The sequence below is a fragment of the Acidithiobacillus marinus genome, assembly GCF_002847505.1.
GTDB lineage: Bacteria > Pseudomonadota > Gammaproteobacteria > Acidithiobacillales > Acidithiobacillaceae > Acidithiobacillus > Acidithiobacillus marinus.
In genome coordinates this window covers 1-48,278 of record NZ_MXAV01000046.1, presented here as the reverse complement: position 1 = coordinate 48,278, position 48,278 = coordinate 1, and the positions used below count along the sequence as shown (strand labels likewise).

51 protein-coding genes and 1 pseudogene are annotated in these 48,278 nt (G+C 53.5%); 22 read left to right on the top strand and 30 right to left on the bottom strand.

Going from position 1 to position 48,278, the window contains the following annotated elements:
* Positions 1-753 (top strand): penicillin-binding transpeptidase domain-containing protein (locus B1757_RS12725; RefSeq protein ID WP_143484266.1); only part of this gene is annotated, 753 nt, incomplete at its 5' end.
* Between the two features lie 72 nt (positions 754-825).
* Here the strand turns inward: B1757_RS12725 and B1757_RS16135 are convergent.
* The 6 genes and pseudogenes from B1757_RS16135 to B1757_RS12695 form a co-directional block, all read right to left on the bottom strand.
* The gene (locus B1757_RS16135) at positions 826-1,113 is read right to left on the bottom strand and encodes a type II toxin-antitoxin system RelE/ParE family toxin (RefSeq protein WP_101538669.1); all 288 of its coding nucleotides are present in this window, start codon (positions 1,111-1,113) and stop codon (positions 826-828) included.
* Complete coding sequence (locus B1757_RS12715; protein ID WP_101538668.1) at positions 1,110-1,376, bottom strand: CopG family ribbon-helix-helix protein; 267 nt, start codon at positions 1,374-1,376, stop codon at positions 1,110-1,112. The genes B1757_RS16135 and B1757_RS12715 overlap by 4 nt, the downstream gene beginning before the upstream one ends.
* A gap of 141 nt (positions 1,377-1,517) precedes the next feature.
* Positions 1,518-1,979, bottom strand: a complete 462-nt coding sequence (locus B1757_RS12710) for a PDDEXK-like endonuclease domain-containing protein (RefSeq protein WP_253253858.1) — start codon at positions 1,977-1,979, stop codon at positions 1,518-1,520.
* Between the two features lie 74 nt (positions 1,980-2,053).
* Positions 2,054-2,921 (bottom strand): annotated as a pseudogene (locus B1757_RS12705) (IS3 family transposase).
* Between the two features lie 135 nt (positions 2,922-3,056).
* The gene (locus B1757_RS12700; protein WP_172437713.1) at positions 3,057-3,545 is read right to left on the bottom strand and encodes a bifunctional diaminohydroxyphosphoribosylaminopyrimidine deaminase/5-amino-6-(5-phosphoribosylamino)uracil reductase RibD; all 489 of its coding nucleotides are present in this window, start codon (positions 3,543-3,545) and stop codon (positions 3,057-3,059) included.
* 109 nt (positions 3,546-3,654) lie between these two features.
* Positions 3,655-4,113 (bottom strand): Fur family transcriptional regulator, encoded by a 459-nt coding sequence (locus B1757_RS12695; RefSeq protein ID WP_101538666.1) that lies wholly within the window; start codon positions 4,111-4,113, stop codon positions 3,655-3,657.
* Positions 4,114-4,309: 196 nt separating this feature from the next.
* On the opposite strand from B1757_RS12695, the gene B1757_RS12690 reads away from it, so the two are divergent.
* From B1757_RS12690 to B1757_RS12675, 4 genes are all read left to right on the top strand, one after another.
* On the top strand, positions 4,310-4,789 hold the full coding sequence (locus B1757_RS12690; protein WP_101538665.1) for a peroxiredoxin: 480 nt from the start codon (positions 4,310-4,312) through the stop codon (positions 4,787-4,789).
* The gene (locus B1757_RS12685; RefSeq protein WP_101538664.1) at positions 4,786-6,195 is read left to right on the top strand and encodes a PhoH family protein; all 1,410 of its coding nucleotides are present in this window, start codon (positions 4,786-4,788) and stop codon (positions 6,193-6,195) included. Before B1757_RS12690 ends, B1757_RS12685 begins: the two co-directional genes overlap by 4 nt.
* A 65-nt stretch (positions 6,196-6,260) precedes the next feature.
* Entirely contained in the window at positions 6,261-8,147 is a 1,887-nt protein-coding gene (gene speA / locus B1757_RS12680) for a biosynthetic arginine decarboxylase (RefSeq protein WP_101538663.1), read from the top strand.
* A gap of 3 nt (positions 8,148-8,150) precedes the next feature.
* Complete coding sequence (locus B1757_RS12675) at positions 8,151-8,543, top strand: group II truncated hemoglobin (protein ID WP_101538662.1); 393 nt, start codon at positions 8,151-8,153, stop codon at positions 8,541-8,543.
* A 14-nt stretch (positions 8,544-8,557) separates the two neighbouring features.
* Here B1757_RS12675 and B1757_RS12670 read toward each other — a convergent pair whose 3' ends face one another.
* The gene (locus tag B1757_RS12670) at positions 8,558-9,418 is read right to left on the bottom strand and encodes a fumarylacetoacetate hydrolase family protein (RefSeq protein ID WP_101538661.1); all 861 of its coding nucleotides are present in this window, start codon (positions 9,416-9,418) and stop codon (positions 8,558-8,560) included.
* A gap of 236 nt (positions 9,419-9,654) precedes the next feature.
* Between B1757_RS12670 and B1757_RS12665 the strand changes: the two genes are divergently transcribed.
* On the top strand, positions 9,655-10,563 hold the full coding sequence (locus B1757_RS12665) for a PfkB family carbohydrate kinase (protein WP_101538660.1): 909 nt from the start codon (positions 9,655-9,657) through the stop codon (positions 10,561-10,563).
* Between the two features lie 8 nt (positions 10,564-10,571).
* Here B1757_RS12665 and B1757_RS12660 read toward each other — a convergent pair whose 3' ends face one another.
* Positions 10,572-11,054 (bottom strand): Lrp/AsnC family transcriptional regulator, encoded by a 483-nt coding sequence (locus B1757_RS12660; protein ID WP_101538659.1) that lies wholly within the window; start codon positions 11,052-11,054, stop codon positions 10,572-10,574.
* Between the two features lie 142 nt (positions 11,055-11,196).
* Between B1757_RS12660 and B1757_RS12655 the strand changes: the two genes are divergently transcribed.
* Positions 11,197-12,900 carry a 2-isopropylmalate synthase gene (locus tag B1757_RS12655; protein WP_101538658.1) on the top strand — a complete coding sequence of 568 codons (1,704 nt, stop codon included), beginning with the start codon at positions 11,197-11,199 and terminating at the stop codon, positions 12,898-12,900.
* Positions 12,901-13,246: 346 nt separating this feature from the next.
* Here B1757_RS12655 and B1757_RS12645 read toward each other — a convergent pair whose 3' ends face one another.
* The 10 genes from B1757_RS12645 to xseA all read right to left on the bottom strand — a co-directional run bounded on the left by B1757_RS12645 (position 13,247) and on the right by xseA (position 21,669).
* Positions 13,247-13,582, bottom strand: a complete 336-nt coding sequence (locus B1757_RS12645) for an SdpI family protein (protein WP_172437712.1) — start codon at positions 13,580-13,582, stop codon at positions 13,247-13,249.
* A 110-nt stretch (positions 13,583-13,692) separates the two neighbouring features.
* A complete protein-coding gene (locus B1757_RS12640; RefSeq protein WP_172437711.1) occupies positions 13,693-14,097 on the bottom strand; it encodes a DUF805 domain-containing protein in 405 nt (134 codons plus the stop codon).
* The gene (locus tag B1757_RS15500) at positions 14,084-14,245 is read right to left on the bottom strand and encodes a hypothetical protein (RefSeq protein WP_172437710.1); all 162 of its coding nucleotides are present in this window, start codon (positions 14,243-14,245) and stop codon (positions 14,084-14,086) included. The genes B1757_RS12640 and B1757_RS15500 overlap by 14 nt, the downstream gene beginning before the upstream one ends.
* Positions 14,246-14,441: 196 nt before the next feature.
* Positions 14,442-15,221, bottom strand: coding sequence for a TSUP family transporter (locus B1757_RS12635; protein WP_101538654.1), 780 nt, complete (start codon positions 15,219-15,221; stop codon positions 14,442-14,444).
* A 26-nt stretch (positions 15,222-15,247) separates the two neighbouring features.
* Positions 15,248-16,081, bottom strand: a complete 834-nt coding sequence (locus B1757_RS12630) for a hypothetical protein (RefSeq protein ID WP_101538653.1) — start codon at positions 16,079-16,081, stop codon at positions 15,248-15,250.
* Complete coding sequence (locus tag B1757_RS12625) at positions 16,065-16,283, bottom strand: hypothetical protein (RefSeq protein ID WP_101538652.1); 219 nt, start codon at positions 16,281-16,283, stop codon at positions 16,065-16,067. Before B1757_RS12625 ends, B1757_RS12630 begins: the two co-directional genes overlap by 17 nt.
* 52 nt (positions 16,284-16,335) lie before the next feature.
* Positions 16,336-18,822 carry a cation-translocating P-type ATPase gene (locus tag B1757_RS12620; RefSeq protein ID WP_253253857.1) on the bottom strand — a complete coding sequence of 829 codons (2,487 nt, stop codon included), beginning with the start codon at positions 18,820-18,822 and terminating at the stop codon, positions 16,336-16,338.
* A 67-nt stretch (positions 18,823-18,889) separates the two neighbouring features.
* Positions 18,890-19,666, bottom strand: a complete 777-nt coding sequence (locus B1757_RS12615) for a UDP-2,3-diacylglucosamine diphosphatase (RefSeq protein ID WP_101538651.1) — start codon at positions 19,664-19,666, stop codon at positions 18,890-18,892.
* Between the two features lie 2 nt (positions 19,667-19,668).
* Positions 19,669-20,181: a peptidylprolyl isomerase gene (locus B1757_RS12610; protein WP_101538650.1), complete on the bottom strand. Its 513-nt coding sequence runs from the start codon at positions 20,179-20,181 to the stop codon at positions 19,669-19,671.
* Between the two features lie 138 nt (positions 20,182-20,319).
* On the bottom strand, positions 20,320-21,669 hold the full coding sequence (xseA, locus tag B1757_RS12605; RefSeq protein WP_101538649.1) for an exodeoxyribonuclease VII large subunit: 1,350 nt from the start codon (positions 21,667-21,669) through the stop codon (positions 20,320-20,322).
* Positions 21,670-21,786: 117 nt separating this feature from the next.
* On the opposite strand from xseA, the gene trxA reads away from it, so the two are divergent.
* Complete coding sequence (trxA, locus tag B1757_RS12600; RefSeq protein WP_101538648.1) at positions 21,787-22,158, top strand: thioredoxin; 372 nt, start codon at positions 21,787-21,789, stop codon at positions 22,156-22,158.
* Positions 22,159-22,213: 55 nt separating this feature from the next.
* On the opposite strand, the gene B1757_RS12595 is transcribed toward trxA, so the two are convergent.
* The 4 genes from B1757_RS12595 to B1757_RS12585 form a co-directional block, all read right to left on the bottom strand.
* On the bottom strand, positions 22,214-22,648 hold the full coding sequence (locus tag B1757_RS12595; RefSeq protein ID WP_172437709.1) for a DUF3429 domain-containing protein: 435 nt from the start codon (positions 22,646-22,648) through the stop codon (positions 22,214-22,216).
* Positions 22,641-22,814: a hypothetical protein gene (locus tag B1757_RS15495; RefSeq protein ID WP_172437708.1), complete on the bottom strand. Its 174-nt coding sequence runs from the start codon at positions 22,812-22,814 to the stop codon at positions 22,641-22,643. Before B1757_RS15495 ends, B1757_RS12595 begins: the two co-directional genes overlap by 8 nt.
* Before the next feature lie 20 nt (positions 22,815-22,834).
* On the bottom strand, positions 22,835-23,689 hold the full coding sequence (locus tag B1757_RS12590) for a TonB family protein (RefSeq protein ID WP_101538646.1): 855 nt from the start codon (positions 23,687-23,689) through the stop codon (positions 22,835-22,837).
* 98 nt (positions 23,690-23,787) lie between these two features.
* The gene (locus B1757_RS12585; protein WP_172437707.1) at positions 23,788-25,008 is read right to left on the bottom strand and encodes an MFS transporter; all 1,221 of its coding nucleotides are present in this window, start codon (positions 25,006-25,008) and stop codon (positions 23,788-23,790) included.
* Between the two features lie 141 nt (positions 25,009-25,149).
* On the opposite strand from B1757_RS12585, the gene xseB reads away from it, so the two are divergent.
* Genes xseB through clpB form a run of 7 tightly spaced genes read left to right on the top strand, consistent with a single transcriptional unit; the run spans position 25,150 to position 33,959 of the window.
* On the top strand, positions 25,150-25,389 hold the full coding sequence (gene xseB, locus B1757_RS12580) for an exodeoxyribonuclease VII small subunit (RefSeq protein WP_101538645.1): 240 nt from the start codon (positions 25,150-25,152) through the stop codon (positions 25,387-25,389).
* Position 25,390: 1 nt separating this feature from the next.
* Positions 25,391-26,311 carry a polyprenyl synthetase family protein gene (locus B1757_RS12575; RefSeq protein WP_101538644.1) on the top strand — a complete coding sequence of 307 codons (921 nt, stop codon included), beginning with the start codon at positions 25,391-25,393 and terminating at the stop codon, positions 26,309-26,311.
* Positions 26,308-28,167, top strand: coding sequence for a 1-deoxy-D-xylulose-5-phosphate synthase (gene dxs, locus B1757_RS12570; RefSeq protein ID WP_101538643.1), 1,860 nt, complete (start codon positions 26,308-26,310; stop codon positions 28,165-28,167). The genes B1757_RS12575 and dxs overlap by 4 nt, the downstream gene beginning before the upstream one ends.
* 56 nt (positions 28,168-28,223) lie before the next feature.
* Positions 28,224-29,018 (top strand): GTP cyclohydrolase FolE2, encoded by a 795-nt coding sequence (gene folE2, locus B1757_RS12565; protein WP_101538642.1) that lies wholly within the window; start codon positions 28,224-28,226, stop codon positions 29,016-29,018.
* A gap of 3 nt (positions 29,019-29,021) precedes the next feature.
* Complete coding sequence (gene aroC, locus B1757_RS12560) at positions 29,022-30,113, top strand: chorismate synthase (RefSeq protein WP_101538641.1); 1,092 nt, start codon at positions 29,022-29,024, stop codon at positions 30,111-30,113.
* Between the two features lie 41 nt (positions 30,114-30,154).
* The gene (locus B1757_RS12555; protein WP_101538640.1) at positions 30,155-31,321 is read left to right on the top strand and encodes an MFS transporter; all 1,167 of its coding nucleotides are present in this window, start codon (positions 30,155-30,157) and stop codon (positions 31,319-31,321) included.
* Positions 31,322-31,361: 40 nt separating this feature from the next.
* Complete coding sequence (clpB, locus tag B1757_RS12550; protein ID WP_101538639.1) at positions 31,362-33,959, top strand: ATP-dependent chaperone ClpB; 2,598 nt, start codon at positions 31,362-31,364, stop codon at positions 33,957-33,959.
* A gap of 13 nt (positions 33,960-33,972) precedes the next feature.
* Here clpB and acs read toward each other — a convergent pair whose 3' ends face one another.
* Together acs and B1757_RS12540 are read right to left on the bottom strand one after the other, a co-directional pair.
* The gene (gene acs / locus B1757_RS12545) at positions 33,973-35,940 is read right to left on the bottom strand and encodes an acetate--CoA ligase (protein WP_101538638.1); all 1,968 of its coding nucleotides are present in this window, start codon (positions 35,938-35,940) and stop codon (positions 33,973-33,975) included.
* A gap of 149 nt (positions 35,941-36,089) precedes the next feature.
* Entirely contained in the window at positions 36,090-38,078 is a 1,989-nt protein-coding gene (locus B1757_RS12540) for a monovalent cation:proton antiporter family protein (RefSeq protein ID WP_101538637.1), read from the bottom strand.
* A 160-nt stretch (positions 38,079-38,238) separates the two neighbouring features.
* Between B1757_RS12540 and rfaD the strand changes: the two genes are divergently transcribed.
* Both rfaD and B1757_RS12530 read left to right on the top strand, forming a co-directional pair.
* On the top strand, positions 38,239-39,228 hold the full coding sequence (gene rfaD, locus B1757_RS12535) for an ADP-glyceromanno-heptose 6-epimerase (RefSeq protein WP_101538636.1): 990 nt from the start codon (positions 38,239-38,241) through the stop codon (positions 39,226-39,228).
* Positions 39,228-40,229: an NAD-dependent epimerase gene (locus tag B1757_RS12530; RefSeq protein WP_101538635.1), complete on the top strand. Its 1,002-nt coding sequence runs from the start codon at positions 39,228-39,230 to the stop codon at positions 40,227-40,229. The genes rfaD and B1757_RS12530 overlap by 1 nt, the downstream gene beginning before the upstream one ends.
* 96 nt (positions 40,230-40,325) lie before the next feature.
* Here the strand turns inward: B1757_RS12530 and B1757_RS12525 are convergent, their stop codons facing one another.
* Positions 40,326-41,441, bottom strand: coding sequence for a fatty acid desaturase (locus B1757_RS12525; RefSeq protein ID WP_101538634.1), 1,116 nt, complete (start codon positions 41,439-41,441; stop codon positions 40,326-40,328).
* A 242-nt stretch (positions 41,442-41,683) separates the two neighbouring features.
* Here B1757_RS12525 and B1757_RS15490 point away from each other — a divergent pair, with 242 nt between their 5' ends.
* The 5 genes from B1757_RS15490 (at position 41,684) to B1757_RS12505 (ending at position 44,969) form a co-directional block, all read left to right on the top strand.
* Entirely contained in the window at positions 41,684-41,983 is a 300-nt protein-coding gene (locus B1757_RS15490; protein WP_172437706.1) for a hypothetical protein, read from the top strand.
* A gap of 50 nt (positions 41,984-42,033) precedes the next feature.
* Complete coding sequence (locus B1757_RS15850; protein ID WP_253253856.1) at positions 42,034-42,600, top strand: c-type cytochrome; 567 nt, start codon at positions 42,034-42,036, stop codon at positions 42,598-42,600.
* A 59-nt stretch (positions 42,601-42,659) separates the two neighbouring features.
* Positions 42,660-43,859, top strand: coding sequence for an MFS transporter (locus B1757_RS12515; RefSeq protein WP_101538633.1), 1,200 nt, complete (start codon positions 42,660-42,662; stop codon positions 43,857-43,859).
* A gap of 112 nt (positions 43,860-43,971) precedes the next feature.
* Positions 43,972-44,469: a DUF3293 domain-containing protein gene (locus tag B1757_RS12510; protein ID WP_101538632.1), complete on the top strand. Its 498-nt coding sequence runs from the start codon at positions 43,972-43,974 to the stop codon at positions 44,467-44,469.
* 101 nt (positions 44,470-44,570) lie between these two features.
* Positions 44,571-44,969 (top strand): helix-turn-helix domain-containing protein, encoded by a 399-nt coding sequence (locus B1757_RS12505; protein ID WP_101538631.1) that lies wholly within the window; start codon positions 44,571-44,573, stop codon positions 44,967-44,969.
* Between the two features lie 221 nt (positions 44,970-45,190).
* Here B1757_RS12505 and B1757_RS15220 read toward each other — a convergent pair whose 3' ends face one another.
* From B1757_RS15220 to B1757_RS12480, 5 genes are all read right to left on the bottom strand, one after another.
* On the bottom strand, positions 45,191-45,490 hold the full coding sequence (locus B1757_RS15220) for a hypothetical protein (RefSeq protein WP_143484264.1): 300 nt from the start codon (positions 45,488-45,490) through the stop codon (positions 45,191-45,193).
* A gap of 28 nt (positions 45,491-45,518) precedes the next feature.
* Positions 45,519-46,547: a glycosyltransferase family protein gene (locus B1757_RS12495; RefSeq protein WP_101538629.1), complete on the bottom strand. Its 1,029-nt coding sequence runs from the start codon at positions 46,545-46,547 to the stop codon at positions 45,519-45,521.
* Positions 46,548-46,550: 3 nt separating this feature from the next.
* Complete coding sequence (locus tag B1757_RS12490) at positions 46,551-46,736, bottom strand: hypothetical protein (RefSeq protein ID WP_101538628.1); 186 nt, start codon at positions 46,734-46,736, stop codon at positions 46,551-46,553.
* Complete coding sequence (locus tag B1757_RS12485) at positions 46,733-46,918, bottom strand: hypothetical protein (RefSeq protein ID WP_101538627.1); 186 nt, start codon at positions 46,916-46,918, stop codon at positions 46,733-46,735. The genes B1757_RS12490 and B1757_RS12485 overlap by 4 nt, the downstream gene beginning before the upstream one ends.
* 143 nt (positions 46,919-47,061) lie before the next feature.
* Complete coding sequence (locus B1757_RS12480) at positions 47,062-48,183, bottom strand: zonular occludens toxin domain-containing protein (protein WP_172437705.1); 1,122 nt, start codon at positions 48,181-48,183, stop codon at positions 47,062-47,064.
* Between the last annotated feature and the right edge of the window lie 95 nt (positions 48,184-48,278).

The following is a 48,278-nucleotide window of genomic DNA, read 5'->3' as shown; positions in this document are numbered from 1 at the left end:
GTATTGCCTAACTGGCGGAGCTGGAGTCTGGCCCGCCACGCCACTATTGCCCTGGGTTACGGCATCAGCGTCACCACCCTGCAACTGGCTGATGCTTATGCTGCATTTGCTAATGGCGGTTACCATATGCGGCCAGAATTGGTGATGGGGCAGGCACCGGTAGCCACCAGAATCATGCCAGCCTGGGTGGCGAGAAAGCTTCGGGTCTGGTTACAGAGTGTGGCTGAACCGGGAGGTACGGGGGTTCTGGCGGCCATTGATGGCTATCATGTGGCGGGCAAAACCGGCACGGCCAATATGGCCAATGGTCACGGCGGTTTTTACGGGCATAACACCAATGCCACCTTTGTGGGCTTCGCTCCCGGTAATCATCCCCAACTGGTCATGGCCGTTTCCCTGCGCGGCAGTCATTTCAAGTGGAATTTTGGAGGGATTGAAGCGGCGCCCGTATTTCGGGTGACCATGCGCCATGCTTTGCAGGAACTGGATGTAGCGCCCGCCTGTCAGCATGGTCCAATCATGCGTATTACCATCAAACCCGGTGAAAATCTCGCAGAAATCGCCCGACAGTATCATAGTTCAGTCGCGCATCTGATGAATATCAATCAACTGCGCAATCCCGAAGATATTGACTCAGGCACTTTACTGAAAGTACCGACCCCTAAAGGTGAAAAGCATATTTGTCGCTTCGCGGCACCGTTGGTTTCTCGAGCCCAGGCAGAGATATGGAGCGAGGGCGGGGGAGGGACCTGACAGTGGCTGGGGGCGGTGTTGATGATTACACCAACGAGCGAAGCGTGTAATTTGTCCGCGTGAAGCGCTTGGTTATAAATGCTTTTCATTTTCTTTGTTGTGCCAAATCCTTAATATATAGATTATGTCATCGGAGATAAGGTAGCGTACTGTGTAGTTGCTTACATAAAGATCGCGAATAAGATCCGGATCGGATGCTTTCAAAACGGGTAGACCAATTTTTGGAAATTGCCTCAGCTTCTCGATACCTTCTTGTAGATCTATCGCAATTCTACGCGCTGCAAACGGATTTTTAACCTCTACAAATTCCACTACTCTGTTTAGATCATCGACTGACTCTTGCGAATACCTTATTTTCATGATTTAGGTGGCGATTTTCGATTATTGGTGCCCCAGCTATTCAGCCAGGCATTCACACCCTCTTCATCAATAGATTTACCTGCCTTGATGGTTTCAAGCGCTTCAAGGGTGTCCTGCCATCTTGAATCTTCCAGAGACTGCCTCGCAAGAAATTCTTTAATAGCCTGATTTATTATATAATTTTTACTCCTATCAAGCTTTTTGGAAAGAAGCTCCAGAGGTTTTTCCACGTCGTCAGCAATTCGAACACTCGTAACACTCATGATACCCACCCTCGGTGTAGTGATATGTGTTACACCTTAGTACATTCGGGATATCAAGGCTAGAGGAATTTATAACGCATTGCTTACCGGCCTTCTGGGGCTTTATGTACACCATAGTGACAACTAGGCTTACAACGGGGGCTACTTTGCGCTTGTAATTGCGAGTTCCAACGCAGCTTGCGTTTCATCAACTACCTGTCCATCGTCTTCCACGTGCGCGCATTTCCAAGTCCGTTTTTCTACAAAGCTTGGCGCATGTTCAATGGCTCCCATCGGCTCAATTCCCATTGCCGCAAGGCGTGCCAGTAGTTCTTGCAAAACATCATCCTTACGAAGTGACCACGTGGAGGCAAAGCAGCGCCAGAATACCCAGCCAGCCCGCTCCAAGACGCGCTGACGGTTCATGTCATGCTGCCATCGGTCTGGACCGTGGTATTCATCGCCATCCAACTCAATTGCCAAGCGGTTATCCCCTGCACCCTCAACGACCATGTCGATGCGGTAAGCGCCAGTTTTCACTTGTGGAATAACACGATACCCACGAGAGGAAAGAACGGAAAACACTTCCCGCTCGAACCCGGATTCGCACTGGTCAATCAGCACTCCCGCTTCCTCTTTGTCTGTCACCATCGGTTTGTTAAAGTTGAGGTGTCCTGACAATAGTGGACAGTCCCGTTTCAAGCGGCCACCCGTGTGAACGACTGTGCGAACATGGCGGAGGCCAGATAGCCAATCCGTGAATGCCGGCGTTGGCGGTTGTAAAAAATCTCAATGTATTCCCGAATAGCCGATTCCGCCTGCGCCCGGGTCTCAAAGCTTTGGTGGTGGATCATTTCATTTTTCAGGCTGCCCCAGAAGCTCTCGATGGGGGCGTTATCATAGCAATTGCCCTTTCTCGACATGGAAGCCACCAAACCGTTTTCCTGGAGAATGGTGCGATATGCCTTAGCGCAGTACTGACTCCCGCGATCGGAGTGGTGGATCAATCCGGGAGCGGGGCGCCGATGCTGTATCGCCCTGTTCAGGGCGCTGATGGCCAACTCCTGGGTCATCCTGGCACCCATGGCTAGGTCCTCCGGGTTTTTTCATGGGCGGCGCGAATGGCGACCTTCAGCCGCTCATCCTCCTGTCGGTGCTTGGACAGCGGTCGCTTCAACCAAGCGTAAAAGCCGCTGCGGGAGACAGCCAACAGCTTCGCCATGACGTTGATCGGATATTAGCTTCGCCAGGCCTTCATGAGCGCGTACCTTGCAGCGATTCCCTGGCAAAGTACGCAGCGGCTTTTTTTACGATATCCCGCTCCATACGCATTTGCGCCAGTTCCTTACGGAGCCGCTGATTCTCTCCTTCCAGCTCGGCCACCGTACGCGCCCCGGGGGCACTTCCTGATTTTCCGCCACGCGCGTTGGCCACCCATCCCGCCAGAGTGCCATTCGGTATGGATATGCGCTGTGCCGCCTCCTGTAAGCTGAGCCCCTGACTCAAAACCAACTTGACCGCTTCCGCCCGAAACTCAGCCGTATAGCTCTGTACTTTCTTTCCCATAAAATCCTCCTAGATCCATTATACTCAATCGGGAGTGTCCACAAGATTCAGGGTACCTCACTATCTTGGAGTGGTCGTATCGTGGACTAACGAAATGTTCCATCACTTCTCTGTTTTCAGCGCATAACGTGGAGGTCAGGGGCGTTGCGCGACTTTATCGCACAGCGTCCCTTGCACCGCAGGGTTAGCGATCTTGGCCAAATAAGGACCAAGGTCTTTGAACGCTTGTTCCTCAAGGAGGCCAACAGACACATCGACTCCCCCCGCCTTGAGAATTTGAATTCCCGCACCGGAATTTCTTGGGTCGGGGTCGAGGGTGGCGACGTAGACACGCTTGATGCCACGGGCAACCAGTTCTTTTGCACAGGACGGAGTTCTGCCGTGAAAAGAACACGGCTCAAGCGTGACAAAGGCGATGACCTTGGACAAGTCTCCGGACACTTGGGAAAGCGCCATAGCCTCAGCGTGATGTTGCCCCGGCGGCTGAGTAAACCCCCTGGCAATGACCCCTGAGTTCTCTAAAACAAGAACACACCCGACGGGAGGATTGGGGAGGCAAGCAGGCAAGGCCTTTCGCCCCTCTAGCAGGGCGAGTTGCATGTACTCGGCGGCAATATCGTTCATGATCGCTAACTCTTCCAGTCTGTATGAACCCAGCATTGGCAGCTTCGGAACGCACAAGGCGAAAATGCCGCAGCATCATTTTATATGGGCGCATATCCAAGCAATGGTGCTATTTTTTTCGGCCACAATGGGCGCAAAGCCCATTGACCACCAACTCCATTTCGATCACGGAATAATTCTTGGGCAGTTTGGGGGCGGCAAGCTGGCTGTCAGGCAGGCAAAATACCTGTCCACAGGAGACGCAATGAAAATGGGGATGTTGCTCGGAATGTTCCTGGCGCCGGGCGCTGAAACGCCAGACCCGGTCATCGGCGGTGATGCGGTGGGCGAGTCCTATATCCACCAGCCATTCCAGGTTGCGATATAAACTGACCCGATCTACAGGGCTTTCCATGCTGTTTTCCAGACGCTGCTGTACTTCCGGATGGCTCAGGGGTTGCTCGGCTTCGAGCAGGGTTTTATACACCGCCACGCGCAGGCGCGTAACCCGCTGTCCGGCATCCCGCAGCAGTTGGGTCACTTCCGCATCGCTGTGTTTGAGGGGCGCGTCATGGACATGATTATTCATGGGTTCATGCTAGAGCAGCCCCTGCATGGGTGCAAGCACACTGAGGGCATAAACAGCGGCCTTGTGATTTATCCTTACAACGAGGCCACCTGAACTCGATCATTCGGTGAGGTAAAAAAAGAACATGCAGGCGCATTGCTGGACAGTGAGGCATCTGCCGCGCTAGATTTTCAACAGGTCCACTCAGGAGTTTCTCATGTCCTCAGAAAATATCGTGGTCGGTCAAGATGCCCCGCAATTTCAGGCGGCTGCTTATGGTCAGCAAGCCAGCATCAGTCTCAAGGATCTGCAAGGAAAAATTGTGGTGATATATTTTTACCCCAAAGATGATACGCCGGGTTGCACCACGGAAGGCCAGGAATTTACGGCGCTGTATCCTGAATTTCAGGCGGCCGGAGCGGAAATTCTCGGGGTGTCTCGCGACAGTTTGTCCAGCCATGAAAAATTTGCCTGCAAATACCACTTTCCCTTTCCGCTGCTAGCAGATACGGATGAAAAACTATGCCAGACTTTTGACGTGCTCAAGGAAAAAAACATGTACGGCAAAACCAGTATTGGCGTCGAGCGCAGTACTTTTGTTATAGACCGTCAGGGCAAAATTGCCTATGTGGAACGCAAGGTTAAAGCGGCAGGGCACGCTGCGGCGATGCTTGATCTGGTGAAAAAACTTCCATGAATGCGGGCAAAGCGGTTTCCGGTGATCATCACAAACCGCGTCTTTACATTCTCGATACCAATGTATTGATGCATGACCCCGCATCGTTGTTCCGTTTTCAGGAACACGACATTTTACTGCCCATGATTGTGCTGGAAGAGCTGGACCAGCATAAAAAAGGCCTGAGTGAACAGGCCCGCAATGTCCGTCAGGTCAGTCGCCGACTGGATGAGCTGTTGACGGATACGGCGGATCTGGACCAAGGCTTACCCCTGCCTTATGCCCAGGGTCGGCTGTTTTTTCAGACCGCCGCTTATCAGCAAGCCTTGCCGGAAGATCTAGCCGGAGGCAAGGCCGATAATGAAATTCTGGCAGTGACTCTGGCATTGCAGAACCGCCATCCCGAAAAAGATGTCATTTTGGTTAGCAAGGACATCAATCTGCGCATCAAGGGCCGTACCCTCGGCATTCGTGTGGAAGATTATGAAAATGACCGTGCCCTGGAAGATGCGGATTTATTGTATACCGGTTCAGAAGTGCTCAGCGAGAATTTCTGGGATCAGCATAGCCGGGATCTGGACGCCTGGCAGGAAAGTGGCCGTAGTTTTTACAAAATCAGTGGTCCCGCTATCCAGAACTGGCATGCCAATGAATTTATTGCCCTGAATCAGGGGGAGGAAAACACCGAGGATTTCGCAGCCATAGTCCGCGAAGTGCACCCGGAACATGCCATTATCGAACGGATTACCGATTACCGGCATGAACGCCACGCCGTCTGGGGGATTGTCGCCCGCAATCCCGAGCAGAATTTTGCCCTGAACCTGCTCATGGATCCGGATATTGATTTTGTCACACTGCTGGGCCACGCCGGGACCGGAAAAACCTTGCTTACCCTGGCGGCAGCTCTCGATCAGGTGTTTGAACATAAACGGTATTCCGAGGTCATCATTACCCGGGCAACAGTGCCGGTGGGTGAAGAAATCGGTTTTTTACCGGGCACCGAAGAAGAAAAAATGCAGCCCTGGATGGGTGCACTGGAAGACAACCTCGAAATTCTGGCACGCAGCAGTGATGAGGCGGGCAGTTGGGGGCGCAGTGCTACCCAGGACCTGCTCAACAAGCGGATTCGGGTCAAATCCATGAGTTTCATGCGTGGCCGGACCTTTCTGGAAAAATTCGTCATCATCGACGAGGCCCAGAACCTGACCTCCAAGGAAATGAAAACCTTGATCACCCGTGCTGGTCCCGGCACCAAAATCGTTTGTCTGGGAAACATCGCCCAGATTGATACGCCTTATCTCACGGAAACCACCTCGGGACTGACTTACGTGGTCGATCGTTTCAAGAATTGGGCGCACAGCGGACACATCACTTTGCGTCGCGGTGAGCGCTCACGTCTGGCTGATTTTGCGAATGAAGCACTGTAGATGACTTGTCGGCCGGGCGGCTGACCCCTTAGACTGCGCTAGGCGTTTTCTGGGGGGATGCGGGCATGAACTGGACGGTGGCCGATAGTCGTCATCTGTATAATTTGCGGCAATGGGGTGAGGGCTATTTTGATGTGGGCGCCGATGGGCAGATGGTCGTGCGCCCGGAAGCGCGTGAAGATAGCCCGGCCATAGGGTTGGCCGATGTGGCGGCGGAACTCGGTGAACATTCGCTGGGATTACCCTGTCTGCTGCGTTTTCCGCAAATTTTGGGGCATCGGGTCGAAAAATTGCGCGGCGCTTTTACTGGGGCCATGCAAGACACGGGATACCAGGGCAGCTACACTCCCGTCTATCCCATCAAGGTGAATCAGCAACGCCGGGTGGTGGAAGAAATTTTGCGGGCGGGAGCAGGTAATGTGGGCCTCGAAGCTGGCAGCAAACCCGAATTACTGGCCGTACTGGGTCTCATGCCCCTGGGTGGGACGGTCATTTGTAATGGCTACAAGGACCGCGAATACATTCGTCTGGCTCTGAGTGGCGAGAAACTGGGTCTGCGGGTGTATCTCGTGGTAGAAAAAATTTCCGAACTCCCCCTGATTCTCAGCGAATCCCGTGATCTGGGCGTACAGCCCCGCATCGGCGTGCGGGCGCGACTGGCTTCGGCGGGCGCTGGCAAATGGCAGAATACCGGCGGAGAAAAATCCAAATTCGGTTTATCCACGGCGCACATGCTCGCACTCCTGGCCCAACTGCGTGCGGAAAATGCCCTGGATAGTCTGCAGCTACTGCATTTTCACCTGGGTTCGCAAATTCCCAATATACAGTTCATCAAAGGCGGTATGCGCGAGTGTGGGCGTCTATATGCGGAATTACGCCGTCTGGGCGCCAATCTGGAGGTGGTGGATGTGGGCGGTGGATTGGGCGTGGACTACGAGGGCACCCATTCCCGCGCTTACTGCTCTACCAATTATCATATGGCCGATTATGCCCATGCCATTGTCAGTGCCCTGGCGGAAGTGGCGCGTCAGGAAAATCTGCCGGAGCCCCATATTATTTCTGAATCAGGGCGGGCCCTGACCGCCCATCATGCCATCTTGCTGACCAATGTGACCGATGTGGAAACGGCGGCGGGGGAGCATCCCCTGTCCGCAGCTTCTGTGCAGGCCATGCCGGAAGAATGGCAACGCCTGCTCCAACGCCTCGATAACACCCAGGCTTCAGATGCGCTGGAAGTGTATCAGGAGGCGATTTATCTGCTGGGTGAAGCCCATCAGCAGTTCAATCTGGGAATGATCGCGATTGAAGAAAGAGCCCGGGCCGAAGAAGTGTATGCGCGGGTCATCTGGCAGGTGCGGCGTTTTCTGGACCCCCACAACCGCGCCCACCGGGATATTCTCGATGAGCTCGACGAAAAAATTGTCGATAAATATTTCGTCAATTTTTCCCTGTTTCAGTCTTTACCCGATGTCTGGGCCATTGATCAGATTTTTCCGATCATGCCCATTCAGCGCCTCCAGGAGGAACCCACTCGGCGGGCGCGCATCGAGGACATTACTTGCGATTCCGACGGGCGTATTGATGCCTATGTTACTGCCGAAGGCTTGACGCCTGCCTTGCCGGTGCATGCTGTAGATCCGGACAAACCCTATATATTGGGGGTGTTCATGGTCGGGGCCTACCAGGAAATTCTCGGCGATATGCACAATCTTTTCGGCGATACGGATTCCGTCAATGTGCTCTGTGATGCTGAGGGCCAGATGTTGCTGGAGCAGCCCATGACCGGAGATACGGTCGAGTCGGTGCTGAATTATGTGCAATTTTCGGCACCTGATCTGCTTGCCCGTTTTCAGAAAAAAGTCGATCAAGCTGAGGATCTGGACGCCGGACAGCGCCATTTATTTCTGCAGCAATTTGCCGATGGTCTGCATGGTTATACTTATCTGGAGTAATTTGTGATTCTTGAACCTGATACTTCGCCTTACATCCTGCTGGGTGGTGAAAACGCCGTGCGGACCCTGGTAAATCGCTTTTATGATCTGATGGACAGCGAAGCCCAATGGCGTAGCCCATTGCGGGAGATGCACCCGAAGGATTTGTCTGAATCCAAGGAAAAGCTATTCCTGTTTTTATCGGGGTGGTTGGGTGGCCCGGACTTGTATGTACAAAAATTTGGACATCCGCGCCTGCGCGCCCGCCATGCCAGCTTTCCAGTGGACGATCAGGCTCGGGATCAGTGGATGGCTTGCATGCTTCGCGCCATGCAGGAACAGGAAATGCCTCCGGAACTGTACGAACATTTGCAGACATCGCTGCAGCGCACAGCGGATTTCATGCGCAATCGCTAGTCATTTCTCCTCAGTCAGGCAGCTACAACTGGGTTGATCAGCGCACCGATACCTTCAATGCGGATTTCGCAGTGTTCTCCAGATTGCAAAAAGCGCGGTGGGTTACGGGTGAAACCCACTCCGGCAGGGGTTCCGGTAATGATCAAGTCGCCGCAACGCAGCGGCGTAACCACCGCCAGCGCCTGAATCAACGCCGCCACATCGAAAATCAGATCGGCGGTATTGCCAGTTTGCATGACGGTGCCATCTATCAGGGTATGCAGGTTCAATCCTTTTGCGCCTAGCGGCAGTTCATCGGCGCTGACCAGCATGGGTCCACAGCCTCCTGTTGCCGGAAAGTTTTTACCGAGCGTCCATTGACTGGCACGAAACTGAAAATCCCGGACACTGGCGTCATTGAAAATAGTGTAACCCGATACACATTCCAGAGCCTGATTTTCCGTCAAGGTGCCGTAGCAGGTTTTACCGATAACCACCGCCAGCTCACCTTCGTAGTCCAGTTCCTGAGAATTTGCCGGGATCCGCAAGGCCTGAGCGTGACCCACCAGAGTATCGGTAAAACGCGTAAAAAAGTTGGGAAATTCTGCCGCTGGCGCCGCAACTTCAGTGGCATGGCTTTGATAATTCAGGCCGGCACAAAGGATTTTGCTGCTTTCCGGCAATGGTGGTAAAAAACTCAATTGTTCAGGATCCAGTATATCCTTGGATTGAGCACGATTAAGACGTTGCTCCAGATCGTTACGCAAACTGCCGCTAGCCCCCAGCAAATCGTTGAGTGACAGGCGTGGAGCGATGTTGCGCAGGGAAAACAGATCCTTGCCGCGCCATAATGCCAATTCGATGCTTCCATTGTTTTTAACTTGACTGAGTTTCAATGCTGACTCCTTGCTTTACTGCGGCCATGAAATCCTTTTGAAGCGGGCAAAAGGATTGTCGTATGCTATCAGCTTCGATAAGGTGAGACTATCAAGTACGTATCAGGAATGAGACATGACCATAACAATTTATGGCGCTGATGTAGAACGCAGCGGACCATATTTCATGTGTACCAAGCGGAAGCAGAGCGCGTTATCCAGCATTTGCCGGATAATCACGAAAACTTGGATGGTTCATGCATAACCAAAAATCACCTGGTGTCATCTTCGGCGAGTGTCTGGTGGATGATTTTGGCGACAGCCAACGTCTGGGCGGTGCGCCTTTTAATGTTGCACAGCACTTGCAGGGACTGGGTATCCCGGCACTATTTATCAGTCAGGTAGGGGATGATGCGCATGGCCACCGTCTTCAGGCGCATATGCGCCACTGGCAAATGCCGTTAAATGGCCTATCCGTCAGCACCCACCTGCCCACCGGGCGTGTAGAGGTGCTCCCTGATCCCTTACAAGGGCATCAGTTCCATATTCTTCCCCATCAGGCTTACGATGCCATCCCTCTGCCAGACCCTCTGCCTCAGCCCATCGCCTGGCTCTACCATGGTTCCCTGGCCTTGCGGGAGCAGGGGGAATCCCTGCAAAGCTGGCGGACCTTGGCTGCCCTCAGTCCCTGGCGCTTTATGGACATCAACTTGCGCTCGCCCTGGTGGCAGCCGGAATTCCTGGGTAGTTGGATGACAGGTGCTGCCGTACTGAAATGTAATGAGGTCGAGCTCGATATCTTGCTGGAAACCTACGCGCTGCCTACCGGACCGGATTTGCAGGACAAGATGCGGGTGTTTACTGAACGTTTTTCTTTGGGCGCCTTGTTGCTGACTTGTGGTGCTGAAGGTGCCGCCTATTGGGACCGGAAAAATTATTACCGGGTCGCGGCAACTTTTGTAGCTGAGTTGAAAAATACCGTCGGCGCCGGTGACGCTTTTGCCGCCGCCTGGTTATGGAATTACTGGCGGGGAGCAAGTCCTGAAAACTGTCTGCGCCGGGGCGGGGAGTTGGCGGCCGCCATCTGCGCTCTGCCGGGCGCCACGCCGGACAGCAGCGCGTTTTATGAACCATTCAGACGGCGTTGGATGCAAGTGACATCCTAGCTCAAGCCCTACAGGGGAAGTTCGGTTTTATCAATGATCTTGCGCAGAATAAAACTGGAATGCACGCCGGTGACGCCCTCAATCCGGGTCAGGCGATTGAGCAGAAAATCCTGAAAATGGGCCATGTCCCGGAGGACGACTTTCAGTTGATAGTCTGCATCATGGCCGGTGATCAAAAAGCATTCCAGCACTTCGGGCGATTGTTTGATGGTGCTTTCAAAGTGTTCAAAACGCTCGGGGGTGTGGCGGTCCATGCTGATATGCATGAGTACCATCAGTTCCAGGCCGATTTTCTCCGGCTGCAGTAACGCCACCCGTTGGCGAATGATCCCCGCCTCTTCCAGAGCCTGTACCCGGCGCAGGCAGGGGGAGGGGGACAGACCGATTTTTTCGGCGAGTCGCTGATTGCTCAAACCCGCGTCTTGTTGCAGGGCTTCGAGAATCCGTCGATCGTAGCGATCCAGGGATGAATGAGGTGCTTCAGGCTTCATGGCGCAATTTTCCGTCCTTTAATTGCTAATATTTGCTATAATCATGCGCTATCATCGCCTTATGAGGGCTAATTCGCAAGCACCTGCCCATGCTGGAAGCGTATAGTGCTTCCATTATCTTGACTAGGCAGGAGCAGACATCATGAGCAGTTTCAATCATCGTCGTTATCAGGCTTTCCCGACCGTTCACAAGCCGGATCGGCGCTGGCCCAACCGGCGGATGCACCACGCCCCCATCTGGACCAGCGTGGATTTACGCGATGGTAATCAGGCACTGGTCAGTCCCATGAACGTGGCCCAAAAACTGGAGATGTTTGATTTGCTGGTGCGCATGGGGTTCAAGGAAATTGAAGTCGGCTTTCCGGCAGCTTCTCAACCCGATTTTGATTTTGTGCGCAAAATCATTGAAGAAGGCCACATTCCCGGGGATGTGACCATTCAGGTTTTGACCCAGGCTCGGGAAAATCTGATTGAGCGGACTTATGCGGCCCTCAAGGGGGTTGAGCGCGCCATAGTGCATGTCTATAACTCAACCAATCCCGTCCAGCGCGAGCAGGTATTCGGTCTGGATAAAGAAGGGGTGAAGGCTATTGCTGTACGCGGGGCGGAATGGGTCAAGGCCGGTGCGGCACAGTTTCCGGAAACCCGATGGACTTTTCAGTATTCGCCGGAAAGCTTCAGCAATACAGAGCTCGAATATGCCGTGGACATCTGCGAAGCGGTCATGGCCGTCTGGCAACCCGAAGCAGGTCAAGCGGTCATATTGAATTTGCCGGCCACGGTAGAATCAGCCATGCCCAATGTGTTTGCCGATCAGATCGAGTGGTTCTGCGATCATTTGCGTGGACGCGAGCATGTCAAAATCAGTGTCCATACCCATAATGACCGGGGCTGTGCCGTCGCCGCTGCAGAACTGGCCGTTTTGGCGGGGGCTGACCGGGTTGAAGGAACGCTTTTCGGTAATGGTGAGCGCACCGGTAACATGGATATTCTCACCATGGCCATGAATGTGTACTCCCAAGGTCTGGATCCCCGCCTCGACTTGTCCATGGGATCTGAAATCAGCGACGTTTATACCCGCTCTACGGGAATGACCGTTTCACCCCGCCATCCCTGGTTTGGTGAACTGGTGTACAGCGCGTTTTCCGGCAGCCATCAAGACGCCATCCGCAAGGGGATGCAGCACCGCCAGGGTCAGGAGCAGGCGCTCTGGGAAGTGCCTTATTTACCCATTGATCCTGCGGATTTGGGGCGCAGCTATGAGGCCGTGGTGCGCATCAATAGCCAATCCGGCAAGGGTGGGGTCAGTCATGTGCTGGAGCGGGATTATGGCATTTCCCTGCCGCGCTGGCTGGCCCAGGAACTGAGCGCCATTGTCCAGCAGGTATCAGAGCAGCAGTCTGGAGAAATCTCGGCTAAGCAGATCCATGCCTTGTTTGTGGAGCATTTCGTGCAGAGCCGTGAAGACTGGCAGATGCGGCGCTATCGCCTGCAACGCGAGGGCGACAAGGTGATCGCCTCGGTGGTCATGGGCAGTGATGCCCATCCCCGCATTTTACAGGGCAAGGGCAGCGGCGCCGTCGGTGCCTTAGTGGACGCCTTGATTCAGGGGGCAGGCATCTACGCAGAAGTGGAGCAGTTTGACCAGCATGCTCTGGGAGCCGGTACCGGAGCCCGCGCCATGGCCTGCGCCCGGGTCAGCCTGGAGTCCGGACGAAGTGCCTCAGCGGTGTCTTTTGGCGAAGATACCACCGAAGCCGCCCTGCAGTCGGTATTAAGTGCCATCGGCAAGGCTGGAGCTGTGATTCATCTCCAGCAGCCCTCAAAAGCCGCCGTGATGAAGTAGGGGGCGTTCTGCTGAACTTACCTGTGGAATTTTTGGATGATTCCACAGGATGCCAACGGGATGCCTGTGCATTAACTCGTCGTCAAGGTGGAGATTGCTTTTATCATGGCTAAGTCCGGCATTTTTTCATCATCTTTTTGAATCCGTAATACCCCAGGTGAATCAATAGAATAAAAGGTATGACAGCTAAGCGTATTATGAAATATAAAACAATATTATCAGCCGGGAAGAGAGCAGGAAAGACAATGCAGACAAAAACAATAATAGCTAACATTATATATATAATTTGCCATATTCTTTTGTTTTTTATAAGGTAGTTGAGGATTTTTTTCATGATCAGACTTCCTCAAGAGGGACGTAGGATTTTGCTCGATGCACCACCTAACAGCGCTACGGTCATGACCATCACGATTACCAGAGCCTGATTCTCTTTACCTTCAATCTGATGCAGAAAAAGTATCAGGATTCCGCTAGCTATCATAATAGAGCCGCCCACGGCTATTTTTCCGCCTGCCATTTTATTGATGGCGTACCAAGCTTCTTCCGATTCCAATGCCTTGGGTACACGTATCCCATAAAATCCATTCGGACGGATTTTTTGAAAATACAGAGGGAGGGCGGCCAGCAGAGCAATCAGGCCGATCATACAAATAAAAAAGGACAAAAATCCATTATTCATCATGGTCACTCCGACAATGTGTTTTCTAGAGATATTTTCTACTACAGAAGAGCACTCTTCAACTCTGTAAAGCATTTGTAATGTTGCTAACATCTGTCTCGACGGGTTTGCTGTCAGCGGTACGGCCCATATTTGGCACCATTGGGATGTGCTTGCAAGGCAAGTAGAGCCAGTAGAATCGAGGCAAATATCACGTTCAGGTAGGGAATAAAGTAGAGCAGGACGAGCCAGCCCGAAAGATCCACATCATGGAGCCGCCGGACTTGTGCGCCGAGACTCGGTAACAGCATGGCCAAGACGAAAATACCGTAAACGATGGCGCCTCCACCGAAAAACACCGCAGGACCTTGTCCATTCATTCCAAAGATCAGCGATAGCAAGGCCATGATGATGGCAAGAACAAACAGGATGATCAGATTAGCCAGAACGAACAACCAGTATTCGACCCGCTGCATCCGACCGTCGAAGCAGAAGTAATTCTGGGTTACGGTGCGAATATAATTATCAATCAGTAACATGATTTTTATTTCCTGTAGCGGCGTTAAAGTCATCAACTGCAAAGGCCTGGATCAAGCGTTCGATTTGATCGGGATCCTGGAGTCCCTGAAAATACCAGCTCTGCATTTCCGCAGGAGTGATCGAATGATAGGTAATGTCCCAGCCCATGCTGTTTCTCCTGAATGAGGCAACATATATTGGCAATTGCCACTACTGCATACTGGTACCTGAAGTCTATTCCCTTAACTCCGATAAATTTTGCTTGGGAGTATGACAGTTTCGACTTTTTTCTTTGCAATTATACCATGATTATATTACAGTTTCGTGAAGATTTTATGACATTTATATGTCAAGTGATCAAGCTCTAACCAGCAAAAGCATCCCAACCCGTTTTGCTGATCAGCAGCAGCACGACCACGATAAACAGGCGGCGCACAAAAACGCTGCCGTGGGTCATAGCCATGCGCGTACCCAGCAGGCTCCCCAGCATGTTGCATGCGGCTAAAAACAAGGCCAGGTGCCAGAAGACGAGGGATTTGCTGGCAAATAATCCCAACGCGGCAAGATTGGAAGAAAAATTGACGAGTTTGGCGCTGGCGCTGGCATGTATAAAATCGAAACCAAAAACGAAAATAAATACAAAAACCAGAAAACTGCCGGTACCGGGTCCGAGAAATCCATCATAAAAACCAATGCAGAAACCACCCACAGTACCGAGGATAATAGCTGTCCGCTGGGAAAAGCGGGGACGATGAACCTGTCCCATCTGCCGATTAACGAGGGTGTAGAGAAAAACGACAGCCAGCACAAAAGGCAGCACTTTCCGAAAGGCCGTATCATGGATGCTGCTGACCAGATCGGCCCCGAGCAAAGCCCCGGTCAAAGATGCCAGGGCAGTCGGTAGAACGGTTTTCCAGGGAATCCGCACCCGTCTGGCATAGGACAGAAATGCCGCGCCAGTACCCCAGATGGCACCGGCTTTATTGGTGCCGAGCAAACTCGCGGGTACCGCTCGGGGAAAACTCGCAAATAATGCCGGGAGCAAAATCAAACCGCCACCGCCAACGATCGCGTCCACAAATCCCGCCAATCCTGCGGCAAGCCCCAGCCACAGGTCGGAGAGGTGAAACCATATCCCGGACATGGAGTTACGGCAGGGTGAAGGAAGATTTAAGCATGGGCTGCTGCTCTTTTGCGCGCCGTGACGGTAGCAGCTTTAGCCACCTGAGCACCCGGTAATCCAAAGGTTTCCCGCACAAAACACCAGCCATACAGACCCACCAGGATCAGCACCGCCACTCCCAGCAGAGATACCAGCAGGGCGGCAGCATAAGTATGCAGACGGGCCGAAATAAAAGTAATAACCCCCTGCAGTAACAGGCTGGCAATGAGAAAACTCAGCCATACCCGTACATTGGCCAGAACCGCCTGAAAACCGGCCAGCAGCGCCAGGTATCCCCTTTGGGTGATGCCGGTAACAATCACGCCCACAGACAGGAGCAGGAAGGCGTTGCCCAGCATGGTCTGGGCCGTACCCAGGGCATTGGTGATGAGTGAGCGCAACCAATCGGGGAGTTTCTGCCAGTCCGGGGATTTCAGGTTATGCAGGGTTGCTGCCGAGGAAATATGATCCTGACTGAAAATGCCTTGCAGATAGTGCCGGAATAGCAGCATCAGCAGCAGAAGTGCCGCTACCAGCAGGGCAATTTCCACAATCAGTCGCAGCAGGGGCCACCAGGGGACATCGCGAATACTGCGACCCACATCGGCCAACTGGGTGCTGCCCTGATGAATGGCCATGGCTACGGCAAATATGATGGCCACCACTATACAGGAAATGGGAATACTCAATACCAATGGCTGCCAGGCCATATTCAACAGTAACATGACCAAATAAAGCAGGGCGAAGGCATGGGGTGCCGAGCGCAGCAAAATCAGCGAGTCTTTCCACCAGCGCAATAACCAACCGGATGCGACAGGCTGAGGTTTAAGCGATGTGGCCATGGGCAATATCAAGGTGCATGAAAAAGGGCATACGCTGACGACCGGTCATCGTCACGGTATGCCCCTCTCCCTGCGCCCCCTGCTGACCACGGTGCTTGACCTTGCGGTTATAGACGGTGCGATCTTTTTCGATACGGGTAGGGTGTACACCCAGCCTGGGCTTGGTTCGCTTGGCCTTGCCCTGGAGTCGTTCAATTTTCATGGCTCATCTCCTGTCTGTCTCATGAGGTGCATTCAGTCTAGCATGATCAGAATCAGGATGAAGGTTTTCCGCGTTTGCGGATGCGCATAGTGAGTTGGGTGACCAGCCAGGCCAAGAACGCCGTCAATAAAATGATTGAGAGGTCCATCATGGACATGGTCGCACTCTGAAAAACATGTTGCAAAAGAGACCATTGTGAAAATAGGCCCTGCAACACTACCATGCTGCTCAGACTGCCATACAATACCCAATCACCCCGATCCAGTCGCCTGCGCCCATACATCGCCAGTAGGATTCCGCCTTCCATGGCCATCAGTATATTGACTGCGAGGGTGTGCGCATGCCGGATCCCGGCAGCCGCATTATCCCAAGAAAAAACCACAAACACCGTTGCTACCAGAAATGTGGTCACAATGCCTATCCGCAGCCAGAGTAATCCTGTCATCAAAGGCTCTTGCAGCGGTCTGGGCGGGCGTTGCATGAACGTTTGATTCGCCCCCATGAAGGCGAATACCAGAGCCAGGGTGACAGCAGTGACGGTATTGATCCAGAGAATCTGTAAGGGGGTAATCGGCAGGGTGATTCCGCCAAGCACCGCGATGAAAATGACCAGTCCCTGGGCAAAATTCGTGGGCAGCATGAACAGGATGGTCTGCTGGATATTGTGATAAATATGACGGCCCTCGGCGACCGCACTGGCTATATGGGCGAAATCATCGTCAGTTAGGATCATGGCCGCTGCTTCGCGAGCCACGGCACTACCGGACAAGCCCATGGCCACTCCGATCTGGGCACGCCGCAAGGCGGGGGCATCATTCACACCATCTCCGGTCATTGCCACCACTTCGCCACTGCTTTGCAGGGTCTGCACCAGCTCCAGCTTGTCAGCGGGCTGTACCCGGGCAAAGACGCTGACTTCCTGCGCCAAAACCCGGCGTTCTTCCGGGCTTGCGGCAACCCACCGATTATGATCCACCACCTTGATCGAATTTTCGGTACTCAGGCCCACTTGACGGGCAATGGTGGCTGCGGTTCGGGGATGATCTCCGGTCACCATGATCACGCGAATGCCGGCCTCGCGACAGGCGGCTATGGCTGCCGGCACTGCTGGCCGAGGAGGGTCCAGCAGCGCCACAACCCCCAGCCAGCGCCAGTTTCGCGCATCGAGGGTCATCCAATCGGCGGGATCGGCCTCAGCCAGGGCAATGGTGCGCAATCCCAGATTGGCCATTTCTGAAATCACGCCCTCCCAATAGGCAAATTCCGGGTTTTGGAAATCCAGGCAGTGACGCAAAACATATTCCGGTGCCCCCTTGATGGCGACCCGATCGCTATGGCGTGTTGCCATGTACGGCTTTTCGTGGTCAAAGGGCCGGGTGTCCAGGCGTGGCAATGCTTGTTGGACAGGCAGCTCATTCGCTTGTTCTTCGCGAACAAAGCGGAGCAGAGCCTGCTCCAGCGGATCACCACTGCCGCGTCCGTCGGGCATGATCTCAGCGTCATTACAGAGCAGCATGATTTCCAGGGCCCGGCGCCGTCCCTCAGGGTTATCTTCAGCCAGGCGTAGGTCTGCAACAGCCATGCGATTTTCCGTGAGCGTGCCGGTTTTGTCCGTGCAGATGACCGTGACCGCCCCCAGGGTCTCCACTGCCGGTAATTGCCGGATGATAGCACCCTGTCGGGCCATGCGTTGAACACCGAGAGCCAGGGTGATACTGATCACCGCCGGGAGACCTTCGGGTATGATGGCCACCGCCAGACTGATGGCTGCCAGAATGGCAAATTCCAGATCTTCGCCCCGCTTCCAGGCCACTGCTGCAGCAATCACAGCCAGAACGAGTACTGCGCCGCCCAGCAGCCGGGAAAGCCGGTTGATCCGCAGCAACAGCGGAGATTTTTGGGTTTGGGTTTGATCCATGAGTTGCTGGATTTGGCCGATGGCCGTGGCTGAGCCAATGGCCCGGACTTTTCCGACCCCGGATCCGCGCGTGACCAAGGTACCTGCATGGACCATGCTGTCCGGCTTTTGACCGGAAACGGCCTTGTCCAATGGCAGCGATTCACCGGTCAAAAGGGATTCATCCACCTGCAGTTGATGGGCTTCCAGTAAATCCAGATCAGCCGGCACCCGATCCCCGTTTTCAATACGCACCCAGTCACCGGGAACCAGAGTATTGGATGGCTGTTTTTGCCAATGGCCATCGCGCAGAACCTGGGAATATTCGATCAGGTAGGATTGCAGGGCGGCAACCGCCTTTTCTGCACGATTTTCCTGCAGGAATCCCAGCAGGGTATTGATGAGGATGACTGCGCCAATAATGGCACTGTCCACCCAATGTCCCAGGACTACCGACAACAAAGCAGCCATGCTGAGGATGACAATCAGTGTGTTCTGGAATTGCTGCAGGAGTTGTTGCCACCAGTGTGGGGAGGGTGGTGCGGGAAGTTGATTGGGACCGAATTGTTCTTTTAACAGCGCTGCCTCGTCACTGCTGAGCCCCTGCTGAATCACACTGCTTTCATCACGACTGGCCATCATGGCAACGCTCCCGGGTCGGCATCTTTTTTAAGATACAAGGTAAACCTCATGCCCTATCTGAAGCAGTTTAGGATATGGACATGATTTTCTCCAGTGACCAATGCCCGCCAGCCCATCTCCCGATGATGGCTTCATCCGCAGTCCAGGCACCCAGGACCATGCGCCAGCCGGCGCGGGTTTCTTCCCATACAGGACGATGGGTGTGACCATGCACCAGCACGTCAAAGCCACGATGCTGACGGGTTTTACCTATTCCTTCGCGCAGAGCGGATTGTATGGCAGCTGGCTGGGCATCGGTGATCTCCGGAGCCTTTTTCTGGACTTCCTTGGTACTGCCACTCCGGAGTTGGGTTGCCAGTTTTTGCAGCCAGGGGTAAGGCAGGTTGCCGATACTCAGACGCGTCAGCGGATGACGAATCACTCGCCGGAAGCGCTGATAGCGACGGTCATCCGTACACAGCAGGTCACCATGGGTAAGCAGAATAGCTTGCGTGCCCAGGTGGATGACACATGGGTCAGGAATCAGTTGCAGATCAAAGCGAGCGAGCAGCTTCGAGCTCAAGGCGAAATCCCGGTTGCCGACCATGACATAAATACGCATGCCAGTGGTCGCAAGCTGCTGCAGACGGTCAAAGACTTGAGCATAGGTACTCTCCCGGGATTGCGCCGGGTGTACCCAGTAATCAAACAAATCGCCGAGAATGAAAAGGGCCTGCCCCTCCGGCGCGCGGGTATCGCAAAATTGCTGAAATAGACGAGAGAGAGCAGGCTGTTGGGGGCTGAGATGCAGATCAGAAATGAACCAGACCGGTCCTTCCCCGAAATCTGCATCCAGAGAATACATACTCAGGCCGCAGTTACCCGTTCTCCCTTGTCGATGGAGACCGTCTCTTTGGGAACATCCTGATGCATGCCTTTATTGCCGGTGGGAGCCTTGGCGATGGCGTCTACCACATCCATCCCGCTGACAACCTTGCCAAATACGGCGTAACCCCAGCCGGAGCCAGACGCCGCTTTGAAATTGAGAAAATCATTGTCCGTCAGGTTGATGAAAAACTGGGCAGTCGCTGAGTGGGGATCATTGGTACGCGCCATGGCCAGGGTTCCACGCAGGTTTTTCAGACCGTTTTCGGCCTCATTTTGAATGGGCTCATGGGTTTTCTTCTGCTGCATGTCAGCAGTAAAACCGCCGCCCTGAATCATGAAACCGGGAATGACCCGATGAAAAATCGTGCCATCAAAAAAACCCTCATCCACATAGCTCAGAAAGTTTTCGACGGTATTGGGTGCCTTTTCGGCGTCCAGTTCAATGACGATATCACCCTTGTTGCTGTGCAGTACGACTTGTGGATTGGTCATGAAGACTCCTCGAATTGGCAGGGCATGCACACCCTGTTCTAAAAAAATCACACCACTGACTCAGCGGCAGCGAGTTGGAAGAGTAAAGCGACAGGCTGGCTTTTGTCGATAGCCTGGGCCGCACTTCATGGTGGGGAATCAATCACCCGTTGCCTCCGCTTCCAGCACCTGGCAATGCAAGGTGCCCCGGGCAAGCGTGGCTTCCAGAATATCCCCGGAGTGGCTGTCAGCACTGCTGAACAACACTTTGCCTGAGGCATCCCGCAATACCGCAAACCCCCTCTGCAGGACCGCCAAAGGGTCCAGAAAACCCAGTGCGGCAGTGGATTGTTGCAGGCGCAGTTGATTGCGCTGCAAGTGTTCCAGCATTATCTGGCGCAGCCTGCTGCGACTGGTTTCCAGTTGTTTTTGTAGCGTCAGCACATGCTGCATGGGATCCTGGCGCCGACGTCGTTCCTCCAGATAAGCAAATTGCCGGGTCCAGAATTGTTCCCGCAATAACATGGCCCGTGCCAGGTTTTGCCGGGCGGTGGCCAAACGCTGCTGCGCCAGGTCCAGGCCTTCTCCGGGGTGGCGCAGGCGCATCCGCAAAAAATCCAGACGCTGGACGTCATCCTGGAGTTTTCTGCGCATCAGTCGGGTCAATTGACGATGCTGCTCCTGAACTTTAGGCAACCATTCGCTCCGATCGGGACTGACCGCTTCGGCAGCAGCCGTAGGGGTTGCTGCGCGCAAATCGCTGGCAAAATCGGCAATGGTGAAATCAATTTCATGGCCGATTCCGGTGACAACCGGAAGGGTAGAGGCACGAATGGCCCGCGCTACGGCTTCCTCATTGAAGCACCAGAGGTCTTCGGCGCTGCCCCCGCCTCGCGCCAGAATGATCACTTCTTCGCTACGCCGAGCGCTGGCCTTGCGCAGGGCTTCGACAATCTGGGCACTGGCTTGCTCTCCCTGGACGAGTACGGGATATACCAGAATGCTCAGTAGTGGCCAGCGCCGCGCCAGGGTGGCGCGAATATCCTGCAGGGCGGCACCCGTCGCCGAGGTGATCACCGCAACCCGCTGCGGCCAACTGGGCAAGGGACGTTTGCAGGTGGATTCAAATAACCCTTCAGTAGCCAGCTTTTCTTTCAGGGCAAGAAAACGGGCCTGTAGATCGCCTTCACCTGATTCCTGAATTTGTTCAACGACAAGCTGAAACTCACCCCGGCCTTCATAGAGTGTTGGTTGCGCCAGTACCTGTACCTGCAGGCCATTGCGGGGCTGCATCCGGCTGTAGGTATTGCGCTGCCGAAACATGGCACAACGCACCTGGGCCTTACTGTCTTTCAAAGAGAAATACCAGTGCCCGGAACCGGGGGCCATAAAGTTGGAGATTTCCCCCTCGACCCGCAACAATGGGAAGTTACCTTCAATGATTTCTCGGGCGGTGCTATTCAGTGCTGTTACCGAAAGTACCGGAATTTGTCCATCCATCAATGCCATGCCTTGACCCCATCAGTTTCGCGCTTTAAGGTCAGCATATATCAATTTACTGTCATTCGGGATGGTCCCGTCTGCCCGGCGCAATTCTGCGCATTGTGATATTCAAGAGGACTCAGCATGGCCGTTGTGGAACTTACCCAAGAGAATTTTGAACAAATCGTGACTGGCAATGACATGGTTATCGTGGATTTCTGGGCGCCCTGGTGTGCCCCGTGCAAGGCATTCGCCCCGACTTTTGAGGCCGCCGCCGAAAAGTACCCCGATATTGTTTTCGGTAAGGTCAATACGGATGTGGAACAGGAACTGGGTGCTTCTTTTCAGATCCGCTCCATTCCTACCCTGACCATTTTTCGCCAGCAGATCGGCATTTTCTCCCAGGCGGGTTCACTGCCGGCCAATGCACTGGAAGAAGTAATCCAGCAGGCGCTCGCCCTCGACATGGACAAGGTCCGCGAGGAAATTGCCAGCCAGCAGGGTCAGGCTCACTAATCAAGACACGCCGCGAGGCCGTTTATCGGCCTCTGTCCGGTATTTACAACCGCAATCAGAATCCGGCATACAACTGCAGCAGTAGCAAGCCCAATAAGCTGACAACGGCTGCAGTCAAGCCGCTGCGTAATGGTAAAAACCAGGCGGGCAGACTCAAGCGTTTATCCAGACGAAAATCGGCGAACCATTGGCCGATGAATCCCAGAATTAATAGTGCCAAAGCTACTGGCGCTGACCACCACAACGCAAAAAATCCCCACAATGCTGGAATAACGCTCCAGATCATCAGCATGGGTGCATCGTCACTATATTCCCGATTCATCGCCAGGCCCCAGTGAATGGCACCGAGAAAACTCAGAATAATAGCGGCATACATATTTCCCAAGGTCAAAGCCACTACACCATAACCTTTCCAGACACCCAGGTTGGCAATGATCAAGGGAATGATCCCTGCCCATCCCAATGTTCTGGCCATGCGCACGCTATCCATGATTTGACTCCTTGATCACAGCGGAGGTGCTGGAAGTAGTGGCTGCGCTACCAATACCTGCCGGTTGAATGTTGGTAAATCCAATCACCACGAGGGCCACCATGGCAGCCGCCCAGAGCACAAGAAACAACGCGAATAATAATGTGCCTATTTTCGGTTTTTTCAAAACTTTCTCCTCATGATGCGTTACCAGGCATTAACACGACGTACACCCATAAAGTGCATATTCAGGGGAATTTCAATTTTCCGGGTCTGGGCAGCTAGCTGTTTGGAAAAGGGCATGTAGGGAAAAGAAAGCCGAATAATCCGCTCTGCCGCCGCGTCCAACTGTTTGTTGCCGGAAGGATCCACCATGATGATGCGTTCCAGATTGCCCTGGGGGTTCAGCACCACCTTGACTTTCAACTGACCGACCAGAGTGCCGGGATAATTCAGATCACCAATGCGTTCCAGTTTCTGAATCCAGCCGGCAATATAAAAGCTGGCCACCGGACCTTTCGGATTTTCAAATTTAGGTAAAGGCGGACTGGCGGTGGCTTCACGAGCGGCCTGATCCATCTGTTCCTGCAATCGTCCCAGACTGATATGCGGTGGACCCGGCGGTTGGGTGTTCTGTTGAACCGATGAGGCACTGGGCGCGCGCACTGGTGGCCGGTGCGGCGCTGCATGCGCCTGGGTCAAAGGATGCTGGGGCTGCTGCGGTCGGGGGATCGGGCGTGGCATGGGCCGTGGTACGGCCTGTGGCCGTACCTGTGGTTTTACCGGATGAGGCTTCACTATGGGACGGGGATGAGGCACGCGCTGCGGCTTTGCCAGACTCGGCGCCAGAGCTTTGTTAGGTACGGGCATGATATGGAAAGTTTTATTGACTTCGGTCGGGTTTTGCAGAGCCTGCATTTTAGGTTTCTGAACATGAATCAACAGAAAAAGAATCAATGCAATGATGCTGGCAGAAATAACCAGCCACGGGGCGAGGCTTTCGCTCCAGTGGGGTTTTTCTTCGGGTATCAGAAAGTAAAACTTTTGTTCAGCGAAGGCCAATCGTCCTAACCTCGCGGCTGTGCCGCTCCAGAAAGAGGCCCGCACAAGGCGGGCGGCAGTGCTTAGCTTGTCTTATCAATCGCTGCGAGTAAAGACGCTTAGTGGGCTTCTCCCCGGGCACTTGGAATATGCGGCAGAAAAGCTGCAAGCAGGCCCAGCAAGGGTAGAAAAGCACAGACCTGATAAACCACCTGAATACTCCAGATATCTGCCAGCTCTCCCAAAACTGCAGCACCCACACCACCTAGACCAAATGCCAGCCCAAAGAACAGGCCAGAAATAGTCCCGACCTTGCCGGGAACCAGCTCCTGCGCATAAACCACGATGGCCGGGAAAGCCGAAGCCAGCAAAAAGCCAATAATCACAGTCAATAATGCGCTCATGGTCAGGCCCACGTAGGGTAAGGCCAGGGTAAAGGGAGCGATACCCAAGAGGGAAACCCAGATGACTTTTTTACGGCCGATACGGTCACCAATCGGGCCGCCCATCAAGGTGCCTGCGGCTACAGCGGCCAGAAAAATGAACAGATGCAACTGCGCTTCTTGGGTGGCTATATGAAAACGCTGCATCAGATAAAAAATCAGATAACTGCTGATGCTGGTCAAATAGAGAAATTTGGAAAACATCAGGGCGACCAGGATGGCAATACTGCGTTTGACCATTTTTGCGGGCATTAGCGCTTCCCGGTTTGCCGCCTGCGGCTTTTTGGGCAGACGATGCTGATGCTGGTACCAGCGTCCGACAAAAGTCAGAATGACAATGGCCAGCAGCGCTGCCAGTGAAAACCACGACAAACTATGCTGACCGTTGGGCATCACTATAAAGGCCGCGAGAAGCGGGCCCACCGCCGTGCCGACATTGCCGCCCACCTGAAAAATGGACTGGGCGAGGCCATGCCGGCCACCCGAGGCCATGCGGGCAACCCGGGAAGATTCGGGATGAAAAACCGAGGAACCGAGCCCTACCAGGGCGGCAGCCAGCAACAGTATGAGGTAATTGGGTGCAATGGAGAGTAACAGTAGTCCGGCAAAGGTAGATACCATGCCGATAGGCAGCGAAAAAGGTAAGGGATGCTTGTCCGTATAACGCCCTACCAGCGGCTGGATAATCGACGCGGTTAGCTGATAGGCCAGAGTGATGAGTCCAATCTGAGCAAAACTCAAATCAAAATGGGTTTTGAACAGCGGATATACCGCCAGCATGAGCGATTGGATGCTATCATTGAGAAAATGCGACACGCTGATGGCACCAAGTACGTCAAAGCGGGTGCCTTCCCGTCTGGGCAGGAGCGTCATCTGTGCCGTTTTTTGGAGCGACATGAGGGGTGCAGCCTTTTGGAAAGTGAAAAACATCTGAAATAGTAGTGTTGGATCGACCGACCGTCCAGTATGGATTTATGATGTGCAACGCTTGCCCCGGGTATGGGGCCTAGTGTTTAATTGGCAAACATGGAAAATGACATGAATAATACCAGCGCTTCGGCAGATACCCCCGCAGACTTTGCCAGCACCCTGGATGCTCTCGAAGCCACGGTGCGCCGCCTGGAAGGCGGCCAATTAGGTCTCGAAGACTCTGTGGCTCTTTTCAAGCAGGGAATGGATCTCGCCAAACGTGCCGAAACGCAACTCCAGCAGGCCCGTCAGACCGTCGAGATACTGCTGGGAGAAAATGCCACCCCGATGAATCAGGATGAACTCTAAAATGACCCTGGAAACTCTGGAAACCACCCAGAATTTTACCGAATTCCGTCAGCAAGCCGTCAGTCGCATTGAAACGGTCCTGCAAGACTTGTTACCGAATGATCATACCTTACCAGCCAGACTTCATGCCGCCATGCGCTACAGCACTCTGGGTGGAGGAAAACGGATCCGCCCCTTGCTGGTTTATGCCAGCGGATTGTGTTTGGGCATTGCTCCGGAACAGCTGGATCGTCCCGCTGCCGCCCTGGAAATGATTCATGCCTACTCCCTGGTACATGATGATCTTCCGGCCATGGACAATGATGATTTACGGCGTGGCCTTCCTACCTGCCATAAGGCTTATGATGAAGCGACCGCCATTCTGGTGGGAGATGCCTTGCAGGCCCAGGCATTTGTTGTGCTTTCTGAACCGGGTTGGGGGGTGGAACCAGATTGGCAGGTGCGGATGCTGGCGGTACTGGCCCAGGCGGCGGGTTCCCGGGGGATGGTGGGTGGTCAGGCGATTGATCTGGCCGCCGTCGGCCATGAACTGGCTCTTCCCGCCCTGGAACAGATGCATCTGCACAAAACCGGGATGCTGATCCGTTGCGCCATTCAGTTGTCTCTCTGCGCCGTCGGAATTACGGAAACCAGCGAACAGGGGGCTCTGCTCTTACAGTATGCTGACCGGGTAGGATTGGCTTTTCAGGTGCAGGATGACATCCTTGATGAAATCGGCGACCTTCAGCAAACCGGGAAAGCCCTGCAAGGCGCGGATCGCAGCCGTAACAAGCCCAGTTTTGTCACTCTCCTGGGACTCAGGGAAGCTCAGAATTATGCGCATCGTCTCTTGGAAGAAGCGCTGACGGCTCTGCATGGTTGGAAGCACGAGGCGGATCACCTGCGCGCATTGGCGCGCCTCATTGTCGAGCGAAACAAATGACAGACTTGTTAAAAGGCATTCCCATGCCTGAAGAACTGCGGACCATGTCCCGTACGGAATTGAAGGGCGTAGCCAGAGCGCTTCGTCAGTTTCTTCTGGAATCCGTGAGTCAGACCGGAGGGCACTTGTCTTCCTGTCTGGGAACGATTGAACTGGCGGTGGCCCTGCATGCCGTATTCAATACCCCGGATGATCGCCTGGTCTGGGATGTCGGCCACCAGGCCTATCCCCACAAGATTCTTACTGGCAGAGGCGCGCGCTTCTCGCGACTGCGCATGAAAGATGGACTTTCCGGATTTCTGAAGCGTGATGAAAGTCCTTATGACAGTTTTGGTGCCGGGCACTCCAGCACCTCCATCAGTGCCGGATTGGGTATGGCGGTGGCGGCCAAGCTGGAAAAACGCGATCGCGAAGTCGTCGCCATTATCGGCGATGGCGCCATGACCGCCGGCATGGCCTATGAAGCCCTGAACAATGGCGGGGTTCTGGATGCCAACCTGCTGGTCGTGCTGAATGACAATGAGATGTCCATATCCCCCAATGTGGGCGCCGTCTCCCAGTACCTGACCCGTATTCTTTCGGGGCGTTTATACAACACTGTCCGGGATGGCGCCGGTCAGGCCTTGAGCTTGGTGCCACCCCTACGCGAACTGGCCAAAAAAGCCGAGGAAGGCGTCAAAGGGCTCGTCACGCCCGGAACACTTTTTGAGGAAATGGGCTTCAATTACTTTGGCCCCATTGATGGACACGACCTGGACACCCTGATTCCCACCCTGGAAAACCTCAAGAAAATTGAAGGCCCACGGCTTTTGCATGTCATGACCAAAAAAGGCAAGGGTTACGGTCCTGCTGAAGACGACCCTTGTACCTATCATGGGGTTACGCCCTTCAACCAGAGTGACGGGAAAATGGCTAAAAAAGCCGGTGGTCCGCCTACTTACACCAAAATTTTCGGTGACTGGCTCTGTGACAAGGGCGGTGCCGAATCCAGTCTGGTAGCTATTACTCCGGCCATGCGCGAGGGTTCGGGGCTGGTGCGTTTTGAGCAGCTTTATCCCGAACGCTATTACGACGTCGGTATTGCCGAGCAGCATGCAGTGACATTTGCAGCGGGAATGGCCTGTGATGGTATTCATCCAGTAGTTGCGATTTACTCGACCTTCTTGCAACGCGCCTATGATCAGCTGCTCCATGATGTAGCCATCCAGAATCTGCCTGTCCTTTTTGCCATTGATCGTGCCGGTCTGGTGGGCGCTGATGGGGCGACCCATCAGGGCGCCTTTGATCTGGCCTATTCCCGCTGTATCCCGAATCTCGTGATCATGGCCCCCAAGGATGAGCAGGAATTGCGGGATATGTTGAATACCGGATTTGCCTATCCCGGCCCGGCACTGGTGCGTTACCCCCGGGGTAACGGGGTGGGTCTGGAGCTCGACAAGCATCTGCAACGGCAGCTACCTATAGGTAAGGCGGAAACTCTGCGTACCGGAAAAAAACTGGCGATTCTTTCCTTTGGTACGCGTGCCGCTGCGGCCCTGGAAGCGGGAGAAGCGCTGGATGCCACGGTGATCAATATGCGCTTCGTCAAGCCTCTGGATCATGAGCTGTTGAATGAAGTCTCCCGAACCCATCAGGCTCTGATCACGGTGGAAGAGGGCGTTATTGCCGGGGGGGCCGGTTCGGCGGTGGCCGAATACCTGCTCAATCAGGGACAGATGCTCCCCATGCGTATTCTCGGCTTACCCGATCAATTCATTGAGCAAGGAGATGCCTCGCAGTGGCTCGCCGAATTGGGTCTGGATGCTGCTGGAATCACCGCTTCAGGAAAGCTGCTGCTGGAATCCCTTGCCCGTTAGTCAGGTGACAGGTAATATCTGACTGAATTGGTCCACTATTCATAAGTGAGGTATGCGTGGGTATTTGCGCTACAGAAGTACTTGAAGATGTTCAGGGACGGGTGGATCCCCGTGCCATTCCCATTCAGCAGGTCGGCATTCGTGCGGTTCGGCATCCTCTACAATTTGCGGACCGCGATGGATCCGTTCAACCCAGCGTGGCCCTGTGTAACATGTATGTCAGTTTGCCTGCCCATCTCAAGGGCACCCACATGTCGCGCTTTATGGAAATCCTCAATATGCATGATGCCCCCATCAGCGTGGAAGGATTTCGGGCGATTGTCGAAGAAATGTGTAAGCGTCTGGAAGCTGACTCCGCCCGCCTGGAAATGCAGCTGCCTTTTTTTGTGCAAAAAAAGGCGCCTGTTTCCGGTGTCAAAAGCATGCTCGACTATGAAGTCGAGTTGGTCGGTGAAGTCACCCCACAGGGCTACCAGTTGACGGTGGGGGTCATGGTGCCAGTGACCAGTTTGTGTCCCTGTTCCAAAAGTATTTCGGAGTATGGCGCCCATAATCAGCGTGCCCATGTCTGGGTGCATGTACGCAGCCAAGAAAGCATCTGGGTGAGAGATCTGATTGATCTGGTTGAGGGCGAAGCCTCCTGTGAGTTATTTGGTCTGCTCAAACGTCCCGATGAAAAATACGTGACTGAATACGCCTACGATCATCCCAAATTTGTGGAAGACATGGTCCGGGATGTCGCCCTGCGCTTGCAGGAAGATGACCGGGTACAATGGTTTTCTGTGTCGTCAGAAAACTTTGAGTCCATTCATAATCATTCGGCTTATGCCAAGATAGAAATGGAAAAATAAAGCATGGCCGGGAGTAGCATCGGGGAATGTTTTCGGGTCAGTACCTTTGGCGAAAGTCATGGCCCGGCCATCGGATGTATTATTGATGGCTGCCCGCCCGGACTGACTCTCGCCCCCGAAGATATTCAAGGTGATCTGGATCGCCGCCGTCCAGGGCAGTCGCGGCATACCACCCAGCGTCAGGAAAAAGACCAGGTGGAAATCCTTTCGGGAGTATTTGAAGGGGTAACCACTGGCACACCCATTGGTCTGCTCATCCGCAACACCGACCAGCGCTCTCAGGATTACAGCAAGATCAAGGACCTGTTCCGACCCGGACATGCGGATTATACCTATCTGCAAAAATATGGCCTCCGGGATTATCGGGGCGGGGGTCGCTCCTCTGCCCGGGAAACCGCCACCCGGGTTGCCGCCGGGGCAGTTGCCCGCAAGTTTCTGAAAGAGCGTCTGGGTGTGGAATTTCTCGCATGGATGGCGCAGATGGGGCATGTGCAGGCTCAGACTTTTGATTCCGCCGAAATCGCCCGCAATGACTTTTTTTGTCCGGATGCTCTGGCGGCAGAACAGATGGCCGAATTTCTCGATGCCTTGCGCAAGGAAGGGGATTCCATTGGCGCGCGGATAGATGCCCGGGTTTCAGGGATGCCGGTGGGACTGGGTGAGCCTGTTTTCGACCGCCTCGAAGCCGATATTGCCAAGGCCATGATGAGCATTAATGCCGTCAAGGCAGTGGCCATGGGCGATGGTTTTGCCGTCGTGGAACAGCGCGGCAGTCAGCACGGCGATGTCATGACTCCCCGGGGCTTCCAGAGTAATCATGCCGGTGGCGTGCTGGGTGGCATTTCTTCGGGGCAGGATCTGCTGCTTTCGGTAGCCATCAAGCCAACCTCCAGCATCCGCATTCCCCGTCAGAGTATCAATATGCAGGGTCAGCCTACAGAAGTGGCGACTACGGGTCGCCATGATCCTTGTGTGGGCATCCGCGCCGTGCCTATTGTCGAAGCTATGCTCGCCCTGATCGTGATGGATCACTGGATGCGCCATCGTGCCCAGAACGGAGACGTTCAACCCTCGCTTTCGCCCATTTCAGCGTAAATCCTCCATCATCCACCTCCTGAACAGCAGGTCCGTCAATTATGGGCATTGAAAGAGAAGGGGGCTGGCTGGCAGCCTTCTATTTTATTTACTTCTGCGCCCTAGGGGCTTTCATGCCCTATTGGGGACCCTGGCTGCACGACCAGGGGCAAACGCCTCTGGCCATCGGGATTCTTACGGCCGCAGTTCAGTTCAGTAAAGTCCTTGCTCCCAATCTCTGGGGCTGGCTCGCCCATTTTTGGGGAAGCCGCCCGATTGTCATGCTCGGCACCCTGCTTACTGCTGCCGGTTTTTTGGCGCTGGAGTTCAGTGCCGGAAATTTTATCGCCATTCTGCTGATCACCTTGGCTTTTTCCTTTTTCTGGGCGGCAACGCTTCCCTTAGTGGATGCCACCACCATGGATTGGGCGCAGCGGCGCTCGGCCTCCTATGGGCGTATCCGGCTCTGGGGTTCCCTGGGATTTATTGCGCTATCCCTGGGGATGGGGGTGCTCATAAGCATTTGGGGGATGCAGGCTTTTTTGCCGGGCATTCTTCTGTTTCTGGTGCTGGCCTGGTGGGTCAGCCGCCACCTGCCTTATGTCAGTCAGGTCCCTTCGTCTACGCAAGCGCGGCCACGCATGACCCCTGTCCTCCGCGATCTGCGGCTCTGGTTTTTTCTGCTGGCAGGGTTGCTGGAACAGGCCAGCCATGGCGTGTATTACGCCTTTTATTCCATCTACGCCGAGGCCCATGGCCTCAGCAGTACCAGCGTCGGCTTGCTCTGGGGCTTTGCCGTGCTTTGTGAAGTGGCTTTTTTCTGGTGGGGTGACCGCTTTATCCGGCGCCTCGGCATTCCGTTGGTGTTTACGGCGTCTTTTGTGCTGACTGCCTTGCGCTGGGGCGTAATTGCCTGGTGGCCGGGTTTGTTATGGATCATTCTGGTGCAAAGCCTCCATGCCGCCAGTTATGCAGCTTTTCACCTGGCGGCCATCCACTGGATTGCCGAACGTTTCCCCGGTGCCCTGCGCGCCCGGGGCATGGCGCTCTATGCCAGCATGGTTTATGGCCTGGGTGGGGGCATTGGTGCCCTTGCGGCGGGCTGGTCCTGGGCGCAGTGGGGAGGGCAGTGGACTTTTGCTGCTGCCGGACTCTTAGCCTTCTTCGCCAGCGTGTTTTTGATCAAGGGACTGCAAGCCTCTCCTGCACTTGAAAAAAAGACCATCTGATCCCATGTGATGGTCAACATTCATTTCACGGAGCTTATCCATGCGCACCGATAAATTGACCACCAAATTTCAACAGGCTTTTCAGGATGCCCAGAGTCTGGCCTTGGCTCAGGATCATCAACAAATGGAACCTATCCACTTTCTGATTGCTTTTCTGGATCAGGAGGGCGGTATTGCCCGTCCCTTGCTCGCCAAAGCCGGAGTACAAGTGGATGCCCTGCGCAATCAACTGAACCGCGCCCTGGAGGGTATGCCCAAAGTGCAGGGCCAGCCCGGCGAGGTCCAGGTCAGCCGTGATCTGAGCAACATGTTCAACCTAGCCGATAAAATCAGCCAGAAACGCGGTGACAGCTTCATTTCCACCGAGCATTTTCTGCTGGCACTGTTGGAAGACAAAGGCGAAGCCGGGCGCCTGCTGAAAGCCGCAGGGGCGACCAGCAAGGATCTGGAGCAGGCCGTACATGACCTGCATGGCGGCGAAAAAATCAACGATGTCAATGCCGAGGAGCAGCGTCAGGCGCTGGATAAATACACCATTGACTACACCGAGCGTGCCAGTCAGGGCAAACTCGATCCGGTTATTGGCCGAGACGATGAAATCCGCCGTACCATTCAGGTATTGCTGCGGCGCAGCAAAAATAATCCCGTATTGATCGGCGAACCGGGGGTGGGCAAGACTGCCATTGTTGAAGGCCTGGCCTTGCGCATGGTCAATGGCGAAGTACCTGAATCCCTGCGCGACAAACGCTTGCTGGGCCTGGATCTGGGTGCCCTGATTGCCGGCGCCAAGTTCCGGGGCGAGTTTGAAGAACGGCTCAAGGCACTGCTCACCGATCTTGAAAAAAGTGAAGGGAAAATCATTCTTTTCATCGATGAAATTCATACCCTGGTGGGTGCGGGTAAAGCCGAGGGGTCCATGGATGCCGGCAACATGCTCAAACCGGCCCTGGCCCGTGGCGAGCTGCATTGTATCGGTGCCACTACTTTGGATGAATACCGCAAGTACATCGAAAAAGATGCTGCCCTGGAGCGCCGTTTTCAGCGCGTCCTGGTGGATGAACCCAGCGTGGAGGACAGCATTGCCATACTGCGGGGGCTGAAAGAACGCTATGAAGCCCATCATGGGGTGCGCATCACTGATCCGGCGCTGGTCGCGGCGGCGCAGTTATCCCATCGCTATATTCCCGATCGTAATCTGCCCGACAAGGCCATTGATCTGATGGACGAAGCCGCGTCGCGCATCAAAATGGAAATTGACTCCAAACCTCAGGAACTGGATGAACTGGAGCGACGCATCATTCAACTGAATATTGAAAGAGTTGCTCTGGAAAAGGAAAAAGATGAAGCCAGTCGCAAGCGGCTGGATATTTTGCAAAACCAGATCAAGGAACTGGATGTGAAATATCAGGAGCTGGAAGAAGTCTGGAAAGGCGAAAAACTGAGCATTGAAGGTACTTCCCAGATTCAGAAGGAGCTGGATCGCAGGCGCGTCGACCTGGACACCGCGCGTCGCGCCAACGATCTGGAACGCATGGCCGAATTGCAATATAGCGTCATTCCGGCACTGGAGGCCCAGTTGCAGGCGGCAGAATCCCGGGATGACAGTACATCAGCCAAAAAACCCACGCTGCTGCGGACGGAAGTCGGCGAAGAGGAAATCGCCGAAGTCGTGGCCCGCTGGACCGGCATTCCCGTTTCCAAAATGCTGGAGGGAGAGAAAGAGAAGCTGCTAAAAATGGAAGAACGCCTGCAAGCACGCGTGGTTGGACAAAGTGAGGCGGTATCGGCCGTGGCCAATGCCATTCGCCGTTCTCGGGCGGGGCTTTCCGATCCACGCCGGCCCAATGGTTCTTTTCTGTTTCTCGGCCCCACTGGGGTCGGTAAAACCGAGCTGACCAAAGCCCTAGCCGAATTTCTGTTTGACAGCGAAGATCTGCTGGTACGCATCGACATGAGCGAATTCATGGAGAAACACTCCGTTGCGCGCCTGATTGGTGCCCCACCCGGATACGTGGGTTATGAGGAAGGCGGTTATCTGACCGAAGCCGTGCGTCGTAAACCATACTCCGTGGTGCTGTTGGATGAAGTGGAAAAAGCCCATGCCGATGTATTTAATGTGCTTCTGCAAGTGCTGGATGATGGGCGCTTGACCGATGGTCAGGGGCGTACTGTAGACTTCCGCAACACCGTCATTGTCATGACTTCTAACCTCGGTTCTGACCGGATTCAGGAGTTCAGTCGGACCGGAAATTATGACGCCATGCGCGTCGCGGTAATGGATGTGGTCCAGGACCACTTCCGTCCGGAATTTCTCAATCGTATTGATGAAATGGTCATTTTCCATCCTCTGACTGCCGTAGAGTTAAGAGAAATCACCAGCCTGCAGATGGGAGCGTTGCGCTCACGTCTGAAAGAAAGGGATATGGATCTGGTCCTCAGTGAAGGCGCACTGGATCGGCTGGCTGAGGTGGGTTACGACCCGGTGTACGGTGCTCGTCCTCTCAAACGGGTTATTCAGCGCGAGATCGAGAATCCCCTCGCGCAGCGTCTGCTGCGCGGTGACTTCAGTCCGGGGGAACTCATTGATGTCGAACTGGAAGGGGATCAGTTCAGCTTTATTCCGCGCCGCCTGCACTGATCAGAGCGTTCAGCTATTTTTCTTGGGTACCCAATTGTTGCAGGGTGCCCGCATCTTCCAGAGTGCTGATGTCTTGGGTGACTTCTTCACCCCGGGCAATGGCGCGCAAAAGCCGCCGCATGATTTTGCCGGAGCGGGTTTTGGGAAGCGTATCGGTAAAACGAATATCATCGGGTCGGGCAATAGCCCCGATGAGTTCGGTGACCTGTACGCGTAAAGCCGCGTTGAGTTCATCCCGATCATCGCCCTGATGTTGATGTTTCAGTACCACAAAAGCACAAACCGCCTCGCCTTTGATTTCATGGGGAATACCCACCACGGCGGCCTCGGCCACGGCAGGGTGAGCAACCAGGGCGGATTCAATCTCTGCCGTGCCTAAACGATGACCGGATACATTCAGCACATCATCAATCCGGCCCATAACCCAGAAGTAGCCATCCTGGTCCTTGCGGGCACTGTCACCGGCTACATAATAGCGGTTATGGAATTTGGCCCAATAGCTTTCGATATAGCGCTCGGGATTTCCCCAAACACCGCGCAACATACCCGGCCAGGGCTGCTCCATGACCAGATACCCGCCAGCATCAGGCTTATCAATGGCATTACCCTGATCATCCACAATCTTGGCGACAATTCCAGGCAAGGGGAGGGCGCAGGACCCCGGCTTGTTGGCAGAAACTCCCGGCAGCGGGGCAATCATGTGCCCACCAGTTTCGGTCTGCCACCAGGTGTCCACTATTGGACAGCGGCCACCCCCAATCTGCTGGTAATACCACATCCAGGCCTCGGGATTCATGGGCTCGCCCACGGTCCCCAACAAACGCAGACTGGAAAGATCATGTTTGGCAGGCCATTCATCGCCCATTTTCATGAAAGCGCGGACCGCCGTAGGGGCGGTATAAAGGACGCTAACCGCATGGCGGGCAATCATCGCCCAGAAGCGGTCGGGTTGCGGATACATGGGCGCGCCTTCATACATGAAAATAGTCGCGCCATTAGCCAGAGGGCCATAGACCACATAGCTGTGGCCGGTAATCCAGCCAATATCCGCCGTGCACCAGTACACATCCTCGGGTTTGAGATCAAATGACCAGCGGGTGGTGAGCAAAGACCAGAGCAGATAGCCGGCACTGCTGTGCAAGACGCCCTTGGGTTTACCGGTGCTGCCCGAGGTATATAAAATAAACAAGGGATCTTCTGCAGACATGGGCAGGGCGGGACAATGACTGCTTTGCCCCTGAATGGCTTCCTCCCACCAGATATCCCGGCCTTCCTGCATATCGATTTCGGTACCGGTGCGCCGCAACACAATAACCCGTTTCACGGAGTGTTCATGTTCACGCAGCAGGGCCTGGTCGGCATGATGCTTGAGGGGCACATTTTTGCCACCACGCCAGGCCCCGTCAGCGGTAATCAGCAGTATAGCAGCCGTATCTTCCAGACGATCCTTGAGGGCCTCCGCCGAAAAGCCTCCGAAAACCACCGTGTGAATAGCGCCGAGGCGGGCACAGGCGAGCATGGCCACAACGGCCTCGGGGACCATGGGCATATAAATAGCGACCCGATCACCCTTATGAACGCCCTGATGCTGAAGGGCATTGGTAAAAACACATACTTCCCGATGGAGCTGCGCATAAGTGAGGGTGCGAATTTCACCATTTTCGCCTTCCCAGATGAGTGCTGCCTTATGCCGTTGTGGCCCCTGCAGATGTCGGTCCAAACAGTTGTAGGTGACATTGAGGCTGCCATCGCCAAACCAGCGATAAAAGGGGGCCTCAGAGGCGTCCATTACCGTCTGAAAATCCTGATCCCAGTGCAGGTGCTCTCGGGCGAGATCCGCCCAGAATTGCTGGGGATTTTCCGTCGCCTTTTGCTGCAGTTCCGAAAACTGTTCGGCGTTCATGTTGGCCTGGGCCGCAAATGCTGCGGATACCGCAAAAAGACGATCTTCACTCAGGGTGGAATCAATGGCTTTGGTCATAAATCACTCTCAAGCTTTTTTGTGGGTCGGAACGTTTCTGTCTGTCTTTAACATAACACAGCCAACCGCTATGTTGGACTGGGATACATTGGGGGCAGTTATGCAGGCTTGCCAGACGTGCGAGCGCCGGCCAAGCAAGCAAAGCCTCTTTATGCTGTCACTGCGGTTTCCTGAACCGTATTACCCTCGAGCACATACAGTTCTGCCTTGGTCAATGCTGCCGGACTACCAAAAAGGACCAGTACATCTCCTGCTCTCAGTACGGTGTCGGGGGCCGGTTCACGGCCACGAATGCCGTGGCGTCGGACAGCAACCACCGAAACCCCAAAGCTGGTCAAATTCAGCTCACGGAGACTAAGATTGAGGGCAAAAGCCGTTTCACCCAAGGGAATGGATTTCAGGCGTGCCGAGGTCTGATCCTCACCCGGTTCTGATCCCCCCCAGAAAGCCCCTCGAAAAAACTGATAGCGTTCCTGGCGAAAGCGTCTGACCCGGCGCAACACCGTACTGATGGGAAATCCGACGAGCAGCAAGGTCTGGGAGGCGAGCATCAATGCCCCCTCGTTGACTTCCGGCACCACTTCGTCGGCACCTGCCGCTTCGAGTTTTTCCAGTTGGCTGTCGTCATGGGCGCGCACCACCACCGGTAATTCCGGCCGCAATTCCTTGATGATGGCAAGGACGCGATGACTGGAAGCCACATTGGCGTAGGTGATGACTACCGCACGCGCACTGGCAATACCTGCGGCTTGCAACACATCACGGCGGCTGGCATCGCCAAAAAAAATGGATTCTCCCGCTGACTGGGCCTGGCGCACGCGTACGGGATCCAGATCCAACGCCACAAAGGGAATGGCTTCTTCCTCCAGAACTCGACCAACACTCTGACCCACGCGACCATAGCCGCATAGCACCACATGCGCCTTGAAATCTGCAGCACGGATTTCTGTGAGTTGCTGATCTTTATGGTTACGGTAGCTTCCCACGAAACGTCGGGCAATCCAGCCATTACGCTCCACCAGAATCGGGGCCAGCATCATGGACAAGAGCATTCCGCCCAACACAGGCTGCAACACATGACTGGGCAATAATTGGTATTGGTTGGCAAGTGCTAGAAGCACAAAACCAAATTCCCCGGCCTGAGCCAGAACAATGGCTGAGCGCAATGCCACGCCTGATTCATAGCCAAACAGACGACTCAGGCCCCAGACCAAAAACCCTTTGAGGAACAGGATGAGTGCTAAAACAATCAGTACCCAGGCCAGGTTTGCCCACCAGGCCGGTAAATCCACCAACATGCCGATGGTCACAAAAAAAAGACCCAGCAAAATATCTCTAAAGGGCGCAATGTCCGCTTCTACCTGGTAGCGATAAGCCGTTTCTGAAATCAGCATGCCCGCCACAAAGGCGCCCAATGCCAAGGACAGCCCGGCCTGTTCCGTGATCCAGGCCAGTGCCAGTGTTACCAGCAAGACATTGAGCATGAACAGTTCGCTGGATTTGCGATTGGCAATGAGCTGAAACCAGGGGCGCATCACCGGCCGACCGATGACCAGCAGAACCAGCAGAACGATTACCGCTTTCAATCCAGCCATGGCGAGATCGTGGGGCAGATTTTTTGTGGATCCGGCCAGCGCTGGAATCAAAATCAACAGGGGTACTACCGCCAGGTCCTGAAACAGCAGGACACTGACTGCTATTCGGCCATGGCGGGACTGCATTTCCATTTTCTCGGCCAGGGCACGAATCACCATGGCTGTGGAAGACATGGCCAGGATACCGCCAAGAATGACCCCGGTTTTCCAAGAAAGGGGAATGGCTAGAGCAATGCCAAAAAAAGCAACACTGGTCAACAAAACCTGGGCGATACCCATGCCAAAAATCAGGCGCCGCATGCTCATGAATTGTGAGAGGCTGAATTCCAGGCCGATGCTGAACATCAGGAATACGACACCAAATGCCGCTAGCTGCCGGGTGCTGGCCAGATCAGGGACTACGGCCAGGGCGTGAGGCCCAAGAATCACCCCGGTCAACAGGTAGGCGAATACCGCCGGCAGCCGCAAATAACGCAGAACGCCAACCAATACGACACCGGTGGCGAGCAGCAAAATGATGATCAGTAGTCCCTGGTCTTGCATAGGCCTCCTCAGCAGAAACGCCACGAGCTTGTCGTGGTGTCTGGATATCCTGAATGAATAGGGGGTCGATTGCGTGGCACGAATTCTCGAAAAGAGGTGCGTGCTTATATTCGGCAGTTACCGACTTTCTGTTATCATAACCGCAAAAGGAGAATTACGCATGTATATTGTCACGGGCGGTGCGGGTTTCATTGGTGCCAACCTGGTTCATGCATTGAATCAGCGCGGTATTACTGACATTTTGGTAGTCGATCATCTCACTCAGGCAGACAAGTTTCTCAATCTGACTGATCTGGAAATCGCCGACTACATGGAAGCGGAACGCTTCCTGGAAGCTATCGAAAAAGATCAGTTCAGTGGTGTGGAGGCGGTTTTTCATGAGGGTGCCTGTTCCGACACCATGGCCACAGATGGTCGCTATGTCATGGAAAATAATTATGCTTTCAGCAAGACGCTGCTGCATTGGTGTCAGCGGCATCACATTCCTTTGCTCTATGCTTCCAGCGCTTCCGTTTACGGAATGACCGGTAGTTTCAGTGAAGAACGGCAAGCGGAATCCCCCCTGAATATTTACGGATTCAGCAAGTTTCAGTTTGATCAGTATCTGCGCCGTATGTGGACGACGCTGGAGGCTCCCGTCCATGGTTTCCGTTATTTCAACGTGTATGGACCCCGGGAGTTCCACAAGGCGCGTATGGCTTCGGTAGCCCTGCATTTTTATAATCAATACCGGCTGGATGGCCATGTTCATCTTTTTGCCGGCAGTGCGGGATATGCCAATGGCGAACAGCGCCGCGACTTTATTCATGTGGATGATGTGGCTTCTGTCAATATGCATTTTCTCGATTATCCCCGCAGCGGTATTTACAACGTCGGTACCGGCCAGGCTCAGAGCTTCAACGATGTGGCAGTCACCGTGGTCAATAGCATGCGGCGTATGGCGGATGAGGACATTCACGACCTCGCCAGCCTGCAAAAATCCCAAACCATTCGTTATATCAGCATGCCGGAAGCCCTCCACGGGAAGTATCAGAGCTTTACTCAGGCAGATATCCACCAATTACGTGCGGCTGGGTATAATCAACCCTTTCTTTCGGTGGAGCAGGGCGTGGCGCGTTACATTCACTGGCTCGCGGGGCGGGAGTCCTGATGGAAGGACGGGTTCTGATCACTGGCGTTGCCGGGTTTATCGGTTTTCACCTGGCCCGACGTCTGCTGGCCGATGGCTGGACGGTTCTGGGAATAGACAACCTCAATGACTACTATGATCCTGGACTCAAAAAAGATCGCCTGGCACAACTGGAAGGGCATCCGGCTTTTCAGTTCCAGAAAATTGATCTGGCCGATCGTTCGGGCATGGAGGCGCTGTTTGCCGGACCCTATTTTGACGTGGTGATTCATCTCGCCGCCCAGGCAGGGGTACGCTATTCCCTGCAGGCCCCGCACAGTTATGTGGACAGTAATATTACCGGCTTACTGCATATTCTGGAGGGCTGCCGTGCCCAAAAGACGGCACATTTGCTTTTTGCTTCTTCCAGTTCCGTTTATGGGGCCAACAGCCATCTTCCCTATAGCGTCCATGATCCGGTAGATCATCCGGTGAGCCTCTACGCCGCAACCAAGCGGGCAGGGGAGTTGATGGCCCATAGTTATGCCCACTTATACGGAATTCCCTGTACTGGTCTGCGCTTTTTTACGGTATACGGCCCCTGGGGCAGACCGGACATGGCCTACTTCAGCTTTACCCGCAAAATCCTCGCGGGCGAAGCAATACCGGTATTCAATCACGGGAAAATGCAGCGGGATTTTACCTACATCGATGACATCATCGAAGGCGTCACCCGACTCATACCAAAAATCCCCAACGCTCAGGCTGCCTGGCCCCAAGATCCTGCGGCCAGCGCCGCGCCTTTCCGGATTTACAATATCGGCAATCATACCCCGGTGGCCTTGACGGATTTTATTGGAACACTGGAAAGCTGCCTCGGAGAAAAAGCACAAATCGAATGGCTACCCATGCAGGATGGGGATGTGGTGGCCACTTACGCGGACGTGGCAGAACTTCAGGAGGCCGTGGCTTTTGCTCCAGATACTTCCCTGCAGGATGGACTCCAACAATTTGTGGACTGGTATCGCCGCTATTACGGGTGATGACCATGCAATCGTGTTTCTGATTGAGATGCTTGCTGACTGGACATTATCGCAGAGCATCGGCCATACATATCATCCGGTCTCCAAAAGCAATCATTAATGCACTGTTTTTCCAGGATAAACAGTGGGGTTTGCTGCAGCACTCAATGCTGAAGCTTTTTGTTCGATCCAGCTCCGTCCGGAACGAAAACTCATCCATTGTCTGGATTCATAATCATACAGTTTGCAGGAACGAAATATGTGACGTACTTCTTTGAAGCTGAAACGTATTTCATGGATATACTGGCCATACGCCGCACGTAAATCTGCATAAGCGGCTTCCAGATGATAATAAGGAATGCGCGGATCAACATGATGTGGGGCGTGAATCAAGATGTTGTGAATGAGCTTCTCACTGATCTTGGAGCAACGCACCACACTGCTGCAATATAATTGGCCAATACTCTGACTCCACTCTTCTTTTTCCATGAAAAAGGGAATATCGGGGTGGGTATGATGGAGGAACACAAAAAGCGCAATGTAGTAATTGAATACCAGGAAGGGCAATAGAACCGCTGCGATAAAGCCCATTGGCCCCGCCATCCACCAGGAAAGGCAAGAAAAAAGTATAAAAAACAATAATGTTAACAGCTTGCTTAAAGTGAATGCGCGTCGATTTTTCTGATCTGCCTTGAAGCGGATCATACCCGGCCACCACACCCGCAAGAGATAGTGTAAAGCGCAGGTGTAGGGACTGCGCTCCAGGCGATAGATCATTTTTTGCCAGGCATTTTTCTGGCCATATTCCTGAGGTGTTAGCGGTCTCCAGATCCAGTCGACAGCGCTCAGACTGGTGAAGCCATGATGGACGCGGTTGTGACCAAAAGCCCAGAGGCGGTACATGTTGAAAGAGGGCAGCATGAACAGAGTACCCAACACCTCGGCCAGGTGCCGGTTTTCAAACAGTGCGCCATGGGCGGCATCGTGAGCCCAGACAAACATGAAAGCGACGGCAGAACCGGCAACCAGACCAAGAAGGAGTTGTGCCCACCAATACGGTATCAGCCATATACCGGCTATAGCTGCGAGGTACAAAAGCCCATCAAAAGCGTAAGTGAATAAGGCCTTAGGAGTGCTGCGCTGATAGCATTCCGGGCGGATCGATTGCCTTATAGTTTGGATTTTCAGTGTTTTCAGCACATCAAGATTTTCTGATGTCGTATTTCTTGTCATCACCTCAACCCTCAATAAATATAATCACACATTATTATACATAAAAAGAGAACATCGCCAAGTATTTGCGACAAGCCGGCGGAATGACCCGGGAGGGTGAGCTGCAGAGCTAAGGTGTAGGTCCGCAGGCCTGGTATTTGGCAGAGGAAAAAATAGTGCTAACATGATATTGAAATTTACGCTATAAATGATGCATTGTTGTTGCTGTACTTCTGTGTTAACCATTGAGGAGAGTGAAAGAAATGTTGGATATTGCAAAGATCAAACCTGTTGCCCGTATTGTCCTGGTTGCCGGTGCCATTGCCCTGGCTTCTGCCTGTGCCAAGAAGGAAGATACGACTGCTGCTGCCAGTAGCTCTGCCACAACCACTGAATCTACTGCTTCAGCGAGCACGACCAGCGCCGATTCCAGTGCTGCCGCTGCACCTATGGAATCTGCTGCTCCCGATACCAGTGCTGACAGTTCTGCCGCCGCCGATACCAGCAGCCCCGATTCTTCGGATGCCGCTGCCAGTGACAGCTCCGGTTCTTCTACGGACTAAGTTACTGCCGTGGAATTTTCATTACAGTATAAAGAGGGAGGCGTAATAGTATGATGAACCTGCGTAACATCAGTCCAATCATGCGCCTTCTGGTACTCGCCGGCGTGGTCACTCTCGCAGCGGCTTGTGCCAAGAAGGAAGAGACCAGCACAGCGCCCAGTGATAGCTCTGCTTCCAGCTCGGCTATGAGTGGTGATCAAGGGGCTGGTTCTACCAGCAGTGACACCAGCGCTGGTGACGCTAGCACTGGATCTACCACTTCACCATCCAGCTTTAATATGCAGGGTGGAAACGGGCATTTTGAAAAGGTAGCAGGGACTTCTGGCATGAGTACCGATCAAATGGCTAAAGCCAAGTCTCTGGCAGAAGCCAAGGGTTGTTTTGCTTGTCATCAGGTTGAGGCTAAAGTCGTTGGACCAGCCTTTGCCTGGGTTGCCTACAAATATAAGGGTAGTCCTAAAGCGATAGACACCCTGAGTCATGCGATTGAACACGGTGTATCCGGGGTTTGGGGTGGTATGCCCATGCCCGCACAGAGCGTGACACCCGCTCAGGCCAAGGAACTCGCGGCCTGGGTGATGGCGCAAAAGCCTATTGCTCCTCCGAAAAGCGCTTAAACAGTTTTAGGCCACTTAAAACCCCCGCCCAGCGGGGGTTTTTCTTATTGGAAAACGCGGTGAAAAAAAACCTTAAAAAATTTTCCTGGATAGCCAGCACCTACTATGCGGAGGGGCTCCCTTTCTCTCTGGTGCAGCAGGTTTCAGTGCAATTTTTTACTCAAGCGGGTGCCAGTCTGCAGGTGATTGGACTGCTCTCCTTTTTTGGCTTGCCTTGGAATCTGAAGCTTTTCTGGAGCCCGATCATCGATTTATTCGGGAACAAAAAGCGCTGGTTGGTCATCATGGAGTTGATTCTCGGAGCGGTAGCCGCCTTACTGATATGGCCAGCACAACACCTTAATCTAGAGCTTGCCGCCAAGATCTTCATGCTGATGGCTTTTATGTCAGCCACCCATGACATGTCGGTAGATGGTTATTATATTCAAACTCTGGACAAAACAGATCAGGCAGGTTTTTCCGGACTCAGGGTGGCAGCGTATCGGGTGGCCATGCTGGTTGGAAATGGCGCATTGGTTGTCCTTGCGGGCTGGGCATCATGGATTATCTGTTTTTTGACCGCTGCAGTCATGATGTGGGGACTGGCTGGCCTGCATCACCGGATTCTTCCCAACCCGTCCTCAAATGATCCGCATCATCTGCTGAATCGCTGGGAGGCCGTGCGTGAAGCCTTTCAGACCTATTTGTCGCAACCGGGAATTATTTGGGCATTGGCTTTCATCCTGTTGTTCAGGGCAGGGGATGCCATGATGTTTGCCATGGTAACGCCTTTTCTGAATCATCTGGGCTATGGTCTGGTGGCGCGCGGAATTCTGACTGGTAGTATCGGTACCGTCACCGGTATCGGCGGGGCACTCCTGGGAGGCATCATCATATCGCGTTGGGGACTCAAAAGAACTTTGTTTCCCCTGACATTTATTCAGTCTCTAGCCATACCGGCATATGCCTGGCTGGCCTGGGCGACTCCTGATATTTGGTGGGTCGGGGTAACCATTGCCTTCGAGCAAGCATCCGCAGGACTAGGTACCGCCGTATTGATGGTATTTCTGATGCAACGCTGTCAGGAAAATTATCAAGCAACGCATTTTGCCATAGGCTCGGCGTTGATGTCAGTGGCTGCCACGGTTGTCGGCGGTTTCAGTGGCTTTTTGGCTGCCAGAGTAGGCTTCGTGGATTTTTTCTTGCTAGCTTTTGTGGCAGCACTACCCAGTCTTGTTCTTGCTTTGGGTATGCCTGGCAAGCTTTATAAAGACTCCTGAAAAGTGTTTCAATATTATGAAATATAATGATTCATGAATAAGTCCGGTAGTGGTTACGAGCGTAAGACAGTATCCTGCTTGCTACAGTTGTTTTCGTACCGTGGAGCGTGGAATGCCTAAGCAACGACGTCCGTTGTTAGCCATGAGTTTGCAAGAGAAGCCCGTGTCGGTCAGTGCGTCATACGTTGCCATCTGGTCCAACGGCAGGTTTCGTATAAAACATCCGTCGCTTTATTCATTGTTTTTTGATCGGCTGGATAGGGCCTATCGTGAAAGTCATTATTGGATTCCCGGTCGATATGATTTCCGCATTGGTGGGCCAGCTTATGGTGTGCTTGGAGTGATTATTACTGCCTGGAACCCACGTTCAGTCCCGCTGAGCCCATGGAAAAATCATCTTCGGCAGCATCAACTGATTCGGACACTGCGCAGAGCGGGTTATTCTTATTGGCGAGCGCGCTGCGGTAGAGATGATTGGTGGGAAGAAAGTGTGTTGGTGCATGACATGGGTATGTCTGCAGCATATGCACTGGCTCAGCAATTTGCACAGCAGGCCTTTGTGTACCTCGATAAAAGACGGGTCTGGCTGGTGTATACGCACCAGCAATAGGTTCGCATAATGTTTATTATGTAAAGTTCTGGAATGGGTAAGCAGGGCGGTAAAAGTACTCTATGTATTGCTAATACAAGCAGTTCAAACGGAGACCCGCAATGCAAACCCAACCTATCCGCGTCAAGCAATTCGGTAACGTCCTGCAAATCACTGTAGAAATCCCCTGGAGTCACGTCACCGGAAAAAATCAGTGGGATGACTACTTTGAGGAACACCCAGTAAAGACCACACCTAACTACTGGGCCATCACCACCGAGAAGATCCTCAAGCTGTACAAGAAGCATGGAAACATTAGCAAAACCGCCAAGGCCAGCGGTAAAAGCTATTACATCACCGAGAAAATCATCAAAGAAGAACAAACCCGCCAGAACAAGGCCAAACGACAAGAAGAGATCGAGAACGTCCGAAAGCTTGCAGAAAGCAAAATCAGCATCAAAGACATTGCCCAGATAATCGGTAAATCCCCAGAAACCGTCCGGTTATGGCTCAAGCAGTAGCCCACTGCATAACCTGAAAAAGCGTTTTCCCGCCCGATTACCCTCTGGGCCGCAAGAAAGACGCGGCGGGCTTGCATCGCGGGGCTATGCAGTAACTTATTGACTACCTTTCGATTCAAGGGCTATACGCCCTACTCTCTCCGAATTTGTCACCAAGGGAAAGGGGTCAACTGAGGACGGAGGCCGCTGCGCGGATAAATGGGGGATCGTTACAGTTACGTTTAACGGCGATTGTCACGAGCAACAGCGTCTATGGCCATATGAATAGCGGCAAGGCGGGACAGGCGCGGGTTTCGGTTTTGCTCAAAAGCTATAAGCCGTTCAGCTTTAGCTTTATCACCAAGGCAAATACCAACAAGTTTAGAAAGAGGTTCGGCATCAATTGGACGGCGAGGTGTAGCGGACCGTGTACGGCGGCGATGCCGCTGGGAAGACTTGAGCCAATGGTTGAAGACATAAGCAAAAACCCAGAACAGCAGAAACAAAATAAAAAAGCCTATAGCCTGGTGTGAAATATACATAACAGCCCCCTACCCTGTGGAAAAGGAGTTAGGCGAATTTAGTGGAGCTGTCAATGTGTGGATCAGCATCGTATGCAGAACAGCACCAAGCATTGAACCAATCATCTAAGCCTTTTGATAGCAGGTATTGTGACAGGATTTGATGACGCAAATCAGGCGGCGGAAAAGTTGGGTCCGTCAAAAGTCGCAGGTTATATATCCAGGATTCAGTTTTGTTAGGAGTGCGAAACACAGGCAGATCAATATCAAAGGCGCCTACCCCATAGCTGCATAGTACCGGGTAGCCGCAGGCACCGAGTTCAAGAATGCGAAGGGCTGACTTTGCATGGTTATATCTGGTAACTTCCAAAGGAGCAACAGCCAAATCAAGGTTCAGGCTGGCCAGCTTAGCAGGGTATTGATCTATAGGAACTTGTGGATGGTATTCGGCAGCCATTTTGCGGATAGATTCTGGGACAGGTCCCAAGAATACCCAGTCAATTTCCTGCCAAGTAGCACGTATAACAGGGATAATGATCCGAAGATCGCCAAGGTGTCCCGCACTGCCCGCCCAACCGACCCGGGGCTTGTTATTATTTGAGTGCGTGACGGTAACACGTGACCAGGGGTCATCCGGGAGGCGGTTCTGACAGACAATGGATTCAGGGGCAAATTTTCCGTATTCATTTTTAAGAAACTCCGTAGAAGTGACAACACGATCACAGAGGGCGGCAGCTTTTTTAAAGCGGTCCGCAGCGTCCTTGTGGAATCCTTTCCGGTGGCGGTTAGTTGATGGTATCTCACCAATCAGGTCATCAATATCCATAATCAACCGGGCATGGGGTAAAGCGTTACGGTAACGCTTTATGGCGGCAATCTGGTCATGTTCCAGGACACGTTGAAAGACCACCACTTCGGGGCGTAATGCAAGCAGCGTGTCATTATCCAGAAAGACGTCAGAACTTACACCATCTACCCTTCCGGATTGGATCAGAGCATTGAGGGGGTCCGTTACGCGGTAACGACCGCAGGCGTAATGATCGGCAGGGTGTGCCAGTACAAAGGGTTTTGAGGTCATTGGTTAATCTCCCATCTCTTGAAAATCGCGGTTTGTCTCTTGATTAAGTGAAGCGGTTTCGTTACGCAGTAACTCGCTGGCGTTATCCGCTTGCATACTGGCGCGTTGGGTCCAGGTGAATTGATGGCCGGGATGATAAGCACATCCGGAAAGCAGGATCAGGATCACGGCGAGGGGCGGCGTTCTCATGGGCGCCCTCTTCTGTTGGTGAGAAAATGCCAGGCCAGGCCGGAGACGATGACCACCAGCAGGACCACGGCCAAGATACCGAGGACCTGCCCCAGTGTAGCGAACTGCAGGGCTTTCCAGATGGCCAGGTATATCAGGGCATGTAAGACAGCCGATATGACGATATGGGCGATATAGTGCATGCGTTTTTAATCTCCTGTCTGTGCGCATTCGCGCAATAAATTTGTATTTCTTGATGAATCGCGGCGCTGCTGGCCAATGAAAAAATGATTCGCGAGCGAATAATTTTTTAATCGGCTCTGACTTGTGAAAGCCTTGTGACATGTCACTTTATTGCAGCGGGGACATCGTGCAAGGCCGCAGGCGGGGGTTTTGGTTCATCAATGTAACGGGTGTGGTGCCGTGAACTGCTATGTTTCAGGGGGGCCGATGAAACGTAACCACCACCCCAACGGCAGACCTCTAAGCCTTCATAATTGCTGCAGCGGATACCGGGGACGATATGTTCAACTCCAGAGCGTGACTGGATGACATACATGGCTTTCATACCAGGAGAGCCAATATGGCCAACAACACGGTACATATCCGAAATCAGGGGGAGTTGTGCGGCTTGTTCAGAGCGTACAGGCAAGGAATAAGCGTCGAAGTCCTGCAGGGGGTGTTTGGGGTGTTTGAGCAATACAGTATTAGTAGATAGTGCCAGGGACCGGGCGGCATTGTGGGTCATATCGAATGGGGCATTGACCACAGAGGGAGCAGCAGCAGGAACACCGCCATGAGAGGCCAGGAATTGGTGCATGGGTTTAGCGCCATTACTGGCAAAATGAGAAATGGCGTAATACCCGTAGTATACGGAAAAACCGAGAATGACAAGAATGATAGGTATCCCGAATTTGAAAAATGCAGGAATGCGGGGCTTTTTAGTGTGGATTTGGGCGGATTTATACAGGTCATAAACCTGTTTGGGGTATTTGAACAAGAAGCGGCGGGCAAGTTTGCGGGCGCGGGGGTCTTTGGGGTCGTCTTGCGATTCGGACCATTCGTACACAGAGGAGCGACCTTTGAGGCCCCAGACATTAACAAGGTGTTGATGATTAGAAACGAGGCGGCGCAAGTGGGCATCAATCAACATGGGGTATTGAGTAGTCATAATGAGATCAATACCAAGATGGCGATGGGTCTCAGCAGCAGAAACATATTCAGGAATAGGATCACCAGGGCGACGAGGACGGAAAACGGCTTGAGCTTCGTCAACGAGGACAAGGGAGCCATAGGGACATTTGTGCCATTCTTTGGGGTCTTCGAGGGGGGTCCATTTATCAGAAGGAACTAAGCCTTCAACACCGTAAACGTAGATAGGACGATTGCCATCAGCAGAAGCAAGATGATCGGCAAGCATTTTAAGGGTTTTACCAGCACCGGGAGTACCAGTATAGAGATTGAGCATAGAAGCACCTATTTGAGGTTATAGAAAAAGGTTTTGGCGGCCATAAGGGAAACACGAACAGAAAAAGCAGCAAGCATAAGTTTGATAGGTTCCTC

What these genes read in the sequence shown, in the direction of transcription:
- B1757_RS16135 (WP_101538669.1), bottom strand. Translation starts at nt 1,113, where the DNA reads ATGAAAATAAGGTATTCGCAAGAGTCAGTCGATGATCTAAACAGAGTA.
- B1757_RS12715 (WP_101538668.1), bottom strand. Translation starts at nt 1,376, where the DNA reads ATGAGTGTTACGAGTGTTCGAATTGCTGACGACGTGGAAAAACCTCTG.
- B1757_RS12700 (WP_172437713.1), bottom strand. Translation starts at nt 3,545, where the DNA reads ATGAACGATATTGCCGCCGAGTACATGCAACTCGCCCTGCTAGAGGGG.
- B1757_RS12695 (WP_101538666.1), bottom strand. Translation starts at nt 4,113, where the DNA reads ATGAATAATCATGTCCATGACGCGCCCCTCAAACACAGCGATGCGGAA.
- B1757_RS12690 (WP_101538665.1), top strand. Translation starts at nt 4,310, where the DNA reads ATGTCCTCAGAAAATATCGTGGTCGGTCAAGATGCCCCGCAATTTCAG.
- B1757_RS12685 (WP_101538664.1), top strand. Translation starts at nt 4,786, where the DNA reads ATGAATGCGGGCAAAGCGGTTTCCGGTGATCATCACAAACCGCGTCTT.
- speA (WP_101538663.1), top strand. Translation starts at nt 6,261, where the DNA reads ATGAACTGGACGGTGGCCGATAGTCGTCATCTGTATAATTTGCGGCAA.
- B1757_RS12665 (WP_101538660.1), top strand. Translation starts at nt 9,655, where the DNA reads ATGCATAACCAAAAATCACCTGGTGTCATCTTCGGCGAGTGTCTGGTG.
- B1757_RS12660 (WP_101538659.1), bottom strand. Translation starts at nt 11,054, where the DNA reads ATGAAGCCTGAAGCACCTCATTCATCCCTGGATCGCTACGATCGACGG.
- B1757_RS12655 (WP_101538658.1), top strand. Translation starts at nt 11,197, where the DNA reads ATGAGCAGTTTCAATCATCGTCGTTATCAGGCTTTCCCGACCGTTCAC.
- B1757_RS12645 (WP_172437712.1), bottom strand. Translation starts at nt 13,582, where the DNA reads ATGATGAATAATGGATTTTTGTCCTTTTTTATTTGTATGATCGGCCTG.
- B1757_RS12640 (WP_172437711.1), bottom strand. Translation starts at nt 14,097, where the DNA reads ATGTTACTGATTGATAATTATATTCGCACCGTAACCCAGAATTACTTC.
- B1757_RS15500 (WP_172437710.1), bottom strand. Translation starts at nt 14,245, where the DNA reads ATGGGCTGGGACATTACCTATCATTCGATCACTCCTGCGGAAATGCAG.
- B1757_RS12635 (WP_101538654.1), bottom strand. Translation starts at nt 15,221, where the DNA reads ATGTCCGGGATATGGTTTCACCTCTCCGACCTGTGGCTGGGGCTTGCC.
- B1757_RS12630 (WP_101538653.1), bottom strand. Translation starts at nt 16,081, where the DNA reads ATGGCCACATCGCTTAAACCTCAGCCTGTCGCATCCGGTTGGTTATTG.
- B1757_RS12625 (WP_101538652.1), bottom strand. Translation starts at nt 16,283, where the DNA reads ATGAAAATTGAACGACTCCAGGGCAAGGCCAAGCGAACCAAGCCCAGG.
- B1757_RS12620 (WP_253253857.1), bottom strand. Translation starts at nt 18,822, where the DNA reads ATGATGGCCAGTCGTGATGAAAGCAGTGTGATTCAGCAGGGGCTCAGC.
- B1757_RS12615 (WP_101538651.1), bottom strand. Translation starts at nt 19,666, where the DNA reads ATGTATTCTCTGGATGCAGATTTCGGGGAAGGACCGGTCTGGTTCATT.
- B1757_RS12610 (WP_101538650.1), bottom strand. Translation starts at nt 20,181, where the DNA reads ATGACCAATCCACAAGTCGTACTGCACAGCAACAAGGGTGATATCGTC.
- xseA (WP_101538649.1), bottom strand. Translation starts at nt 21,669, where the DNA reads ATGGCATTGATGGATGGACAAATTCCGGTACTTTCGGTAACAGCACTG.
- trxA (WP_101538648.1), top strand. Translation starts at nt 21,787, where the DNA reads ATGGCCGTTGTGGAACTTACCCAAGAGAATTTTGAACAAATCGTGACT.
- B1757_RS12595 (WP_172437709.1), bottom strand. Translation starts at nt 22,648, where the DNA reads ATGGATAGCGTGCGCATGGCCAGAACATTGGGATGGGCAGGGATCATT.
- B1757_RS12585 (WP_172437707.1), bottom strand. Translation starts at nt 25,008, where the DNA reads ATGTCGCTCCAAAAAACGGCACAGATGACGCTCCTGCCCAGACGGGAA.
- xseB (WP_101538645.1), top strand. Translation starts at nt 25,150, where the DNA reads ATGAATAATACCAGCGCTTCGGCAGATACCCCCGCAGACTTTGCCAGC.
- B1757_RS12575 (WP_101538644.1), top strand. Translation starts at nt 25,391, where the DNA reads ATGACCCTGGAAACTCTGGAAACCACCCAGAATTTTACCGAATTCCGT.
- dxs (WP_101538643.1), top strand. Translation starts at nt 26,308, where the DNA reads ATGACAGACTTGTTAAAAGGCATTCCCATGCCTGAAGAACTGCGGACC.
- aroC (WP_101538641.1), top strand. Translation starts at nt 29,022, where the DNA reads ATGGCCGGGAGTAGCATCGGGGAATGTTTTCGGGTCAGTACCTTTGGC.
- B1757_RS12555 (WP_101538640.1), top strand. Translation starts at nt 30,155, where the DNA reads ATGGGCATTGAAAGAGAAGGGGGCTGGCTGGCAGCCTTCTATTTTATT.
- clpB (WP_101538639.1), top strand. Translation starts at nt 31,362, where the DNA reads ATGCGCACCGATAAATTGACCACCAAATTTCAACAGGCTTTTCAGGAT.
- acs (WP_101538638.1), bottom strand. Translation starts at nt 35,940, where the DNA reads ATGACCAAAGCCATTGATTCCACCCTGAGTGAAGATCGTCTTTTTGCG.
- B1757_RS12540 (WP_101538637.1), bottom strand. Translation starts at nt 38,078, where the DNA reads ATGCAAGACCAGGGACTACTGATCATCATTTTGCTGCTCGCCACCGGT.
- rfaD (WP_101538636.1), top strand. Translation starts at nt 38,239, where the DNA reads ATGTATATTGTCACGGGCGGTGCGGGTTTCATTGGTGCCAACCTGGTT.
- B1757_RS12530 (WP_101538635.1), top strand. Translation starts at nt 39,228, where the DNA reads ATGGAAGGACGGGTTCTGATCACTGGCGTTGCCGGGTTTATCGGTTTT.
- B1757_RS12525 (WP_101538634.1), bottom strand. Translation starts at nt 41,441, where the DNA reads ATGACAAGAAATACGACATCAGAAAATCTTGATGTGCTGAAAACACTG.
- B1757_RS15490 (WP_172437706.1), top strand. Translation starts at nt 41,684, where the DNA reads ATGTTGGATATTGCAAAGATCAAACCTGTTGCCCGTATTGTCCTGGTT.
- B1757_RS15850 (WP_253253856.1), top strand. Translation starts at nt 42,034, where the DNA reads ATGATGAACCTGCGTAACATCAGTCCAATCATGCGCCTTCTGGTACTC.
- B1757_RS12510 (WP_101538632.1), top strand. Translation starts at nt 43,972, where the DNA reads ATGCCTAAGCAACGACGTCCGTTGTTAGCCATGAGTTTGCAAGAGAAG.
- B1757_RS12505 (WP_101538631.1), top strand. Translation starts at nt 44,571, where the DNA reads ATGCAAACCCAACCTATCCGCGTCAAGCAATTCGGTAACGTCCTGCAA.
- B1757_RS15220 (WP_143484264.1), bottom strand. Translation starts at nt 45,490, where the DNA reads ATGTATATTTCACACCAGGCTATAGGCTTTTTTATTTTGTTTCTGCTG.
- B1757_RS12495 (WP_101538629.1), bottom strand. Translation starts at nt 46,547, where the DNA reads ATGACCTCAAAACCCTTTGTACTGGCACACCCTGCCGATCATTACGCC.
- B1757_RS12490 (WP_101538628.1), bottom strand. Translation starts at nt 46,736, where the DNA reads ATGAGAACGCCGCCCCTCGCCGTGATCCTGATCCTGCTTTCCGGATGT.
- B1757_RS12485 (WP_101538627.1), bottom strand. Translation starts at nt 46,918, where the DNA reads ATGCACTATATCGCCCATATCGTCATATCGGCTGTCTTACATGCCCTG.
- B1757_RS12480 (WP_172437705.1), bottom strand. Translation starts at nt 48,183, where the DNA reads ATGCTCAATCTCTATACTGGTACTCCCGGTGCTGGTAAAACCCTTAAA.